This window comes from Halochromatium glycolicum (assembly GCF_016584085.1).
Classification (GTDB): Bacteria; Pseudomonadota; Gammaproteobacteria; order Chromatiales; family Chromatiaceae; genus Lamprobacter; species Lamprobacter glycolicus.
Genome location: NZ_NRSJ01000032.1, coordinates 1 through 55,999, shown reverse-complemented (window position 1 = coordinate 55,999; position 55,999 = coordinate 1). Strand labels below are relative to the sequence as shown.

Below are 55,999 nucleotides of genomic sequence, written 5' to 3'. Positions count from 1 at the left end.
TGCTGCAGCAGCAGCTGCGGGAGAGTCTGATCCCAGTCTGCATGATCGTCGCCTATGGGGAGCCCGTCCGTCATGGTCGCGATGCCCGGCTCGAGCCCTTGATCGAGACGATCGTCGACCGCCGCCCACAGGTCGACGAATCCGGCAAGGTCGATTTCCTCGAGCTCGGCGACTTCCCGCATGTCGAAGCCGGCGAGGCGTTGGTGCGGCGCCATCCCCCAAGCGAAGGGACGCCAGGCCGGACCGTTACCGGCCACCTATTGAAGGCCCGCTCCGGCAAGGAGCGTATACTGAAGCCCAAGAACGATAGCGTCGCCCTGGCGCCGGATGATGACAATCTCCTGGTGGCCGCGACCAGCGGTATGCCGGTGCTAGCCCGTGATGGCGCCTACGTCGAGAAGGTGCTGCATCTCGAGCAGGTGGGGCTGTCAACCGGCCACATTCGCTTCGATGGCAGCGTGCACGTCAAGGGCAATGTCGAGCCGGGTATGAAGATCGAGGTGATGGGCGATGTCAAGGTTGGCGGTCTGGTCGAAGCAGCACATATCCGGGCGGGCGGTGCGATCGAGGTCTCAGGTGGCGTGATCGGCCGTCGACAGTTGCACGAGGACGCGCATTCAGACCACCACAAGGATAATCGGGGCACAGGCCCGGTCGATGATGCCTATCTGAAGGCCGGGACTCAGCTCAAGGCCCGCTTCATCCAAGAGGCCAAGGTCGAGTCCGATCAAGAGGTCATCGTTCAAAAGCAGGTCTTTCACTCCGAGATCAACGCTGGGACGCGCTTTGCGATCTTGGGACGCGGCGCCATCGTCGGCGGCCGCGCCTGCGCCGGGGAGCTCATTGATGTTGGCGTGAGCGGTGCGATGTCCAACGTCGCCACGGTCCTGGTCGCTGGCGCGACCGATGAGATCAAGAAGCGGGTCGTCGCTGCCAACGATGAGCTCAAACAGGTTGGCGCGCAGCGGCAACAGCTGATGTCGATCGTCGAGCGTTTCGTCAAACAGCACAAGCCGATCACTGGTGAACGAAAGCAGAAGTTCCTTGAGGCGCGGGAAAGTCTGAACAAGAAGGAACAGGCCCTCCGCGACGAACTGGCGGAATTGAAAGCAGCATTCCAACGCTGCCAGAAGGCGCGGATACAGGTCCGGCATCGCTGTCATGCCGGAACCCTGATCAAATTGGCTGGCCATGAGGCATCGCCCCGCAAGGATCTGAGCAGGGTCACCTTCGCGATGCAGGATGGCGGGATCGTGATGCGTTGACCGGACCTGACCCTTGGCTCGAGGACTTCAAGCGGCGCAGCGAGGAATCTGAACGCCGATTTCAAGCATGGCTGCGTCGCTGGGACCGACGCTTCGTCTGGTATCTGATCGGCATCGCGCTGGTCTGGATCGGTGTCGGCGCGGCGATCAAGCTGTTGCCATAGTCCAGGCGTTTGCCTCGACTCGACTTGCACCAGCGCCGCAAGGCGTCTACTCTACAGATGAACAGTTATTCAACTGTTTTAGGAGTGTGCGACCTGTCCACTGAACTCAGTCTTGACCAACGCCAAGCCCTGGCCGAGATGTTCGCCTTGTTGGGCGATCCAACACGGTTGGGCATCGTTCTGCGCTGTCGTCATCGACGTCGATCGGTCTCAGAGATCGCCGATGCGAGCGGCCTGTCGATGTCCCTGGTGAGTCATCACCTGCGGCTGCTGCGCACCGCTGCCTTGCTCAAGGTCGAGCGGGAAGGGCGCCACGCCTATTACTCCGTCGCCGATGCCCACGTCGAGCACATGCTCGATGACATGGTCGGTCACGTTCAACACACCAATGACGCCTAAGGCGATTGCCGGAAAAGCTCGTACCGAATTGCGCAGGATTTTCGTTTGCCTTCGAGGAGCGTCGCCGGGAGCATAGCCGGGCTATGTGACCGGCGGCGCGACGAAGAAGGCGAGCGAAAAGACCAGCAAGGCGGTATGAGCTTTGACAGAAATCGCCTAAGGGAGGCGCATCGGTGTCCTCCACCAGCGCCGCACCGGCGCGATATCCTGAAACGACCGCAACCGGAGCCCAATCGATGAGCCAAGACTGCCATTCCCATCCCCATCACGATCATCGCCACGGACCCGGCTGCGGACACCAGGCCCTGCAGCACGAGGGCCATATCGACTATCTACACGATGGCCATCTCCACCATCCGCACGAGGTCGACGGCCTGGTCCACTACGACGAGCACATCATCGCCGTCAGCGAGACCAACCCGGACGGCTGCGCGCATCGGCTCACCGCTTGCCAGGAAGACGGCCACGTGCACGGCCCTGGATGCGGTCATGAAGCGGTGCCGCATGGGGATCATGTCGACTACATCGTTGACGGTCGCCTGCACCATCCGCACGGCGACCATTGCGATGATCATGGGCCGGTGACGCTCGTCGAGACCTGACCGGTCCAACGACCGTTCTGCCCGCGCTGCTCATCGGCTCGGGCGGATGGCCGACGCCGCTTGACCCGGTACCTAGAGGATCGCAACGGACGCTCCTTGGCGCAGGAGCCATCGCATGCAGCCTCGACGCTCAAGCATCCCATAGCGCATCAATGGCAAGGAGATAACGTGCGCCATTGTCGGGTACCGGCGAGCGGTGAATGGCGCCCCGCGCTGTATTCCCCGGCCAGGCTGTGCCTTTCAACAGGATGATATCGAACGGGCCGGCGCAACCGCTCGCCAGGCATGACTGGATCGTCTGCTCGCCCAAGTTCAGCCGATCTAGACCTCGATCATCGAGCCACTCCGTTCCCGGCCCTCGGTAGGTACAGAGCAGGCGAAGGCCGGTCTGATCCCGGTGCCAGCGTGGACACATGGCTTGGTCGAGCCGTTCTAGGCGCACGCCCAGTGACGGACAACCAAGCAGGTCTGCGTAGAGCTCTGCAAGGAAGGCAAGATCCCGCGCCAGCGCCGTGCGACCGTCATCATCACCCTCGCTCTGGGGGAGTGGCCACGAGGGCCCGGCCCCTTCCGCGGTCGGCGCCGATGTGACGAGTCGAAAGCCGCGCCATAACCGCTCGTCCAGACTGTTCAAATAGCGCTCGATACCGGCGGTCGGCGAACGCTCGAAGAGGCAGACCTGCGTGGTTTCGGCAAAGACCTCGACCAGATCGGCGAGCTCAGGCACAACCCGCGTGTGCGGATGCTCGGTCCGAATGTCGTGCGTCGGCTGGAGCAGCCGCGAGTCGAGTGGCAGCGTGACAGCGGTCTCAGGCATGGGAGAGGGCGCTCGCGTCAGCGGGAGAAGTGGTCGATACGGCGCTGCCTTGGACAGCGGGCTGATATGTAATATTGTTGCATCAATAGCCAGACTGCAGCAAGGTATGCTGGGAGACGGTTCTAGATGTGCTCGACGATCCGCTGGTTAAGAGCAACCTCGTCGTGCTCATTGATCACGAGTAGGTGTCCTCTGGATTAGTGGAATTCGTGTCTTCGAAAACGCTGGCACGGGCGGGTCGCGCCTGAGTCTCAGCGCGATCAACGTCAGGTGGTCAGGCTGAGACAAGTTGGCGTTCAATAGGGTGATGTTATATCGTATTTTCAACCGGAGCGGAGCGCGTCAGATCATGGCACAACGTCCTCGACCGACAGCGTCGGCCAACATGAAACCGTCGGTATGGCCATCGCTCCTTTATCTCAGCGCCGTTGGCCGGGTCAGCATTGGCCTGATCGCCTTGCTGGTGTTGTGGCTCGCGCTCTGGTGGGCGATCAACTGAATCTCGCGCATGATTGAGCTCGACAACCTAACCCTGGGCTACGATCGCCATCCGGCGGTTCATCATCTCGATGCGACCATTGCGCGCGGTTCGCTGCTTGCCGTTGTCGGTCCCAATGGTGCCGGCAAGTCGACGCTCTTGAAGGGAATCCTGGGGCTGCTTCGGCCATTGCAGGGCGAGGTCCGGCTGCATGGGGTCGTCCGCCACCGCGTGGCCTATCTGCCGCAGCAGATCGACCTTGATCGCACCTTCCCGCTGCGGGTCGACGAACTGGTCAGCTTTGGGCTGTGGCACCGCGTGGGTGCCCTGCGTTCGCTGACCCGCCACGATCGAACGGCCATCGCCGAGGCGCTGGCCGCCGTCGGACTCAACGGCTTTGCCGGCCGGCCCATCGGTGCGCTGTCCGGCGGTCAGTTTCAGCGGGCGCTGTTTGCGCGCGTGCTGCTGCAGGATGCACCGCTGATCCTGCTCGATGAGCCGTTCACCGCCATCGATACCCGCACGGCCGAGGACCTGCTGGCACTGGTGCGCCGCTGGCACGGCGAGGCCCGCACCGTTATCGCCGTGCTGCACGACCTCGACCAGGTCCGCAGCCACTTTCCAACGGCGATGCTGCTGGCACGTGAGCTGGTTGCCGCTGGACCAACCGCCGAGGTCCTACGTGGCGAGCATCTGTTTCGCGCCCGGCAGATGGCTGAAGCTCACGACGAGCGGGCACCGGTGTGCCGACGGCGGGCGGCTTGATCGTGTTCGAGCCCTTGATTGCGCCCTTTGTCGAATTCGAGTTCATGCGCCGGGCCTTGGTCGGCTGCCTAGCGCTCGCCTTGGGCGCGACGCCGGTCGGCGTGTTCCTCTTGCTGAGGCGCATGAGCCTGACCGGTGATGCCATGGCGCATGCGATCCTGCCGGGCGCGGCCCTTGGCTATTTTCTGTTTGGGTTGTCGGTTGGAGCCATGACCATCGGTGGACTCGTCGCCGGTCTAGCCGTGGCCATGCTTGCCGGGCTCGTGGCCCGCGGCACGCTGCTTGGCGAGGATGCCAGCTTGGCCGCCTTCTATCTGATCTCGTTGGCCGCCGGTGTGTTGTTGATCTCGCTGCGAGGCAGTCAGGTTGATCTGTTCCATGTGCTGTTCGGGACCGTGCTCGCGCTCAACGACGCGGCACTGCTGCTCATTGCAGCCATCACGACGATCACATTGTTGACGCTGGCGCTGCTGTTCCGCCCGCTGGTGGCCGAGTGCGTGGATCCGAGCTTCCTGCGCACTGTGAGCCCGCTGAGCCCGGTGGCCCATTACGGCTTTCTGATGCTGGTCGTGCTGAACCTCGTCGGCGGTTTTCAGGCCCTGGGGACGCTGCTCGCGGTCGGCATTGTCATCCTGCCGGCAGCGGCGGCGCGGTTCTGGTCCCGCACAATCTCCGGTCTGCTGTTGGCCGCCGTGCTGGTCGCGGTCTGCGGATCGCTGGCGGGTCTGCTGCTCTCCTATCACCTGGATCTCGCCTCGGGGCCGGCGATCATCCTCGCCATCGGCGGCATCTACCTCTTGTCGCTGTTGGCGGGCCCGGAAGGCGTCGTCACGCGCAGGCTGCTCCATCAACGACATTTGCAAGCCTGATAGGCCGGAGCTGCGAGGGTCCGTCGAGGCTCGAATCGCGGTTGCCATGTATCGATTGATCAACAGAGGAGGTCTTCTCATGCTGAAATCCTTGATGAACCGCATTGGCAGCCGCTGGAACCAGCAGCGTCTCGACAGGTGCCGACGGCGAGCTCTCGTCGCGCCACTGCTGATGCTGCTGCTACTGCCCGCGGCCGCCGACGAGTCGCTGCCAGCAGACGCGTCCCTGCCCGTGGTAGCGACGTTCAGCATCCTCGGTGATCTGACCGAGACCATTGGCGGAGCGCGCGTGACAGTGAGAACGCTGGTCGGCCCCGGCGGTGATGCCCATGTGTATACCCCGACACCGGCCGACGCGCGGCAGCTAGGCGAGGCACAGCTGCTCATCGTCAACGGCCTCGGCTTCGAGGGTTGGATGGACCGGCTTGTCGAGGCCGCCGGCTACGGCGGACCGATCGTCGTCGCCACCGACGGCGTCGCGCCACGCCGCACGGAGGATGGCGGGACCGACCCCCACGCGTGGCAAGACCCGGCCAACGGCCGCCGCTACATCGAGAACATCCGCGACGGCCTGGTTGCCGTCGATCCGGACGGCGCGGCGGGGTATCGCGAGCGGGCGGCTCAGCTCCTGGCGGATCTCGATGGGGTCGCCGCACGGATGTCGGAATCCTTGGCGGCCATCCCGGTTGAGCGGCGTCGCGTCGTGACCTCGCATGACGCCTTCGGTTACTTCGGCGACGCCTTCGATATCGACTTCATTGCCCCAGTCGGCACGAGCACCGAGAGCGAAGCATCGGCCGCTGATGTCGCAGCCCTGGTTCGCCAAATCCGCCGCGAGCAGATCCCGGCCGTATTTGTCGAGAACATCAGCGATCCACGGCTGCTCGAGCAGATCCGCCGAGAGACCGGCGCTCAGCTCGGGGGCACGCTGTACTCCGATGCGCTGTCATCGTCCGACGGTCCCGCTGCGACCTATCTCGACATGCTGACCTACAACACCACCACACTGGCCGCGGCGCTGGCCACGGCGGCTGCGGATATCGGCGTCGAGCCTCCGGCCCCTGCCACATCACACGGAGACCCGAAATGAGCACTACGAAGGTACCCGTCACCATCCTGACCGGCTTTCTCGGCGCCGGCAAGACGACGCTCCTGAACCGCATCCTCTCGGAGCAGCATGGCAAGCGCATCGCCGTCATCGAAAACGAGTACGGCGAGATCGGCATCGATCAAGGGTTGGTGATCGATGCCGACGAAGAGATCTTCGAGATGTCCAATGGCTGTATCTGCTGCACCGTGCGGGGTGATCTGATCCGCATCCTCGGCAATCTGTTCAAACGCCGAGACAAGTTCGACTATGTGCTCGTCGAGACCACGGGCCTGGCCGATCCGGGGCCGGTTGCGCAGACCTTCTTTATGGACGACGACGTCCATGAGCAGTTTGCGCTCGATGGCATCGTCACGCTCGTCGATGCAAAGCACGTCGAGCAACAACTCGATCATACCCGCGAGAGCGCCGAGCAGATCGCGTTCGCCGACGTGCTGATCCTGAATAAGACCGACCTGGTCGAGCCGGCGCGCCTCGATGAGTTGGAGCGGCGAGTGCGCGGCATGAACGCGCTGGCCCATATCCATCGGGCCAGTCACGGCGAGGTTGACCTGGATCGTGTCGTCGGCTTAAGCGCCTTCGATCTCGACCAGGCCTTGAGCCGCAAGCCGAGCTTTCTCGAGCCCGAATATCCGTTTGAATGGAGCGGCGTCTACGCACTGGAGGCCGGGCACTATCGGCTGATGCTGGATGATGGCCCTGATCCAGCGATGTCGCTGGTGGCAGTGACGCTGCCGAGCGCCGACGAGACGGCGTTGCGCGCAGGCGCCGAGCGTTGTGTTCGGCTCTATGCCGAAGAACCAGTCCGCACGCAGCCAGGAGAGCCCGTTGAGCCGGCTACGCACGTTGAGCTGGAGCTGACTGAGCCCGGCACCAAGGTCTTTCCATTGACGATCGATACCCCCGGCTTGGTCGGACTCTACACCGAGCATTTCGCCGAGGAGTTCAACTTGCGGCTCACGGATGCCGAGGGGCGGTTACTGCAGCCAGTGGCTGAGCATGCCTGGGTCGCGCAGCATGAGCACGACGACACCGTCACCTCGGTCGGCATCGAGGTTGCCGGCGACGTCGATGCCAACCGGCTCAACCGCTGGCTATCGACGCTGTTGGCCGAGCGGGGCATCGACATTTTCCGCATGAAGGGCTTCATCAGCATCGCTGGTGAGGCCGAGCGCTTTGTCTTCCAAGGCGTCCACATGCTGTTCGACGGTCGCCCCGATCGTGCTTGGGGCGATCTCCCTCGCGGCAACCAACTGGTCTTCATCGGGCGCAATCTGGACCGCGCAGCGCTCGAGGCCGGGTTTCGAGCATGCCTGGCTTAAAGAGGCGCGCTGGCGGTGGCCAGGGCCTGTTGTTGCGGCGCTGGCGCGCGCAGGTCGGCGACTATCCCGTGTGTGTCTGTTGGCATCCCGACGGCAGTCTTCTGCACGTCGGTGATGCCGGCGGTGTCCTCTCGACCTTCGCGGCTGGCGACGGGGCCATCGTTCAACGCGTCGCGGCGCATACCGGCGGCATTCTCGATCTGGCCCCTAGCCCGGACGGACGCTGGCTGGCGAGCGCGGGTCAGGACGGTTGCGTGCGGCTGTGGGAAGCTGCTGCCACTGTGCCGCTCGCCACATTGTCCGCACAGGCCGCGTGGGTCGAGCACGTCGCCTGGGCTCCGGATGGCTCCCGTTTGGCCGCAGCCGCCGGCCGGTACTTGCACCTGTGGCGAGCCGACGGCGCGCCGTCCGCCTGCGGCGAGCCAGAGGGCAGCACGATCAGCGCCCTTGCCTGGGCCGATTCCACAGAGATCGTGACCGCTGGCTACGGTCGGGTTGCGTTTCGGGATGCAGCCGACGGCGGCGTGCGCCGAAGCCTGGATTGGCAAGGATCGTTGATCTCGCTCGCGCTGAGTCCGAACAGGGCCATTATCGCTTGCGGCAGTCAGGATCGAACCGTCCATTTTTGGCGGCGCGCAACCGGCGAAGATTCGATGATGTCGGGCTATCCAGCGAAGCCTGCAGCGCTCGCTTTCGACGACAGCTCCAGCCTACTCGCAACCGCCGGCGCCGACTATGTCACGGTCTGGAGCTTTGCTGGCGGCGGCCCAGAGGGCACTCGGCCCGGCCTGCTCGAAGGCCATGGCGCGCGCATCACCGCGTTGGCGTTTGCGTCTGGCCGCCGACGGCTGGCCTCCGCGGCCAAGGACGGCAGCCTGTTGGTCTGGGATCTGTCCCGTTCTGGGACCGGCCGCCTAACTGGTGCGGTACTGGTGGGCGCGGCGATCGAGGCGATCACCTGGAACCCTCAGGGTTCGGCCATTGCGCGCATCGATGCCGAGGGGCGGGTCGAGGTCTGGGACTGTGCCGACACCGAGTAACTGATTTGTGGCCATCGCCGCAAGCGAGGCAGCCTTCATCCAATCACGGAGACGCCCAATGTATCTTGACCGAAACCGATTGCTGATGACTCTATCGATACTGGCGCTGGCGGCTGGGCTGATGTCGGGTACGCTCCTGGCAGCGGAGCATCGCGAAGGGCATGATCATGCTGCCGCACATGAGCGAGGACATGAGCGCGAACATGCGCACGATCACGACCACGACCACGACCACGACCACGACCATGACCATGACCATGACCACGGCCACGACCATGGCCACGACCATGGCCATGAGCACGATCATGACCATCGCCAGCATGGGGCCCACGTTCATGGCGTTGCCGCTTTGAACCTGGCACTCGAAGACAATGAGTTGCAGATCGAGCTCGATAGTCCGGCGGCCAACATCGTTGGCTTCGAGCACGCACCCTCATCCCCAGACGACCATGCAGCCTTGGACAAGGCGGTTGCAACACTCGAAGACGGCGACACGCTCTTCCGCTTCAACGCCGACGCGGGCTGCCGCATGGAGACGGTAACCGTCACCTCGGAAATGCTCGACGTGGAGCACGATAACCATGACGGGCATGGGCACGACGAGAGCGAGGAGCCCGACCATCAGGGAGCGCCTGCGCATCAAGGCGAGCACGAACATGATCACGCGGGCGAGACCCATTCGGACATCGAGGCCGCCTACCACTTCGAGTGCGACGCCCCAGACAAGCTGACGCGGTTGACCATCGAGGTGTTCGAGGCCTTTGCAGGCATGGAGGAGATTAAGGTCCAGTATGTGATCGAGCGCAAACAAGGGGCGGCAGAGCTGACCGCAAAGGATCACATCGTTAGGTTCTAGACTGTGAACCAGGCTTCTCCTGAATCATCCGAGGTCGGCGAGTTGGTCATCGACATCAAGGGGCTTCAGTTCCGCTGGCAGCCGAGCGCACCCTTGGTGCTGGCGATCGAGGACTTGACGGTCGCCCCTGGGGAGCGTCTGTTCATCAAGGGTGCCAGCGGCAGTGGCAAGAGCACGCTGTTGAGCCTGATCGCGGGGGTGACGACCGCGGCCGTCGGCTCGGTTCGCGTGATCGACCATGCCTTGGAGCAGCTCGGCAGTGTCGAGCGGGACCATTTTCGCGCCGATCACATCGGTTACATCTTTCAGATGTTCAACCTGATTCCGTATCTCTCGGTGGTCGACAATGTGACCTTGCCCTGTCGCTTCTCAGCGAGGCGTCGCAACAAGGCCCGGTCGCGGGGCCGGGGCCTGGATGCGGAGGCCCGGCGCTTGCTGCAACACCTCGACATGGATCATGCCGATCTCCATCAGCGGGCGGTGGCAACGCTGAGTGTTGGCCAGCAGCAACGCGTGGCGGCTGCTCGCGCGTTGATCGGCTCACCGGAGCTGCTGATCGCCGATGAGCCGACCTCTTCGCTGGATGCGGATCGACGCGAGTCGTTCATCCGGCTGCTGTTCGACGAGTGCCGCGCGTCTGGTGCGACGTTGGTGTTCGTCAGCCACGACGCCTCCCTGGAGCACCTGTTCGATCGGGTCATCGATCTCGCCGTTGTCAATCGCTCGCTTTAAATCATGGCAATCCTGTCCCTAGCGTGGAAGAGCCTGTTGAATCGACGCTTTACGGCGTTGCTGACGCTCGTGTCCATTGCGCTGAGCGTCACCCTACTGGTCGGTGTCGAACGGTTGCGCACCGAGGCGCGGTCGAGCTTCGCCAATACGCTGTCTGGCACCGATCTCATCGTCGGCGCGCGCAGCGGACCGGTGCAGCTGCTGTTGTACTCGGTCTTCCGCATCGGCGATGCCACCAACAACCTCTCTTGGGAGAGCTACCAGGACATCGCCGCCCATCCCAAGGTCGCCTGGACCGTGCCGATCTCGCTCGGGGACTCCCATCGCGAGTTTCGGGTCCTGGGGACCACCGAAGCCTACTTCGAGCACTACCGTTACGGGCGCGATCGCCGCCTGAGTTTTGAGGAAGGACAGCCGTTCTCCGATCTCTACGATGCCGTGCTCGGTGCCGAGGTCGCGGACACATTGGGCTATCAGATCGGCGACGCGATCATCGTGGCTCATGGCGCCGGCGAGGTCAGCTTCGCCAAACACGACGACAAGCCGTTTCGTGTCCTGGGCATCCTTGAGCGAACGGGGACGCCGGTCGATCGCACCGTCCATGTCAGTCTCGAGGCGATCGAGGCCATCCACGTCGATTGGCAGAGCGGCGCACCGATCCCCGGCCTGTCGATCTCGGCCGATCAGGCCCGGGCGATGGACTTGACCCCAAAGGCGATCACCGCCTTTCTGGTGGGACTCGAATCAAAGATTGCGACCTTTCAGGTCCAACGCTTTGTCAACGAATACCCCGAAGAACCGCTGTTGGCGATCCTGCCCGGCGTGGCGCTCAGCCAGCTTTGGGATCTGATCGGCGTCGCCGAGAACGCCTTGCTGATCGTCTCGGCCTTTGTGGTCGTGGTCGGCCTGTTCGGCATGCTGACCGCCTTGTTGACCAGTCTCAATGAGCGACGTCGGGAGATGGCCATCCTGCGCTCGGTCGGCGCGCGCCCCGGACACGTGTTCGCGTTGATCATGGGCGAGGCAGGGTTTCTCACGCTGCTCGGCGTGCTGTCCGGCATGGCCTTGCTCTACCTGGCGCTGATCGTGGGGCAGCCGCTCATCGAGAGTCGATTCGGGATCTTCGTCCCCATCGGCGGGCCGACACCCTACGAGTGGGTCCTGCTCGGCGCCGTGATCGCTGCAGGGTTCCTGGTCGGCAGTATCCCGAGCTATCGGGCCTACCGCTTGTCGTTGGCCGATGGCTTGGCAGTGCGGATCTAAAGGGCGGTTTACTGGTTTAGGCGATTGCCGGAAAAGCTCGTACCGAATTGCGCAGGATTGTCGTTTGCCTTCGAGGAGCGTCGCCGGGAGCATAGCCGGGCTATGTGACCGGCGGCGCGACGAAGAAGGCGAGCGAAAAGACCAGCAAGGCGGTATGAGCTTTGACAGAAATCGCCTTAGGCAAAGCGGCATCGGAGAGCGCTGAGGGGCCGGGTGTTTCCGCTCATATTGTGCGAACGCGTCGCGTCCAGCGCAAAGTAGCAAGGGGTCCGTACAGCCTGTTCATCAGCGTACGGACCCGGTCGCGCTTAATCCCAAAGCCTTCGCTTGGCCTCCGTCATCATGTTTTGGCTCGGTCGGTAGTATTACCACCTTAGCGAGGTGTCCGGGAGGATTAGACGATTTCACGCTATAGCCCGGGCCGGTGCGGTAAGGGCGCAAACAGGAACTGCCAGCAGGCAGAAAGGCGGTTATGCTTCCGACACACATCTGTGACTCGAAGCGCTGCTTGCCGTCACCGCAAAGCTGATCCACGATCACGGCAGCCTGGTTATTGATACACTCGACGAATGAAAACACCTGCCCCTTGTGTTCAGCACAATCACCGACAGCGTAGATATCTGGTTCGCTGGTACGCATGGTGTCATCGACCTTGATACCCTGGCCAACATCAAGGCCCGCTCGCGCCGCAAGATCAACGTTGGGCTTCAGGCCGATCGCCGAGATCACGACGTCGCACTCTATGGTGCGCCCATCCTCGAACTGGATCTGCAACCCACTGTCCGCTTTGGTGACATCGTTCATCGCGGTGCCGAGCAAAAAATCGATCCCGTTCTGCACGTATCGATCGTGAACGTAGGTGGAAAAGCCCTCGGACACCACTGACAACGGCAGATACGGGGCTCTATCATTGATCGCGACCTCATGCCCGGCACGAGCCAGGCCATCGGCCAATTCACATCCGATCAAGCCGGCACCCAGAATCAGTACCCGCTTGCTACCGCTTTTGAGCAATTTCGTCAGTGACTCATACTGATCCAGGTCATTCAGCTGATGAATATGCTGCTGGATACGACGATCGTAGAGACGGAACGGTACCGCGCCCGTCGCAAGCACCAATTTGGCGTACTCGATCTTGCCGTGCTCGACCTTGCCTATATTGGTTAATAGACGTTTTTTCTTCAGATCGAGACCGAGCACCTGGGTATGTGCACGCAAGTCTACGTCTAGCAACTGTGCGCGATCCGGTCCTTTGGCAATGATCAGGTCACTACGTGACTTGCTGGTCACGGACCCGGACAGGTGCGGCTTGTAGTAGTAGTCTCCATCATCCCTCGTGACGATGGTGATCGGACCTTTGGCACCATTCTGGCGCAGTTGATCGGCGATGTACCAACCGCCAATCCCAGCGCCAACAATCACAATCGGAGCCTCTTCCTGGTCGCTGCCGTTACGTTTCTGGTCGCCGTTGTGTTCGGCTACGGCTTGCGCAAGCTTGGACGAACCGGCAAGGTTAAAACTTTCGTGAGGATCACCACAAACCGAACAAAACCACTCGTCCGGTAGGTCATCAAATCGAGTTCCCGGGACCACCCCGTGGATCGGGTCACCCATAGCTTCGTCGTAGATATGCGCACAAGTGCCACAACGATAGCGTTTGAAACTCATCTTCCTTCCCTCCGGAATTGATGTGGTGATCGAAATAATCCTTGCCCATCGCTGTTGGGCCGGGCTTTGAAGAGTTGGCCCGTAGCACTCGCCATCTTCCCGTCGTTCAGGGACCCTCAGCCCTGCTACTGATGCAATTTCATGTGTAGGACTGAGCTCCTACAAAAGCAAGCCCTGCGCCAAACCAGCGAGCCCTGCGCAGAAGCCGTGGAGATCGTTTATCTATTTGTTTTTATCACTTAATTATGAAAACTTATGACCGTGTTGGTGTTGTAGCATAGTCGACAATGGTGTGCGGCCTGTATGGATCGCAACAGACCTGTTGCCCTCGATCCGCGTCTCGCGTTGCGCCGAGCCGCTTGGGCCGCCCACCACCGGTCGCGATCCGCCTCTGCATCGGGTCACGGATCGTGGCCGGTGTGCGATGTCCGACATCAGCGCTGCCGCTGCACGCCTATACTTGCTTCCGAAGTCGATGCAACCACGGTGCGCCGTTTGGCTCGGCCGCTCTTGGCAACCTCGGCGCCGTGCGACCAAGCGTCGGGGCCGGGCGCGATACAGTCGCTTGGCTTCGATGGTCAGTCATGCACCGGGGTTCAGTCGTGCACCGGGTCGGAGACCAGCAGGTCAAGCAATCGCGTACTTCTTCAGTCGATAGAGCAAGGTGTCACGGCTGATACCCAGCAGGTTTGCCGCATGCGAGCGATTGCCGCCGCTGCGCGCCAAGGCCTGGCGAATGAGGTCGATCTCGAGCTGGTGCATGACGAGGCCCTCATCAGGAAGCCGCAAACGCTGCTCTGAATCGGTTCGCTCGGGGCTGGGCAAGCGTATCTCTAAGGGAAGATTCGATGGCTCGATCCGCTGACCGGGGAACAAGATCGTCATGCGGATCGCGAGATTGCGCAGCTCGCGCACATTGCCCGGCCACGCGTACTGACGCAGCAGCTTCAGGCTAGGCTTACTGAATGTCGGCGCTCTGAGGCGATGGGTTTCGGCCGCTTCATCGACGAAGCGCTGCAAGAGCGTCGGGATCTCTTCCTGGCGCTCCCGCAGCGGGGGCAGCGCCAGCGGCACGATGTTCAATCGGTAGAGCAGATCCTGGCGAAAGCGACCGCCCTCGACCTCGTTGGAAAGGTTGCGGTTGGTGGCTGCGATGATGCGGACATCAACGAGAATCGGCTGTACCTCGCCTAGGGGTAAGCATTCGCCGCATTCCAGGAACCGCAGCAGCTTGGCCTGCGATCCGATCGGTAATTCGCCGATCTCGTCCAGGAACAGCGTTCCGCCCGTGGCAGCGCGGACGTAACCGCACTGATCCTTGTTGGCCCCGGTAAAGGCGCCCTTGCGATAGCCGAATACGAGCGAGTCGGCCAACTGCTCGGTCAAGGATGCGCAGTTGATGGACAGAAAGCGGGCCTCTGAGCGCGGGCTCTGCGCATGCATCGCTCGAGCAATCAGCTCCTTGCCGGTGCCGCTCTCGCCGCAGATGAGCGCGGTGACATCGGTCGCGGCCACCACCCGCGCGGCGTTGATGATGTCGAGAAATGCGGGGCTTGCGTCGCGCGTCAGGTCGTCGAAGGTCATGATGCACTCAGTCTTGCCGGGGACTGAGCCCCACCGACCATGGAGGATAGCAAGCGCCTGCTCAGGCTCAAAACCAGTCCCCCCCGAGGAGGAGGCCGACGAGACCGATGAGCGATAGCAACAGACCCGCCGCTGCCCGCCAAGCTGGGCGTCGTGCAAGCCCGGCGATCCAGCCAACAAATGAGCCCAACCCCAGGATCGCCGGCAACGTGCCCAGTCCGAACAGGCTCATCATCAGCGCGCCCTGCAGTGGATCATCGGCAGCCAGGGTTAACAACACCGCGTAATAGACCAGCCCGCAGGGAAGCCAGCCCCAGACCATCCCATAGAGCACCGCCTGTCGGTGTGAGTGCACCGGCAGCAAGCGGCGCTGCAGCGGCTCGAGGCGTCGCCATATCGGCACACCAAGCCGATCCATCTGCTTGAGGCGCGGAAACCAGCCCGTGAGGTAGAGGCCGGTCAGGATCACGACCAACGCCGCCAGTGCGCGCAGGAGCTCGTGCAAGGAAGGAGCGAGCGGATTCTGCGCGATGGCCGATCCCAGCAAACCGCCAAGGCCGCCGGCCAGGCCGTAGCTCAGGATGCGCCCTAGGCTCAGTGCGACCAGGTATGCGGCCAGATGAAGCGGATTGTGACGGCACTCCGTCGGTAGGCTCAGCGCTAAGGCACCCGCGATCGGTCCACACATCGTCACGCAGTGGACGGACCCGAACAGGCCCATCAAGAGGAACAGGCCGGGTGAGGGCTCCACATTAGCTCCAGTGGGCGGTGCGAGGCGAGTGGCTGGGGTCGAACCGGCGATAGCGAGGCATCGAATAGCGAGGCATCGATTAGTGTCCTGCTGCCATCTTGCTGCCGTCCTGAACGCCACGACGCAGACACCGTTCAGCCCCTGAACACTGTGTGAAATGCCGACTTCTTCTGTGTGAGCTGACCACGATCAGTGAACGGCTCCGCCCTGTAACCCCTTTTAACACTCTGTTTTAAAAGAAATAAAAATATGGCACAGGAAATGCCTTAGGCCCCTTCGGCTGCTCGACTAATCAACGTTGGCGCGCCGAATTGGCTGCCCTGGCCAGCGCTGGCTGAGGGTGCCGGCTTCCCAAGAATGCTGCTCGATCGATGACATGACAATGCATAACCGTTTCCAGCTCGTTGCCGCAGGTCTTTCCCTTGTGGCCGCACCTAACCTGGCTGCCCAGACAGGTTTCGACACGGATGCGCCCGCGCTCCTTGAGCCGATCCTAGTGACCGCCCCTGAGGAACCTCCTGTCGGCCGTTCGTTCAGTCTCGGCCCGAGTGCGATCGCGCCCCAGCGCGCGCGAACCAGCGATAGCGCTAAGCTCCTGACCGGCCTGCCCGGTGTCAGTGCCTATGGCGCCGGCGGCGTCTCCAGTCTGCCCGCCATCCGTGGTCTGGCGGATGAACGTCTGCGCACCACCGTGGATGGGATGGACCTGCTGGCGTCCTGTCCCAACCACATGAATCCGCCCATGTCCTACATCGATCCAACAGCGGTCGGACGCATCGAGGTCTTTGCCGGCGTCACCCCGGTCAGCGTCGGCGGCGACAGCATTGGCGGCACCATCGTGGTCGAGTCTGCGCCGCCCGCCTTTGCCAAGTCGGGAGAGCGACTGGTCGAAGGAGAGATGGGCGCCTTCTACCGCAGCAATGGCGACAGCTGGGGTGGCAATCTATCCGCAACGGTCGCCAGCGAGCAGCTGAGCCTCAACTATACGGGTGCTTACACACAAGCCGACAATTATCGCGCTGGTGGCAACTTTAAGGACTACGACTTCACCGGTCGAGCGGGCCATACCCTGGATCGCGACGAGGTCGGCTCCACCGCCTACGAGGCCAGCAACCAGTCGCTCACCCTGGCCTGGACGGATGGGCGCACGCTGCTGGATTTGAGCTACGACCGCCAGGATATTCCCTATGAGGGCTTTCCGAACCAACGGATGGAGATGACCAGCAATCAGAGCGACCAGTTCAACCTGGGTTATGCCAGTGATCTGGCCTGGGGAAGGCTCAACGCACGCGTCTACTACCAGCAGACGCGGCACGAGATGAACTTCGGCGACGACAAGCGCTTCTGGTACGGGCCTGGTCAGCCGCCTCTGGGCTCTGGCGGCAATACGGCGTTGAACGGCATGCCCTGCTCGCCGATATCGGGTGTCAGGATGGTCAACGGCATGATGGTCGGCTGTGCGGCAGGCATGCCGATGGAGACCGACAGCAGCAATTTCGGCTTCACCGTCAACGCTGAGATCCCGGTCGGCCAGGACGACCTCCTGCGCGTCGGAGCCGACTATCAGCGTTATCGCCTTGATGACTACTGGTCCCCGTCCGGGGCGGGCATGTGGCCCTATACCTTCGACAATATCAATGACGGTCAGCGCGATCGTTACGCGGCGTTTGGTGAATGGGAGCTCACAAAGGGACGCTGGACCCACCTCCTTGGCCTCCGCTTTGAAGCGGTGCAGATGGATGCCGGCCCAGTGAGCGGCTACAACCTGGCGGCGCCGCCGACGAGCGGGACCGGCGGACGCGCCAACCAAACCCGCGATGCGGTGCTGTTCAACAGCCGCTCGCGTTCCAAGACCGATCACAACTGGGACCTCGCTTGGCTTGCGCGTTTTACACCGGACGCGATGCAACGCTACGAGATCGGACTGGGGCAGAAGACCCGGTCACCCAACCTCTACGAGCGTTATACCTGGTCGACCTGGCAGATGGTGGCGCTGATGAACAACTTCGTCGGGGACGGCAATGGCTACATCGGTAACCTCGACTTGAAGCCGGAGGTCGCGCGCACGCTGAGCATCACCGCCGACTGGCATGATGCCGGCGAGCAACGCTGGGGCCTCCGGATCACCCCCTATTTCACCTACGTGCAGGACTACATCGATGCGGTGCAGTGGGATGCGTCGACCAATGCCCCGCGAACGGTGCCGGTGGCAGATGATTTCACCGTGCTCAAATACGCCAATCAATCGGCCCAACTCTATGGCGTCGATCTCTCCGCAGACCTCCTCCTGGCGGATGACACCCCTTATGGCGCCTTCAGCGCGCAGCTTGTGGCGAGCTACACGCGCGGCAAGAATGAGGACACCGGGGATAATCTCTACAACATCATGCCGCCGAACGCGACGCTGGTCCTGACCCAGACCAAGGGCCGGTGGCAGAATGCCTTGGAAGGCGAGTTTGTCGCTGCCAAGGACGAGGTCTCGCAGGTGCGCAATGAGATCGAGACGGCCGGCTATGCGCTGCTGCACCTGCGCAGCCGCTATCAGACCAAGCGCTGGACCCTGGAGCTGGGGGTCGAGAACCTGTTCGACCGCTTCTACGATCTGCCCCTGGGTGGCGCTTACGTTGGCCAGGGCACGACCATGACCATTCCGCCGGCGCCGAATCAGCCGCAGTGGGGCACCGCTGTGCCGGGACCAGGTCGCTCGTTGTACGCGGCGTTAAGCTACCGCTTCTGATCACCTCAACCAATCGGAGATTGACGATGAAGAATCGATTCTTGCTGACGTTTGTCTTGCTGTTGTCGTTGACGGGCTTGTCCTGGAACGCCCAGGCCGAGGAGTCCAAAGGCGGACTATTCGTCAACCTGACCACCGATGACACCTGGGCGGCGGCCATGGCGATCCAGTTCGCGCATGAGCGCGTGCTAAAACAAGGCCATAAGCCGGTGGCGATCTGGCTCAATGTGCGCGGCATCTACCTCGCCGACAAGAAACGACTGTCCCACGTGCACGGACTAATGAAGGAGCAGGGCAAGTCCATTCAGGACATGCTGCAGGCGTTCGAGAATGATGGTGGGTTAGTGATCGCGTGTCCGGCCTGTGCCAAGGCGGCGGGCCTCACCGAGGACGACTTCATCGAAGGCGTTCAGATGGGGAATCCGGACCTGGTGCTCGGCATTCTGTTCGACCCGACGGTGAAGACCCTGTCTTGGTGACAGGCTCTTGGTGACAGGCGTGGGTCGGTCAGCCTCGGCAAGACCTCGCGGACTGCGTTAGACCCGCGACTACACCCAGCCATGATCGTTCTGACCCAGGACAGCGTTCGGTGAATGCTCGCCAGCACCTCTTCGCTTGGCATTCACCTCTACCTGACGATAGCGAAGGGATTGGTGACCTGCATCCCTTCGATGCGCCAGCCGTCCTGAAGGTCCTCTGTCATCAACCGATGGGCGCCTTCTGCCAGGGCCGTCTCGATGATGAGACCGTCCCAGAACGAGACGCGGGCATCGATGCTGCGCCGGATGGCCTGCTGGACCTGTTCTGGTGTTGGCGCGGCGACCGGAAAGACGCGGAATTCATCGACGGCCTGCAGTGCTCGCTCAGGTGCCAATGGCCGCGCGAGTTTCCGCGTCACCGTCACGTAAAACTCAGCGAGCACCTGCGTGCTCAGACGGGGTTCGGCACTCTCGCGTAGAAGCGCCTGAGCAATCCTCTGCTTTCGCGGTTCATCGTTGTCGAATAGATAGATGAGGACGTTCGTGTCCAGGAACAGCACCTCATCACTCATAAAGCTCATCCCGGGACCAACGGCGGCCACCGCTGCCCGCTTGCGATTGCTCGGCGAGCTGCACGAGGCGGTCGGCGGCGTTCTGCCGGCGCCGCCTCAACTCGTCGGTTTGCGCCCACCGTTCAAGATAGCGAGCCAGGACGGCGTTGACAGATACCCCCTCCTCGATTGCGCGAATGCGCGCGCGCTTGAGCACGTCCGCGGGAACGCTGATGGTCAGGTTGCTCATGATTGCCTCTCACACGGTTTCACGAGATCAGTGTAGCACGAGAGGACCGCCGCGAAAGCGGCTGCTTAGCTGAGACCCGCGGTCGGGTTCCGCCGCGGCCCGAGCGAGCCTGCCCCCTCCATTTGTTCGCATCGCTGGAGGACCCGGAGACGAAGGCCCGCAGCTCCGGCCCGAAGCGTTATACCCAGAGCACGCCAATTGACGGCGGGGTATCGCTGAGGGTCGGCCCGGAGCGGCTTCGGAACGCCGAAAATGGATCTGCGATGGATATGCCGCGCGCATCGGATCGGCTCTCGGTTGTGAGATCGGCAAGGCGAGCTTCTACGGCAAGGGTTTCCACGGACGTACCACTCCAAGCGGCGAGGCGTTCGATGCGCAGGCGCTGACGGCGGCGCATCGAACCCTGCCGTTCGGCACCGTCTTGCGCGTCGAGCGTCTTTCCAATGGGCGTTCTATCAGGGTACGGGTCAACGACCGCGGGCCGCAGGCGCGCAATCGCGCGCTGGACCTGAGCAAGGCGGCGATGAAACGGCTCGGCGGCGTCTCTGACGGGGTCGTGCGCGTGCGCTATTGTGTGGAATAGTCGATCTCAATGACCGAACCAGACCCCCGGCTGGAAGACATCAAGCGGTGGGGCCCTCGTCGGGCCAAGTGGCAAGAAACGCCTCCAAGGTCTCCTCGATGATCGCGCGTGGGACATCGCGCGTGATGAACACCAGCTTTGAGCGCCGGTCTTCGCTCGTCCAGCCCGGTAGCTCAATGGGTGGATAGAACAGATGCTGCACGCCGTGGATCGCGATGGGCTGGGTGCGGCCGCGGACGTTCAGGATGCCTTTGATACGCAGCATGTCCTGACCGCACATCGCGAGCAGCAGATCCAGCCAGTCATTGAGCATGGCGTCCGGGATCGGTTGATCTACGATGATGGCAAACGACTGGATGTGATCATCATCAGTTCTTGCGCGAGAAACCCCGGCATTCATGCCGGGGAGGGATAACGCACCGCGCGCAGCGCGGTTAGGCCGCCCATCTCGCTTCCCCTCGTTTTGGTTTGGATTGGACCACATAGCCATAGCCATCGGCACGCTGAAGGACCCGGCAATGGCGGTGAGAGAGGCCCTGCACGGTCCCGCTCGGCGTTTGAATGTTGAACGAACCGGTTTTGCGCACCGCTACGCGCCCGACATGGACGCCGGTCTTCTTGCCTTTGGGTACTTCAGCCCGCACCCAATCGCCGGTCTGAAAGCCATGGGCGCGCTTTTGGCGGATCAGGTAGCCACGCGGAAAGCCGTGCTTATCGGCGCGTGTGCGGCAGTAGGCCCCGCGCCCGCTGGCTTGGATCGCCAGCACTGGGCGATTCCAGCCCTGCACCTGCTCGACCTGGCCGACACAGGCGGCATCGAGCGCATGGGTCTTGGGGATGGCCAGGCGCGAGCGGTTGTACTTGGTGCGCCCGCCGGAGCCGGTCTCGATCGGCAGACCGGTGGCCTTGAGGGCCGCGAACAGCGCCCAGCGCGTGGCGTTGACGGCGGCGGCATCGCGCAAAGGAGCCTTGGCCTGCTTCTTGATCCGCTCCAACACCTCAGGCTTGCGCGCCAGAAAGACCTCCACGGGCCGATCCGCTTTCTTGCGGTTGCAGGGCCGGCAAGCCAGGGTCAGGTTCGAGAGGCGGTTCGAGCCGCCTTTGGAGCGCGGATGGAGATGTTCAATCTCCAGCGGCACGTCCTTGGCACCGCAATAGGCGCAGGTGCGGTGCCATTGTTCGAGCAGGTATTCGCGCACCTCGTAGCCGGCCAGCGTGCCCTGCTGGTACTCCACGCCGGAAATCTCGGGGTTTTGCATGGCCTGGGTATCGAAGCGCACCAGCTCCAGGCTGATCGCGGTGATGGGGGTCAAACGACGCAGGCGCGCGACCCAGCTCGCGGTGGTATCGAGGCGATGCTGCAGCGACGGTGGTAGCCAGCCCGCTCGGCGCGTTCTGTTCAGGAACCGTGGCGCTCGGTAGCGCGTCTTGCGGCAGCGCCGGGCACGCCGATAGCCGCGCCGCTTCTCGAGGGCTTTGCGGATGCCCTGGCCGCGGTGCTCCAGCTCGCCGAGCCACAGGACATGCTCAGCCCGTTGCACCTCGCCGGTGTCAGGATCAACGGTCTCGGTCTCGCGCACCAGGGCGATGCCGGTGGTCTTGCTACCTGGATCGAGTTTGACGCGGAGCGGCTGGGTCTCGCCGCCCACGCGATCTTTAAGGCGAATGGTGAACGGCGCCAGACGCACCACCACCGCGCGCCCGCGCTGAAGCAGTAGGCGCGCGCGCTTCTCCGAGCACGGCATCAGCGGTCTTTTCTGTTTGTCCAAAACGAAAACGGCCAATGGTTTTCTCCAAATCAATGCCCTTACGGGCCTGGTGACGGGGCCTGTCGGCCCGCTCCCCTCGGGAATGTCTGCAACCGGCTCCTGCCTTGCGGCAGCGATCAGAACCTTCGGCGCTTTGCCTTTCACCAGCATGATCCTGACCTTCCAGGGACCGGGGCTGAGGAAGCACCCCGGAGTGGGTCTTAACGACCTGTTGCAAACGGAGCGGGTTGGTTACCGCTTTCCCTGGTCAACCAAGCTCTTTCAAGCTCCGGCCTTCAGGCCGGGGTAGTTGACGCCGATTCACATCGTGCGCATGGCCGTGATCGTGATCGTGGTCATTATGATGGTCATGCTCTTGATGATCGCGCTGCCCTGAGGCTCCTGCAGTGTCAGCCTGCTGTGAGCTGCGAGGGGAATGGCTCGCATGGGGGTCGTGCGCCTGCCCATATGCCTCCTCATTCAGCCAGCGGGCGACATCGGGGATCTTGGCGTTGGTGCTGAACAGCCCCAGTCCAAGGATGTCGGCGGCGTCGACCTGACCGTGCCGCGCCTCGAGACGCCTCGCGGCCGGATTGATGCGCTGCAGGCGCTGCTCGAGCGCCGCTGCCTGCTCCGCGTCGACAAGATCGCGCTTGGTCAGCAAGAGACAATCGGCCATCGCTGCCTGCTTGACCGCTTCCGGAGGGTGCGGGCGAGGGTGGGTTGGCGGACCAGCTGGTTGAGTACCGTGGTCTTGCCGCTGCCGAGGAAGCCGGTCAGCAGGGTCACCGGCGTCAGTTCTGTTTCAAGGTGGGGTGATGTCATCGGCGTGCCCTCAGCGGTTCAGATTGGCCTGGCGTTCACGCAGCTCCCGGCGCTCTTGGGCCTCGACCGACAGCGTCGCGATCGGCCGCGCCTCCAGCCGAGCCAGCCCGATCGGCTCGCCGGTTTCCTCGCAATACCCATAGTCGCCGGCGTCGATGCGCGCGAGCGCCTCGTCGATCTTGATCACGAGCTTGCGATACCGATCGCGGGTGCGCAGCTCGAGCGCCTGGCTTGCCTCTCGGCTCGCGCGGTCGATCTCATCGCCGACATCGTGATGGCTGTCGTCACGTAGCTGATCGATCGTCGCCTGCGCCTCGTTGAGGAGCGCTTCGCGCCAGTTGAGCAACTTTTGGCGAAAGTACGCCAGCTGGCGTGGGCTCATGTAGTCCTCATCAGCGATCGACTGCGCGTCGTTTGGTGCAATGTTTTGGGTATCTGCGACCAAGGGTTCAGCGTTCATAAGCGGCAAGGTTTGGCTTTCGAAAAGTTATGTTATAGCATTATTGTACTTTGGTTGGCTGGAGGGGAGACTGCATGACTGCCATGGCGCTCAATGACCTCGCGACACCGCAAGGCTCTGTCGCATCCGAGTCCCGTTTCGAACCCGCTGCGCCGAGACGGCTGCCGCCGCTCACCAGCGTGATCCTGGTCGACGATGCGCAGCAGCTTGACAACATCGGCCATCCGCGGATCAGCCTTGCGATCTGGCGGCGGCAGGCTGATCCCAAGATCGAACGAGTGGTCGCCGGTTTGCCAACTGAGCGACTTCTGAACGGACGCATTGCGTTGGGCTCAACAGAGACGCAAGCGCAGTTTATGGCGCGTCTACAAGACCTGTTGCAGGAGCATGCCGTCGAGCCGGCGGGCCTCGGCTGGTGGCTGGCAGACATGGCTATGCTGGCCGAGCTGTTCAATGGCCTGGTCAAGCGTACGCTCGGGCCACGCCCGATCACGGCCCGCGTCGAGACGCTTGATCGCGTCTCCTGCCCGCGCTTCCACGTCGATCGCACGGGCCTGCGGTTGCTCTGCACCTATCAGGGACCCGGCACCGAGTGGCTGCCGGACGAGGAGATCGACCGTTCGGCGCTCGCGAATCGCCAGCCGAACGACGCCATCCAGCACGGCGCCCAACCGCGCGCGCTGCAGCCGTTTTGGGTCGGCCTCTTCAAGGGTGAGTGCTTCCCGGGCAATGCCGGCCGCGGCCAGGTGCATCGCTCGCCCGCGGTGCCGCCGGACGAGCTGCGGGTGCTCTTCTGCCTCGATGCCTGATGCCTGATGCCTGATGCCTGATGCCTGATGCCTGATGCCTGATGCCTTGGCAAGGACCGCTGATCGCGCCGTCTGTTCCAACACCGCTCTCGAGCCCGGGCGGAGCCAAGGTCGGTATCCGAGCATCCCGCTGCGCCCGACGGGTGAAACCCGCCTTTGATCGTAGTACCCCTGAATGAATGCTGAACCCATCCCCATGCAAGAGACTGATGCGCGGCTTCCCGTGACGGTCTTGTCCGGCTTCCTCGGCGCGGGCAAGACCACCCTGCTCAACCACATCCTCAACAATCGCGAAGGGCGTCGCGTCGCCGTGATCGTCAATGACATGTCGGAGGTCAACATCGACGCCGATCTGGTGGGCAAGGAGGTCACCCTGAACCGCGCCGAGGAGAAGCTGGTCGAGATGAGCAATGGCTGCATCTGCTGCACCCTGCGCGAAGATCTGCTGCTCGAGGTCGCGGATTTGGCGCGGGCGGGACGCTTCGACTATCTGGTGATCGAGTCGACCGGCATCTCGGAGCCGCTGCCGGTCGCCGAGACCTTCACCTTCCGCGATGAGCAGGGTGTCAGTCTGTCCGACCTGGCGCGCTTGGATACCCTGGTCACCGTTGTCGATGCGGTCCATTTCCCGGTCGATCTGGAGCGCGCCGATGAGCTGGCCGAGCGCGGCGCATCGCTCGGTGAGGAGGATCAGCGCAACCTTGCCGAGCTGTTGGTGGATCAGGTCGAGTTCGCCGACGTGATCGTGATCAACAAGACCGACCTGGTCAGTCCGCATGAGCGCGAGCGGTTGCGTCATGCCCTGCGCCAACTCAACCGTCATGCCGAGATCCTGGACGCGCACTTCGGTCAGGTGCCGCTGGCCGAGGTCGTGGGTACTGGGCGCTTCGACTTCGAGCGCGCGGCCAGCGCCCCGGGCTGGCTTGCCGAGCTGCGCGGCAGCCACACGCCGGAGACCGAGGAATACGGCATTACCAGCTTCGTCTACGAGGCGCGTCGCCCCTTTCACCCGCAGCGCTTCTTCGACGCCATGCAGCAGGACTGGCCGGGAAACCTGCTACGGTCGAAAGGTTACTTCTGGCTCGCCAGTCGTCACGATTTGGCCGGACACTGGTCGCAAGCGGGCGGGGTGGTGCGCCACGGTGCGGCAGGTTGGTGGTGGTCGGCGGTCTCAGAGCCAAACTGGCCGGATGATCCGGAGCAACGAGTCCGGATTCTGTCGGACTTCGAGGGCGACTTTGACGACCGGCGCCAACAGCTCGTCTTCATCGGCCAGCATCTGGAGATCGATGCAATGCGTGCCCGTCTCGACGATTGCCTGCTGACTGATGATGAGCTGGCACCGGGTCCTGCCGCCTGGCGTGCATTTCCGGACCCGTTCCCAGTGTGGATACGTGATGCTGAGCACTGAGATCCCGTTGCGATTTCAGCGCGTTTCCAGGCAACCCTGGACGAGACGAGTTCGAGTCGCCTATTGATGAGTGAAGAACCCAAACTCGACCCCGCCACTCGTGCGCGTTACGAGGAAGAGCTCTTCCCGCAAAGCTATGAAAGCTGGCGTTATTGCATCGAGCACAAGTGCGGTCTGCGTTTGACCCGTGACTACATCCAGCAGCGGATCAGCATCCTGAGCGATCCGCAGCAAGAGGAAACGCAGCGCTTCACACGCAGCTACGGGCCTGCGCATCTTGCGCAGGTGGTTGCGTGGTTTGAGCGCGCCGCCGCTGAGTGTTGATGAAGGGCTCGAACGCCTAGCTGACCCCGAGGTTCGGCAGCCAAGTCACCGAGCCATTGATGGGCGGGAATGGCGCGATCATAGATGCGCGGATAGCTGCCTTGCCAGAGCAGTGTCCAGAGGTCGTCTGGCGCGTTCGGAAACGTACGCAGCTCGGACAAGCTGGGTGGCAGGAGCGTCAGCAGCCCACAGCGGCCGGCGAGCGATTGGGCAATGGCCTCGCTGAGACCAAGATGTTGCGACCCGGTCAGAACGAAACGGCCGACCTCAGGTCGTTCATCGACCTCGGTTTGCAGGTAGCTCAACAACTCCGGAACCCGCTGGATCGCGTCGAGCACCGCGCCCTGGCGGTACTGGGCAAGGAAGCCACGGGGATCATCGCGGGCAAAATCACGCGTGTCCAGGGTCTCGAGCGAGACATAGGGGTGGTCAGGGAAGACGGCGCGACACAGCGTGGTCTTGCCGGACTGACGCGGGCCGGTGACCGCGACCACCGGATAGTAGGTCGCAAGTTGGCGCAGATGAGGGCCGAGGGTGCGAGGAATCATGCACTGAGTTTAGGTCAAAGTGCATGGATTGTAAGCTCAACTTACAAATGCTGAAGCAGTCGGATGCCAGCGCGGCGTATAGACCCGCCGCCCGCCTTCGGTCGCATCGATGAAGCGGGTCTGCGACGAGCCGATGATCACCACCGTGCGCATATCGACCTGCACGGGATCGACCTCGGCCAGCGCGCGGTCCTCGGCGGCGATGGTCTGGGCGATCGCGTCGATCGCCTGACGGTGCTTCATTGGGCAGACCGGTGAGGGCATCATAATGCGCGCTGCGCTGCAATCGATGTTGGACTGCTTTCTGTGCGCTGATGTCGGCCAGAACCACGATCCCGGCGTTGATGCGTCCCCGATCATCCTTGATCGGCGCCGCCGACAGGCTGACCCAGCGCTGGCGCCCGTCCACGCCGACCAGGATGACCTCTTCACCGGTCACGGTCTCACCCTCGGTCATGGCGCGCGTCAGCGGGCGCTCTGGCAGCGGCATGGGCTGACCATCGGCCCGTAAGACCTGCCAGTCCGCATCATGATTGGACAACGCCAGGGGGCTTGCATCCGTGAGGCGCGCGGGCGCGATCGCCAGCAGCTCGAGGGCGGGACGGTTGGCGAAACGAATCCGGCTCTCCGGGGCCTCGGCGATCAGGATCCCCGAGGGAGAACTCTCCAACGCCGCCTGCAGCAGGCGGGTCGTTTGCCTGACGGCGAGTTCGGCGCGCTTGCGCGCGGTGATATCGAGATGGGTGCCGACGATCCACTCGGGCTCGCCGTCCGGGGTCCGGCTGATGACGCGCCCCCGATCCAGCACGCAGATCCACTCACCCGAGCGATGGCGCACGCGCACCTCGGCCTCGTAGTGATCGCGCTCGCCGGCGAAGTGGCGTGCGAGCGCCGCCTCGGATTCGGCCAAATCCTCGCGGTGGGCGACACGGCGCCAGGTCTCGATCGAGACCGGCTCCAGCTCCTCCAGGCGGTAGCCGATCATCTCGGCCCAGCGTTCATTGAGGTGCGTCTCGCCGGTCTGCCGGTTCCATTCCCAAGTGCCCACGTCCGTGCCCCAGATGATATTGGCTAGTCGCTGGCGACTCTCGACCAGCGCGCGCTCGGCCTGTTTGCGCTCGCCGATGTCCTCGAACAACGTCACCGCGCCGACATAGTCGCCTTTGCGCAGCAGCGGTCGGCTGACGACGAACACCTCGAGCAGCTGCCCATCGGCGCGCCGAAAGCGGGTCTCGGCGCGATACTCGCGGCCTGCGCTCACGGCGGTCAGGATCGGACAGTTCGCCTCCGCCGTGAAGGCATTCTCTTGGTGGCAATGAAACAGATCGTGGGCCTGGGCACCGAGCAAGGTTGACTCGGGTTAGTTCATGATTGCCGCTCACACGGTTTCACGGAATCAGCGTAGCGCGAGAGAAAGCGCGTCGCGGAAGCGGCGGGTTAGGCCGACGGGGTTCAGTATTCGGCTGCACCGGTGGCGAAGCCTCGGGAGCAATTGTTGCCGGCCTCTCATCGCGGCAACCTGGCTTCAGAACTCAGCGGCGAGGGTCAGTACCGCGCTGCGCGGGGCGCCGGGGTAGAAGCCGACCGTTCCCGAGCCGTCGTCGCGGGCATTGATGGCGCCGATGTAGGCCTCGTCGAGCAGATTGGTCAGCTCGAGGCCGACGCGCACCCCTTCCAGCACGCCGAAACCGCCGCTGCTCCAGCTCGCGGTCAGGTCCAGGCTCCAGTAGCCGTCGACCGGCTGCGCGTTCTGCGGATCGGCATAGCGGCGTCCGACGTAGCGCGCCACCGGCGCCATCCGCCACGGCCCCTGCTCGAAGAGCAGGCCCGCGCGCAGCATCCATTCCGGCGTGTCCGGGACCTGTTGGCCGGCGATCGGCAGGGTCTTGGTGCCCCCTGGGCCGCGCCGGGTCAGGTCCTCGTCGAAGGTGAAGCGCAGATAGGTCGGGTAGACGAAGGCCCACAGCGCCGGGGTCAGCTGCAGACTGGCCAACAGCTCCGCGCCCCAGGCGGTGGCGCCGCCGACGTTCTGATGATAGTTGAGCCCGACCCTCGGATCATAGGCGACGGCGAGGAGGTCGTGATGCTTGGCGTAGAAGATCGACGGGGTCAGGGCCAGGCGATCGCGCTGCAGCCGCAGTCCAAGATCGACGTTATCCGAGGTCTCCAGGCGCCAGTCGTCGAAGACGTCCTGCAGTGACAGGCCGGCGGCCTCGAAGCGCGCCAGGTTGCTGGCGACGATATTGGTCACCGGTACGAACGCATAGGGGCGCATGTAGTTGCGGCCATAGTTGGCGTAGAGCTCGGTCGCGCCGCTGGGGTCGAGCGCCCAGCTGACCCCGAGATTCGGCAGCCAGGCATCGAAGGTGAATGCGTCGAGGCTCAGATCCGGGCTCGCCCCCAGGTTGTCGCGGCGTGCCGCATCCCAGTCGCTCGGGGTCGTCGCGTCGGTGCGAAAGGCCGTGCTCGCGGGCTCGGTGTAGCGGAAGTACTTGATGCCGGCCTGCCAGCGCAGACGCCCAAGCTGCTGCCCGAGCTGGAAATAGGGGCTGTGGATGGCGCCGCGGCCGTCGTTCTCGGCCAGATAGACCCAGCCGTCCGCCTCGCGCCCGGTCGGGGTGATCTGCATCCGCCGCACCGATTTCTCCAGATCGGCCGACTCCCACCAGTAGCCGGTGCTGATCTCGAGTCCGGCGACCTCGCCGACGAAATCGGCATTGATCCCGTAGCGATTCAGATCGCGCACGCGGTCCTGTTTGCCGTTACGGATCTGCGCCTGCTCTTTGGCATAGTAGGGCTTGACGCTGAGGGTGCCGGCGGCAAGCGGCAGGCTGGCGATCGCCAGCAGATCGCGGTTCTCGGTGCTGGTGTGGTAGTAGTCGAAATAATCGACATCGATGGCCGGGTCGCCGGTGCGCCCGCTGTTATAGTCGAAGTCGCGATAGCGGCCGACATTGCGCGCTTGGCGATAATCGAGCGCGCGGAAGTCGTTGCGGTCGTGGTCGGTCGCATTGAAGAACAGCTCGACGGTCGGGCCGCCCTGGTCCAGACCGTAGCCGAGCCCCGCGGCCAGGTTCTGGCGCGGCCCGAGCGAGCCGGCCCCTCTCCATTTGTCCGCATCGGTATAGGACCCGGAGACGAAGGCCCGCAGGTCCGGACCAAAGGTGCCGCTGTCGAGCCGCGCGAAGCTGCGTTGGTAGGCATTGGAGCCGATGGCCTGGCTGAGCTCGGCGGCGGCCTCGGCCTCCGGGCGCCGGAAGCGCAGCGCAATGGCGCCGCCGCGGTTGCCGACCGCGGAGCCGATCGCCAGCGGCGCCATGCCCTTGTAGAGCTCCAGCGTCTCGATGTTCTCGAAGTCGTAGAGGTCCGGCCGCGGACCGATCGGCATGATGCCGTAGTTCGGCAGCCCCTCGATCGACATGCCGACGAACTGGCTCTTGATGCCGCGCACGCGCATGAAGGTGCCGCCAAGGCCATAGGGGTCGAGCGACTCGCTGTCGACGCCGGGGAGCAGGTCCAGGTTGGCGTAGACATTGGTGCGGCCGGCGGCGCCGCTCATCGCCTTGCCTTCGTCGGTCAGGGCGCTGCCGGTGTAGAGGGTGTCGCCCGGATACTGGACCGAGTAGATGGGCGGTGCGCTGACCTCGATCGGGTCAAGTAGTAGCGCCTCATCGTTGAAGGTGACCGCCATCTCTGGTTCTGCGAGCGCCGCTTGCCCGGCTATTGCCCAACTGCCGACGACAGCGAGGCCCCATCGTTGAATACCGCGCCACTGCATAGCCCCTCCGAAGAACAGGCGTCGTTTGCTGTGGCGGGGATATTACTTTTTATCTATTAGTATGAAAAGTGCCAATCGTTAGAAGCGCCAATCGTTATCGGAGGCTAAAGTTGACCGGGATCGTCACCGTGAGGCGCGAGCGATTCAGCGCAGCCGGGATGGCGGGCAACGGCGATGCGCGCTTGAGCATGGCCTCGGCCTCTTGGTCGAGGCGTCTGTGGCCCGAGCTGCTCAGGATGCGATGCGACAGTAGGCGCCCGTTGCGATCGATCGTGAACTGAACCTTGACCGTGCCTTGCTCGCGTCTGCGGCGGGATTGGGCCGGATAGCGCTTATGCCGGTTGAGCCAAGTCGCGAGCTGACGAAAATACTGGCCGGCGCTGGATGAGCTTCCGCCACGGCCGGAGCCGCCGCGCCCTGTGCCCTGCTGGCCATGACCCGCACCCCGGCCATTGCCGCCGGTCCTGGCCTGCTCCGCGCGGCTTCCCGAGCTGGATGCGCGCGTGCCGGCTGACGGCTTGGTGGCAGGTGCTCGGTCTTGGGGGCGCGCCGGCGCATCCGTTGGGCCGCGTGCGTCGGGCGCTGACGATTGGGGCTCGGGCTCGGGCTCGGGCTCAGGTTCGGGCTTCTCGGGTTGCGGCTTCGCCTTCGCCGGGGTTGGCGCCGGCTTTGGCTTCGCCTGCGCTCGGATTGCTTCTGGCTCCTCTTGGACGCTTGCGCGCGTCCGTTCTGCTTCATCGAGCGGTGTCGTGCGCGGGGCAGGCGCGTCAGAGACTGTGGAGGTGGCCCTCGGCCGTGGTGGCGTCGCCGGCGTCATCGGCGTTTCCGCTGTCTCAGTCGCGGCCGCTGTGGTTGGCGCTGGCGTGGCCGTGGCTCGCTCAGAGCCGGTGCTCGGACTCATGGCGGTCAAGGGCGAATCGGCTGCCGGCTCGACGGCAGAAAGCGCCCCCGCGGGCTTGCCGTCGCCGCCAACGAGACGTCCATCGCCACCTGTGCCGATCTCCAGAAGGATGGCGCTCGGCTGAGCGGCAGGTGATGGAGTGCGTGGCACCAGCGCGAGCGCCAGCGCAGCGTGCAGCAAGACGGCGATCAGGAGCGCAATGATCCAATGACGGGCGTGCAGTTCCATGATCGATGCAATCGGTTTTGACGGACAGCAGCTTTAAGAAGCCCTGACAGAATGCTCCTTGCGGCCATCGAAATCAGGGGCCTGTACAGGCTGGATGATGATGCTGACAGGGCCTCTAAGTCGAACGACAGGCCGGCGTGCTGTTTGCTGGCGCGCCAGTCGCATAGGCTCAGGCCCGTTTGGTCGCTGCGCGCGGTTCGCGCACGGCCGCTGGGTTCGCCGTGAGAGCCGATGGCTGTGGCCGCCCATGAACGGAATCGCCAGTGCGGGCGGGCGCATGGAGGGGACGGGTGAAGATGCGCGTGACAGCATCCTCCATGCGATGCGCACAACGCTCGACGCGGCGCTCCAGCCAACTGTGCAGCAGCACCACAGGGATGGCGACGCTCAAGCCCGCCGCCGTTGTTAGCAGCGCCTGCCAGATCCCGCCCGACAAGAGCGCCGGATCGACCTGACTGCCCGCTGCGGCGAGCTGCCGAAACGCCTCGATCATCCCGAGAACGGTCCCGAGCAATCCGAGCAATGGGCTCAGGGTCGCGATCACCTCCAGTGCCCGCAACCAGCTGCGCAGTTGCTCGAGCTGCGCGGTCGCAGAGCGGGTGAGCTCCTCGCGGAGCAGTTCGAGGCCGTCTGCGGACTGTGCCGGCGCTGCCTGGAGGCCGTTGATTGCTTGAACGACAAGGATTGCGCTGGGCTGGCGGCTATTGCCGATCGCCTGCAGGGCCGCGTCGGGATCGTCTTGATGCCAGCGCTCGAGCGCGGTCTCGACCGGCTGCCGCGCATCCACACGCAGCCGGGCGAACTGCCAGAGCTTTGCCAGCACGATGGTCAGCGCGGCGATGGACATGGCCGCCAATACCAATAGCACCGGACCCCCGTTACCCGCGAGATCGACCAGTGGGCTGAGCGTGTCTTGCAAGACGGGGATGTCAGGCGCGGTCGTGGGCCCCCCGGTATCCGGCGCAGCCGTCTCGGCGCCATGCAGTCCGTCCGGTGGCTCGCCCGGCGCTGCGGCAGCATTGGTCTCGGCTGGAGGGGGCTCGTCGGCGCCGACAGTCGTCGTCTCAACCGATGTGCTGGGTTGCGCCTCGGTGATCGCGGCCGCGTCATTGGCCGTGGCCGACGCCTCATCGACGGTGGAGCGGGTTTCGGGTTGCTGATTACTCATCGTGTGCGCACAAACTGCCTCGCGTTGCGCTAGACCGGCCTGGAGGATCTGGCCGGGAGGATCTGGCCTGTAGGATCTACTGACTGGATGCTGACCGAGTCCGCGGGAAGGGTGTGCCGAGGAACGGCGTCACCGCGTTGTCGAAAAAGCAACGACTGTTGCTTCGGCGTCGCATGATTGCTATGTTATACCATCATTTGATGATTCTAAACCCCGCTGCTGTTCGATGAGGTCAATCCCGATGCGAAACGTGACTCTAGACCTGCTGATCGGGTCGCTGCTTGGCGGCGTCGCCGCGCCCGTGCTCGCTCAGCCGATGAGCGATGGTCAACCCTTGTCGGTTGAACTCGACGCCATCGAGGTGACGGCCGGTGTGCCGGTGCCGGGTGACCCGATGTTGCAAGCCGCAAACGTCAATGTGCTGGCCGGCGAAGCCCTCCGTCGCCGCGAGCGTTTCACACTCGGTGAGACCCTGAATGCCCTGCCTGGTGTCGCCTCGATCACGGCGGGGAGCACGGTCGGCAAGCCGGTGGTTCGCGGGCTCACCGGGAACCAGATCCAAGTGCTGTCGAACGGGATTGGCGTTGATTATCAGCAGTTTGGCGCGCGCCATCCGCCGAATATCGACCCCTTCCTCGCCGGGCGCATCGAGGTGGTGCGTGGCGCGTCCAGTCTGCTCTACGGCTCCGGCGCCTTGGGTGGGGCCATTGATGTGCAGGCGCCGGCCTTCGAGTTTACGCCGCAGGGCGAAAGCGAAGCCGTTGCCGACACACTCTTCGCCTATCACAGCAATAACGCCCAATGGGACACCGGCGCCAAGGCGCGGGCAAGCAGCGATTGGCTGAGCGTCGATGCCGGCGTGATGCGCCGCTCTGCGGGCAATCTCAACACACCCGACGCCAAGACCGCGGCCGAGTCCGGTAACCCAAGTGACCCCAAGTTCACCGGCGAGCTGCCGTTCACCGATTTCGATCAGCTCAACGCCCAGTTCGGTGTCGGTGTGCTGACCGACATCGGCGAATTCGGCGTCCGCTACAACCAGTGGAACAACGAGAACAACTTCTTGCTGCCGACCGGCAAAGGGATCGGTCTCTGGCTGCGCAACGACCAGCTCCAGCTCACCGGCGCCATGCCGCTCGCCTCGGGCTGGGAGCTGAAGCCGACCCTGTCCTGGCAGAACAACCTGCGCCGCGCCAACAGTGCCGGGACGCCGCGCAGTGCCGGCTTCGATGGCACCGTTCATTTGGAGTTCGATCGCTATGTCGCGCGCTTGGAGGCGATTCACGGCGCGCTCGGGCCGTTCGATGGCGGCACCCTCGGTGTCGAGTACACCAAGAAGACCCAAGACTCGCGCGGCACCACGGTGCTGGCTCCCGGCGGCGAGGTCAGCAACCTGGCGCTGTTCGCGTTCGAGAGCAAGGACATCGGCGCCTGGACGCTGCAGGCGGGGCTGCGCCATGACTGGCACTCGGTGACCGGCGACGCCGGCCGGACCCGGGCGCCGGTCGATTTCGTCGGTCGCGATTCGCACGATTTTGCGGTCTTCACCGGCTCGCTCGGCGCCGTTTATCGGCTCACCGATCAGGTCGCCATCGCCTCGAATATCGGTCGGGGTTTCCGCGCGCCAAGCCTGTTCGAGCTCTACGCCGATGGCGTCCATGGCGGTGTCGCGGCCATCCAAGAGGGTAATCCCGACCTGGAGCCGGAGAAGTCCATCAACGTCGATCTCGGGCTGCGCTGGAACACGCCGCGGCTGCAGGGCAGCGCGACGGTCTATCGCAACGCCATCAGCGACTACATCTTCCTGCAAGACACGGGTGAGTCTCGTGATGGCTTGCCGGTCTTCGTTTATCAACAAGAAGACGCCCTACTGACCGGGTTGGAGCTGGAAGCGCGCTGGCAGGTCACCGATCAGCTCGAGCTCGGCGGCACCTTGGATCTGGTGCGCGGCACCAATGATCGTACCGATGAGGATCTGCCGTTGCTGCCCGCCGACTCGCTGCGGCTCGAGGCAACCTATCGCTTCGCCGAGCGGGGACCGATTCGCGAGCCCTATCTCACCCTCGGCATGCGTCATGCCGCAGCGAAGGACGCGGCGCCCGGCGAGCCGTTCGCGCAGTTCGACCGCCTACCGTTCGGGACCGCTTCGACCGATGCCTATACGCTGGCCGACCTGGACCTCGGGTTTGCATTCCGCGCTTTCGGCAATCGTCTGGCCCGGGTTGACTTGGCGGTTCGCAACCTGTTTGATACTGAATACCGCGATTTCCTCGATACTTACAAGGGCTATGCGCTGAGTCCAGGCCGTGATGTCCGCGTTAGTTTGAGTATCCCGTTCGGTGGCTGAGACGCCCTAGGGTAAGCCCAATACTGCAGCGCACTGAAGTCGGTTCGGGGCTGGCGGCGCCTTTGTCGGAGGGGATCCCCGGACCGGCCCCGCCAAGCGCCGGCGGACCCGGCTGGGATACCGCAAGCGACATTGTTGAAGAACCACGCAGTCCGAGAATGTGGTCGTTTGCGGGGGCTGATCCATGACGCCGCAGTTCGAGCCCGAAATGCTGGATGAACGTGCCGAGCTGAATGAACTGCTGGAGTTGATGAGCACGATCCTGCGGCGTTTCTCCGGACTGGCTGACGAGGATATCGACACCGGAATTCAAGAGGCACTGGCATCAATCGGTCGCTATGCGCACGTCGACCGTAGCTATGTTTTCATCATTGATCCGCCTTTCTTTGATAATACCCATGAATGGTGTGCGCCTGGGATCACGCCGGAGATCGACAATCTGCAGCGTGTGCCGATCGATCGCATCCATTGGTGGATGCCACACCTCGACGCTGGCGAGTTTGTCTATATACCGGAGGTTGGTGCTCTCCCGGACGAGCGCGCACTCGAGCGCGAAGAACTCGGCAAGCAAGGCATTCAGTCGCTGATCGTTGTCCCGCTACTGGGTCCGCAGCGCTTGCATGGATTCCTTGGCTTCGACTCGGTCCGTCGAACCCGCGTTTGGAATCGGCCGGCCCGGTTTCTGCTGCGCTCGGTGGCCGATGCGATGCTCGGTGCCCTGTTGCGGCGGGAGGCTTGGGAGGCGCTTTGTAAAAGTCAAGAGGCGCTACGCCTGCGTGCGCTGCACGATCCATTGACCGGGCTCCCCAATCGGTCGTTGCTCCTTGAGCGCCTTGAGCAATGCCGCCTGCGCGCCCGCAAACGCGGTGAGCTGCTCGCGCTTTGCTTCATGGACCTGGATAATTTCAAGTTGGTCAATGATGCCGTCGGCCACCATATTGGCGATCAATTGTTGAGAGATGTCGCGAGGAGGCTCGACACAAGCGTTGCGCATGGAGACCTGCTTGCGCGCTTCGGAGGCGATGAGTTCGTCGTCGTGTTTGACGGTCAGGGGCGCACCGCCGAGAAGATCGACACTGAGGCGAAGCGCTTATTGCGCCAATTCGAACAGCCCTTCCAACTCTCTGGGCGCGCCTACCGGATCAGCGCCAGTGCGGGACTGGTCATCCAAGACGGCGCTGTCGATTGCCAAGAGCTTGTGCGTGATGCGGATGCGGCAATGTATCAGGCCAAGGCCCTCGGCGGCGCCTGCTTGCAACACTTTGATGCACCGCTGCGGGCACGATTGATCGAACGGATCGAGCTCGCACACGATCTACCAGGCAGCGAGCGGCGCGCGGAGCAGCAGTTACACTTTCAGCCGTTTTTCGACGCTCATCAGCACCGTCCTGTCGGGGTTGAAGCATTGCTGCGATGGCAGCATCCGACGCGCGGCTTGGTCTCGCCCGAGACGTACATCCCGATTGCGGAAGAAACAGGGCATATCATCGAGCTTGGCGCCTGGGTGCTGGACACTGCCTTAGTGCACCTGCGCAAATGGCAGTCGATTTCTGCCGAGACGCGCGATTTCAGCGTCGCGGTCAACGTCTCCGCCCATCAGCTTGCGAGCAGTGGTCTCGTCATGCGGATCGAAGAGGCGCTCGAACGCCACCAAGTGCCGCCGAGCTCGCTCTGGCTTGAGCTCACCGAGAGCAGCGTCATGAACGAACTGGAAAGCGCTCGCAAGACATTGCAGCGCCTGCGAGCGCTCGGTGTCTCGTTGGCGATCGATGACTTCGGGACAGGCTACTCATCACTGGCCTATTTGCGCGATCTGCCAGTCAACCTGTTGAAGCTCGACCGCGCCTTTATCGCCGCGATGCATCGCAGCGAGCGCGATCAACGGATCGTTGCCGTGGTAACGTCACTGGCTCGCGAGCTGGACTTGAAGACGATTGCTGAAGGTGTCGAAACCTCCTATCAGCTGCGACACTTAGCGGAGCTGGATTGTGACCTTGTCCAAGGCTTCTATTTGATGAGGCCGGCGCCAGCCGAAGCGATCGACGGACTGCTTGAGCCTGTGGTGGGCTAACTGTTTGGTCACGGAACCTTGTAGGGGCGAATGAGTGGCTCGTCGATCCGGTAGCCGGCTTCACCGAGTTCGCTGCTGTAGGATGTGACGCGCATCCGTCCCGTAACCCAAACGGTATCGAAGATGCCTCCGCGGTATGGTCGGCCGTCTGCGGTCTTGACGAAGACGATCTGGTTTGGCGGCGGGGGAGGTACATGGATGCAAGCCCCAAAGTATGGGACTAGCAGGAACTTGGTGATTGCGCTGGCGTTTATCTCGACAGGCACAACGAAGCCGGGGAGCCGGACCCGGCGGTCGTCCAAGTCGCCAACCATCGGCGCCTCGGACCATTCCGCGCGCAGTTTATCCATGAGCTCAAGGGCGCGAGGGTCATCATCGCTGAGGTTGTCGACGTCAACGTTACACATCAGTGGCTCCGGCTGCCAGTCCGGAGGAATCAGGTCGTCCCACTCGAGCGTTTCCGCTTGTTGGTGAGCAGCCAGGTTGTCGTCATTGTTCCTGGCCTCAGCACGACTGTCCGGGGCAAGCCGGTCGGCTGATGGATCAGGCTGCTGGCTGCAACCGACGGGCAGCAGCATCACCAGCAAGATGGCGCTTAATGATAAAGGCGGTAAGACCCTCGAGTCATTCGAGCGGGCGGGCGCGGCGGCGCCGGGAGAGGCGGCAGGGTAGGGCGATGGTATGCACAACATTGGATTAGGGAATCAGTCGCTCGGGCTCGGCGAGCGCTTGGCGTGCCTCGGCCACCGCGTCGCGCGGCGCGGCATTGCGCGGCGCATGCTCGAAACCGACCCGGTCCATGGCTGAACTGGTCGGCTCGATCAGCAGCACGTCTGAATCGAGCGCGATATTGAGCAGCGGGACGCCATGGACATGGATATACGGTTAGTGGTGTGCGCCGGTTTCGTGAAAGTGCGCTCCGGCCTCATGAGTAGGATGAGCGTGGCTGTGATCTGCATGAGCGTTGTCGTGATCAGTTTGGGCATGGTCGTGATCGCCATGGGTATGATCGTGATCAGTGTCGGTTCCATCCTGAACTGGCCGTTCGTTTCGTGGATCGGCTCCAGCGATGAGCTGGGCGAAGCGCCGCAGATTGTCGGCATAATTGGCGGCGAGCGGGTCAGCCGTCTCGACTCGTCCGTCGATCGCGCGGGCGACCTGCTGCGCCGCGCGTCGGTCGAACTGCGGCTGCACGAAGATGACTCGGGTGTCGGTCGCACGCGCCTGTTTGATCAAGGCGTCCAGTCGGCGTGGACCTGGTGCTTTGCCTTCGCGCTCGATCGGGATCTGCTCGAGACCATAGGTGTCGGCGAAGTAGCCCCAAGCGGGGTGGTAGACGAGAAAACGGCGCTGCTCGAGATTGGCGAGTGTTGCCTTCAGGTCGGCGTCGAGCGCGGCGAGATCGGCATCGAACGTCGACTGATTGGCGGCGTAGGTCTCGGCACCATGCGGATCAAGCGCGCTTAGCCGGTCGCGGATCCGGGTAATCATCTGGCGCACTAGGGGTGGGCTGGTCCAGATATGCGGGTCCATCTCGTCGGCATGCGCGTGCGGCTCGGCTTCGGCGTCACCATCGTGCTCGGTATTTTGTGAATGCTGCGACTCATCGACCTTTTCGTCGTGGGGGTAGGGGTGCTCGTGGTCGTGGTGATGGTCCTCGATCTTGCGCAGCGAGAGTCCCTCGCGCAGGTCAAGGATCGCCATGTCTGGATTTGCAGCGCGGATACGCGGCATCCAAGCTGCCTCGAACGGCACGCCGACGCGCACATAGAGGTCGGTCTTCGCCAAAGCGGCGATCTGACCCGGCGTTGGATCATAGGTGGCCGGACTCTGCCCTGGCATAACCATGACCCGGACATCGACTCGTTCCCCGCCGACGCGCTCGAGGAAGGTCTGGATCGGCAGCACGCTCGCGAAGAGCTTGAGCTTGAGGTCGGATCGCTCATCCGCGCGTGCGCCTGGGCTGATCATCACAGTCAGCAGCAGGGTAACCAGAAGAGCCCTCATCATCGGCGTTATCCTCATCCTTCGTCACGGCTGAGAGTGTAACGATATAACGAGTACTCTGGAAGAGCGGCGTACTATTGGCAAGTGCGCCCTTCCTTGGGTTGTCAGCGCCCCCGCAGCCGTTTGACGAACGCGGAACGGGATGTGGCCGTGACGCCCCGCAGCGGTGTCCGCGATGGCACGGTAGCCCATCAAGCGAAGACGATCCAGTGGGTCATGCCGATGCGCGCGATTGTCCACCTAGCGCGTGCAGTTGCGCTCGTTCTCCTATGCGCGGGGCACTTCGAGCAAGGCGGGCCGCCATGGCGCTCGTGGTCCTGCCTGTGACCGCTCTGCCGACAGCGCTGTCGGCAACGGCCGTCTGCCGCTGCTGGAGCAGCTGAGTCTAGACGCGCGCGCATGCACTCATCACCTTGGTCGTCCTGCATGACTTGAATCTCGCCCTGCGCTTTGCCGACCGCTTCCAATTGCTCGGAACCCAGGCATCGGTGAGTGCCGGCGCGATGGAATCGCTTGGGTCAGATCATGTCCAGGCGGCTTATGGGATCGACGTGATCAAAGGGCAGGTCGGCGGGCATTCGGTCATGGTACCTTGCGCAGATTAGCGTCATTCCGCCGCTCAATCGCTGTTGCCGCCGCTGATGGAGCTCTCCGTCGCCCTCTCTGCCTTCGCCTTGTTGTTTCTCGCCGAGATGGGCGACAAGTCACAGCTGTTGGTGATGACGCTGGCCCATCGCTATCGGCCGGTTTCGGTGATTGCCGGCAGTTTTGCCGCCTTCGCCTTGTTGAATCTGCTGGCTGTGGGCGTCGGTCAGGCCTTGTTCGACTGGCTGCCGCAGGGCTGGCTGCTGCTCGTCGCGGGGGTCCTGTTCCTGTTCTTCGGCGTTCGCTCCTGGCAAGACGCCAATTCAGGTGAGGGCGATGCCGAGATTCCCGCGCGCAACCGCGGCGGTTTCCTGCAGAGCTTCTCGCTGATCTTCGTCGCCGAGCTTGGTGATAAGACACAGCTGGCGATGCTGGCGTTGGTTGCCAGCACCGGGGACCTTTGGGCCGTGCTGTTTGGCGGCACGCTGGCGCTATGGAGCGTCTCGCTGCTCGGCGTCCTATTCGGCTGCACGCTGCTGCGCCGGCTACCCACCCACTGGGTGCATCGGGCCGCGGCGCTTCTGTTCATCGGCTTTGGGTTGCTCGCGCTCTGGCAACTGGCCTTCGGCGATGGGCTGGTCGGCCTCTGAGAGGATGATCGAAGAGGCATGCCCGGCCGGTGGTGCGACCGGGTACGAGCGGGTTGGGCAGGCCTGCTGCCAGAGCAGAGGATTCGGAGGCCTCACTCGCACGGGCGCGCTAGTCCGAGTACGGGGTGACGAATGCCTCCTCGATCCGATAGCCAGCGTCCCCGAGATCACTGCGAAAAGGCTCCACGCGCATCTGTCCCGCAACCCAAACCGTATCGAACATGCCTCCCGGGTACGGGCGGCCCGGCTTGGTCGTGACCAAGACGATCTGGTTGCGGGGCGGTGGGGGCACGTGGACACAGGCCCCGAAATACGGCACGAGCAGGAACTCGGTGATGGCGCTGGCGTCCATCGTCAGCGGTACGACGAAGCCCGGGAGCCGGATCTGGCGGTCGTCCAGCTCGGCGACGATGGGCGCCTCGTCCCATAGGGCGCGCAGTCTGTCCATGAGTTCGAGGGCGCGGGGGTCGTCATCGCTGAGGCTCTCGACGTCGTACTCGGACAGCAGCCGCTCCGGTTGCCAGTCAGTGGGGATCAGGTCGTTCCAGTCGAGTGTCTCCGCCTCTTTGTGAGCGGCTCCGCTTTCGGCATCGGTCGCGGCCTGCTTGCGCTCGCCGAAGGCAGACCGATCGGCCGCCGGATCAGTCGGTTCACTACAGCCGCCGATCAGCAGCGACAGCAGCAAGAGGGCCGGGAAAGATCCCGAACCTCGAGTCCTGGATCGGCCGGAGGGGTGGGTGGCGAATCGTCGCATCGCGCTGAGCTATAGCCATTCCGCCTGATCACCGGACAGAAAGCGCCGGAACAGTCAGCACCGATGGGCTCAGCCTGTCCGGAAACCAGGGCGGATGACTATACAAGACGCTGGCGAGCAGCCCGAATGAACACAGGGTGGGCGTGGTTGTGCTCGACGTGGGCATGGTCGCGATCAGCGGGGGTATGGGTTCATCATCGGCCTGATGCTCATCATTCGTCCCGGTCGGGAGTGTAACGACATCACGAATACTCTGGAAGAGCGCCGCGCCACGACCATTCATTCTTCGGGGTGGCTGGCCGCCATGATCGTTGGCCGCCGTGCTCAGAACTCCACGGCGAGCTGGGCGACGAAGGCGTTGGCCTCCTCGCCGGTGCCACCCTTGCCGGTGCTGTAGTCGGAATCGTGCGAGTACTCGAACGAGAGGGCGGTGCCGTCGAAGATCCCGATCGACCAGCCCACCAGCCAGCGCTCTTCGGGCAGCTCGAGCGCCAATGCCTCGTTGCTGCCTTGGTAGGCGACCGCAGCCACCGATTCCTTGCCGAGCACCTCGAAGCTGTACCCCAGCTCGATGTTCCAGGCCTCCGGCTTGGCGCCGTTGCCGTCGAAGTCCAGCTCGCCGGCGTTGAATTCGTCGATTGCTCCGAGGTACTCGCCGATCAGGTTGAAGTCCTGGAAGACGACGGCGAGGTTCGCGGTCCAGCCACCGGTGAAGTCGGTCGGGTCGACGACCGTGTCACGCAGGGAGTCGGAATCGCCCAGATTACTGATGTACCCGGCACCTACCGTCCAGCTGACGGCGTCGAGCTCTTGGGCGAAGCTGAGGTTCGCGCCCCAGCTATCGATTCGGGTGTCGCCGTCGACCTCATTGTCGCCCTGGAAGGTGTAGACGCTGCCGCCAAAGCCCTCGTAGACGAAACCAACCTCGGCCGCGCTTTCGCGAATCTCGCCGATCTCCAGTGTCAGCGGGTCGGAGACCAGGTTGGTCTCGTAGGCACCGAAGGGGAGATAGAACTGCCCGGCCGTGAAATAGACCGGCGATACCTCGGCGTTGGCGATGGTGATCTGAGCGAGATCGACCTCGAGGTCGGTCTCGCCTTCCTCGTAGAGCAGTGAGGCGGTGGCTTCGACCCAGTCGGTGACCTGCGCGGCGAGGCCGAGCTCGAAGGTGGCGAGGGTGAGATCGGACTCACTGCCGCCTTCATAGGGGTCGACATAGCTGCCCTCGACCTCGATCAGACCGGCGATCTCGATCCGGTCGAACCAGCCGGCGCCAACGCCAGGATCAGCGCCGCGCTGGGTCGCGAGCGCGTCTTCCAGCTGTTCGACCCGTTGCGGGGTGCCTTCCAGCTGCTGCTTCTGCTCCTCGATCGTTCGGCGCTGCTGGTCGATCGCCGCGGCCTGCTCGCGGTTCTCCTGCTCGAGGCGTCGGACGCGTTCTTCGAGCGTCTGTCCAACGGCTGGGCCACCAGCGGTGGCAAAGATCGCGACGATGGCTGCGGCCAGTGGTTGTTGTCTCATGGTCTTGTCTCCTGGGATGGGGATGTCGGTCGCGGCGCTCGTTCCCGCATTGGCGGATGCGAGTTGACCTCGTAATCATACAGAAAATAAAAAAGTATGCGGTTGCTCGGCCACACAGGCTCATCATGGGTGTGTGGTGCAAATGCGTCGTAACAGCGGGCATTATGTTACAGTAAAACTGAAACAAATGCGAAGTATTAGCAATACCAAAAAGAGAGGTGGGATATCGCGTAGCGGCGTCAACGCCATCGAGGTCAGCGCTGTCTCAGCGAGGAGCGATATCGGCGGCGCAGGATGGCCGCGTGATGGGCTGGCACGTCATCAGATCAATCGGACAGCCTTCGCACCGTTTCCTCAGGCGGCATCATCCAAAGGCTGGCATGCACTTCCTAGGCTGCCTACACGGGGGTCACCACCGTCGCCTGCTCCGGGGCCTTCGTTCGAGACGAGTCATGTTCGGCAGCGCTCATCCCGGCACTGGTTCACCTCGACCGTCAGGTGATCGAGGCCGGGGATGTCCTCGAGCAAGCCCTTATAGAACGCCAGCGGCCGTGGGTCGTGGGTGACCAGCGAGACGATGCAGGCGTGGCTCGCGGCGCCGACGCGCCACAGATGCAGGTCCGCCACCTGGACATCGTCGACCGCCTCGAGCATCGCCCGCACCCGGCGTGCGGTCTCACTGTGGTCTTCGGCATCGACTAACGAACGGGCGCTGTCGGTGGCCAGACCATAGGCCCAACGGCCGATCAGCAGGGCGCCGACGACACCCATCACCGGGTCCAGAAAGGCCCAGCCGAACAGCATCCCGGCGCTGAGGGCGCCGATGGCGAGCAGCGACGTCAGCGCGTCGGCGATCACATGCAGATAGGCGGCGCGCAGGTTGTGGTCCTTGTGCTCGCCTGCGTGAGGATGCCCATGATCCTGGTGCCCGTGCCCGTGCCCGTGCCCGTGCCCGGGATGGTGGTGGTGATGGTCGGCGCCGCCGCCCAGTATCCAGGCGCTGGCGACATTGACGATCAGCCCGAGGGTCGCCACCGCGATCGCTTCGCCGTAATGGATCCTGACCGGATTCAGGAACCGCGAGAGCGATTCCCCCATGAGCCAGAAGGCCCCGAGCCCGAGCAGCAGCGCACTGGTGTAGCCCGCTAACGTCGGGATCTTGCCGGTGCCGAAGGTGAAACGGGGGTCGGTGGCCCAGCGGCGGGAGAGGCGATAGGCGAAGACGCTCAGCCCCAGGGCCGCGGCGTGGCTGCCCATGTGCCAGCCATCGGCCAGCAGCGCCATGGAGCCGGTGAGCCAGCCGGCAAGGAGCTCCACGATCATCGTCGCGAGCGTGAGATAGACCACCCAGCGGGTGCGGCGCTCGGCCTGCTGCTCGGCGGTGGTCGTGTAATCGTGGGAATGGGTCCAGGCGTCGATGGAATGCAGGTGCATCGGTTGGCGTCTCGCTCGTCTGGCAATAAGCAACGCTGACACGCTAGCACGCCTGATCACGAATGCAAATTGCTCGCATGAAAGGCTAGGGCTAGAACCGATAGCTCAAGGTTGCCTTGATGTTGCGCCCCGGACCCTGCAGCACCGACAGGTAGGGGGTGTAGTCCTCGTCGAGCAGGTTGTCGATACCCAGGTCGAGACTCAGGCCGGCAAGGCGCTCGGCCGGCCTCCAAGTCAGCCAGAGGTCGTAGAGGTCGTATTCCTCGGAGGGCTCGACGCCCTCTGGCACGCGCTCCTGGGCGGCGATGAACCGTCCGCGAGCACCGATCTCAAGGCCCTGCGCCGGGAAACGCAGACCGAGTCGGGCAATCCACTCATCCGGCTGCACGCTCGCCAGAGGCTCGTCGGTGTTCTCGTCGTCGCCACGCGTCTGCGAGTAGGCAAGGCCCGCGAACCAGCGCGGCGCATCATAGAGCGCTTCGATCTCGAAGCCCTCAAGCCGCGCGTCCGTCACATTCTCTGAGGTGCTCACACCGCCCGGGCCCGGGTTGCCGGGCATCGGCCGCGGGCTGAAGATGACCTCGCGGTCGATGAAATCCCTGACGTCGTTGCGAAAGAAGGCGGCCCGGAGACCAGCGCGGTCGTCCTCGGTGAACAGATCCCGCTGGCTCAGGCGCAGGCCGATCTCCTTGTTGTGCGCCTTCTCGGGCTTTAGATCCGGGTTCGGCACGAACAGGTTCTGACAGCCGGGGCCGCAGGTGAAGTGGACGCCGGAGACGAACAGCTCCGAGGGGGTCGGCGCGCGAAAGGCCTCGTTGTAGCTCGCTTGTAACGCGAGCCAATCGGTGACGCGCAGGTTGGCGCCGAGCTTTGCCGACCAGGCACTATCCTCATTGCGATTGCCGGCCTGTTGGTCGGCCTGACTCGAGTAATCATCGAAGCGAATGCCGGGTATCAGGGTCAGCCGCTCGCCGATCAGGATCTCGTCCTGCAGATAGGCGCTGATGATCTGTTGGCGGCCGTCCGGTGAGCTGCTGCGTGGCGCGCCGTCACGTTCGGCGCTGGCCCGATCCTCGTAGTATTCGAGGCCATAGCTCAGGATCTGGTCGATCTGGCCGCCGAAGCTCAGGCGCATCGTATTGCGCAGATCGAGACCAATGGTCGTCAGCTCCGTTTCATCGCGGCGAGCGTCCTGCTGTCGCTCCTCGTCGATGCGCGTCTGATTGCGGTACAGCACCAATGACGGGCTGAAGTAGGGATTGTCCGGATGATCATGCCGGAACCGGAAATTGAGGTTGTCTTGCCGTGTGAGGCGATCGACCAGGTTCTCGGGGGTGGCGAGCGTCTGGGCGTTGGAGGGGACGTCGCCGTCCTCGCGCAGCCCGAGATAGCTGGCGCTGAACCAAGTGATGCCGTCCGGGCTCCAGGAGCTTTTGGCCAAGCCGGAGGTCCGTTCGTAGCCCGAGTGCGCCAGATCCTCGCCATCACCAAGGCGGGTGTCGCCGGCTTCGCGATGGTTGAGGTCGATGAGCAGATCGAGCTGGTCATCGAGGCGGCCATAGGCTGCGGCTCCCGTCATCCACTGACTGTTCACCCCCTGGTAGCCCGCCCGAACGCGGCCGCCGAGGGTTTGCCCCGGTGCGAGCAGATCGCTGGCATCGACCGTCTCGAGGGCGATCACGCCACCGATCGCACCGCTTCCCCAAAGCGCCGAGGCCGGACCGCGGATGACCTCGACCCGACGCAGCAGGTCCGGCTCGACGAATAGCCGGGCGTTGTGGCCGCGGGCAAAGTTCTGACGCGCACCATCGAGCAGGAACAGGATGCGGTCGTCGGACAGGCCGCGGATGGTCAGGGTCTGTCCGACCGCTCGGGGTCCGCCGCCAATGGCGACATTGGGGAGATCCGCGACCAGGTCGCCGAGCGTCTGCGGCTGACGCTGCTCGATCTCGTTGCGATCGATGATGCTGACGGACTCTGGAACCTCGTCGAGCGGCCTGCTGGTCTTGGTGGCGGTGACGGTGACCGGACCGAGCTCGACCTCGATTGGATCGCCAATGGCGGGTAAGGCCAAGGCCACGAAGACGACTGGCAGGCTGCTCAGGGTGAGCGCGCGGGCCAACCGAGAAGCCTGGCCCGATGAGCCTGTTCGGGTCTTCGCGGATGGTTGGGCAGTGGTCCGGGTTGGAAAAGACAGGGAGCCTTGGCAAGACATCGGGCGAACCTCCAAAGGGATGGGTCGACACGGCTTGCTGCTTCCCGGTGCCCAAGGATGCTAGGGCGCGGCGGATGGCTTGCGGTGTGCATGAGGAGCAGTAAACAGCAGAACAAAGGGTTCTCAGGCATTGCTTGGCGTCTCCCGAAGGCATTGATCGAGCCATTCGAGCAGATTCTGCGTCAGCGGCACCTGCCAGAAGCGACCGGCGAGGGTCAGCTCGAGCCAGCGCCCGTCGCGCATCACCAAGCCGGCGCGCTGCCATTGGGCGAACAACGGGTCGGTCAGCGATGCGAGCTCGCGATCGGCATGGGCCTGCAGCTCGGCGGCCAGACCGACCAGGTCCAGATGTCCGCGCTCGAGTTCGCCCTTGATCCGATTGAACAGCCGGGCATGGGGCGAATGCCGCATCAGCCCGGTCATCACCGGCTCGCCCTGTGTGAGCCGACGCTGGTAGTCGTCGACATCCGCGGTGTTGCGAAACGAGTAGGCGCGCTCGCCGCGATGCAGCGAGCCGCCGGCGCCGGCACCGATGGCCAGGCAATCGGCACCGGCCTTGACCAGCAGGTTGTAGAGGTTGCGCTCCCGCGTGCCTTGACGCCAATGGCTGCTGGAGAGGGGCTCCCAGCGCGCTGCATCGAGCCGTTCGGCGCCCTGTTGGTAGAAGCGGCCGAGCTGCTCGGGTGCGGCCGGCCTGAGCTTGCCGGTGGCGATCGCGCTGGCAAGCGGGGTGTTACGCATCTGCTTGAGGGCATAGAGATCGACCCCGTCGAGTCCGAGCGCGATCGCGGTGTCGAGATCATCGGCCCAGAGCGCCGCATCTTGCTCCGGCAGCCCGAAGATCAGGTCGATGACGATGGCGCCCTGATCGAGCCCCATCAGCCCCTCCAACGCGCTCAGCAGCTCGGCGCGGCTCGCCTTGCGACCGAGACGCTGGCGGAGGCGTTCATCGAAGGTCTGTACGCCGAGCGAGAGGCGGTTGGCGCCGGCGGTGAAGGCCGCGCGTGCCTTATCGAGCCCGAAGCCGCGCACGCGACCCTCGACGGTGATCTCGCAATCGGCGGCGAGCGGCAGCGTCTCGCGGACCGCTTCGATGGCGCGCGCCAGGTCGGCAGCGGAGAGCAGGGTGGGGGTGCCACCGCCGAAGTAGACCGCGCGGATGGCGGCCTCGGACAGGTCGGGCCGGTCACGCTCACGCTGCAACTGGGTGATCAGCGCATCGACGTAGGCGCTGCCGGCTTCCTCGCGCCAGGCATTCTGATAGAAGCCGCAGAACAGGCAATGATTGGCGCAGTAGGGCACATGCACATAGGCCACCGCGGGATGACCGAGCGGGGTCTCGGTGAGCTGCTGCCAAAGTGCTGTGAGCTCACTCGGATCGACCGGCGTCAGACCAACGAAGGGATGCACCGGCCGCTGCCCGCTGAAGGCCTGTGCCAAGGGCGCGCTGGACTCGCGGGCGAAGAAGGCCTCGAGCGGGCGATGGGCGATGACGGGGCGGTTCGGGGTCATGGGAAGCGTGAAGATCCCTCGGATGGTCGATTCAACGCAGGTTGAAGGCGATGGGCAAGGTGATGGTCAGGCGCGAGTGGCCGAGGCTGCGCGGGATCTTCGGCATCGGTGAGGCGCGGTTGAGCATCGCGGCCGCCTCCTGATCGAGCAGTGGATGGCCGGAGGTCGTCACGAGCTGGTGCGAGATGACGCGGCCGTTCTGATCGATGGTAAAGCGCACCTTGACCGTGCCCTGCTGACGCAGGCGCCGAGCGCGGGAGGGATAGCGCTTGTGCCGATTGAGCCAGGCGGCGAGCTGACCGTAGTAGTTGCTCGCACCGCCCGAGCTGCGGCCGCGGCCCTTGCCACGGCCGCTGCCCGCGCCTTGCTTGCCGAGTCCGGCACCGCGGCCGCGGCCGCTGCTGGCCTGTCCGTCCTGGCCGCTTGCTGTACCGGATGAAGCGCTCGCGCTCGTGCTCGCGCCGGCATCCGATCCGACGGTCGAGCGGTGAGTCGGCCCGGTGCGGCTCGCTGTCGTCGGCGAGCGCTCGGCGGAGGTCGCTGCCGGGCGGGGTGGTGTGGTTGGTCGTGGCTTTGGCTGTGCGGAAGGCGCCGGAGCGGGCTTTGGCTTGGGCGTCGATGCCGCGATCGGCTTGGGCGTGGGCTTTGGTGTTGGCTGAGTTGCCGATTTCGGCTCAGGCTCGGGCTCGGGCTCTACGTTCGGTTTTGGCTCGAGCTTTGGCTCAGGCGTGGGCGCGGGCTTGGATTGCTTCTGCTGGACGGGCTTGGCCGCCGGCTCCGGCGTTGGCTCGGGACGAGCGGTGATTGGCGTCGATGAAGATGGGGCCTCTTCTTGCGGTTCTTGTTGAGGCGATCGCCTAACGGCCCGCATAGGCTCCGTGACTGGTGCTGAGGCGGCTGGAACCGGCTGCGCGGCGGTTGTCGCGGCATCCGGTACCGACGCCTCGGTGGCCGCATTCGCGGCCCCGGCCTCAGCTGCTTGTGCATCCAGCGGTTGGGTATGGGCGCTCGCCAAGGCTGTTCCGGGCGCGACGGCCGAGAGCGCGCCGGCGGCACCGGCCTCGCGCCCATCGCCACCCTCGGCGCGGCCATCACCGCCGTCGCCGAGCCCAATGATGATGGTCGCCGGCTCGGGCACCGGCGTGGCCGGTGTCGGCACCAGTGCCAACGCCAAGACCGCGTGCAACATCCCGGCGATGAGGAAGGCGATGAGCCAATGGCGCAGCGTCAGCTCCATGATGGATGCCTCAGGATGGATGCCTCAGTCTTGGCGGGCCAGCAATCGGACCCGCTCGACACCCAGTGCACGGAACTGCGTCAGCAGCGCCCGCAGCTCGGCCATGACGAGGGCACCGTCGGCCTTGAGCGTCAGGTTCAATGGTGTCTCGGGAGCCTCGGGAGCCTCGGGAGCCTCGGGAGCCTCGGGAGCCTCGGGAGCCTCGGGAGCCTCGGGAGCCTCGGGAGTCTCGGCGGGCTTGAGCGACCCGGCGAGCGCCGTGGTCAACTGATCCGCCGGAATGACCTCGCCGTTGAGCGCGATGCGCCCATCGGCATCGATCAGCACCTGCACTGGATCGGGCTCGGCCGCCTGTCCCTGTCGTGAGACCGGGGGGTCGATCGGCAGCGCATCCGTCGGCGCGATGGTGCCGACGATCATGAAGAAGATCAGCAGCAAGAAGACGACGTTGATCAGCGGGATCAAGGCCATTTCCTGATCCCGACGCGGTGGCGGTTGCGTCAAACGCATCAGGATCCCCTCAATAAAGCCGCAGCACTGGCACGCCAGCGGCGGCAAGGGTGTCGAAGACCCGCAGCAGTTGCTGCAGATCGACCGAATCATCGGGCTGCACGACCACGCCAAGCGTTGGCGAGCGCGCCTGCCACGCGCGCAGTGCGGCGGCCAGGCCCGAGCGTGGCAGCCTGTCCCCATTGAGATCGAGGCTGCCGTCGGCCTGGATGCGCAACAGCAATGATTGCGGCTGGCCGGTCCCCTCGCTGCTCACCGATGGCGCCTCCAAGGGCACGGCATGCAGACGCGTGAGGGACGAGGCCAGCATGAAGAACAACAACAGGATGAACACCACGTCGATCAAAGGCGTGAGCCCAATCGTGCGACGGCGTGCCGATGGACGTGGCTCAAGCTGCATCGCCGAGACCCTGATGGCGTGGACGCGAGCCGGCGTCTGCGCTGAGCGAGGGCTGGTGCTGGTGCGGGCCCATCGAGGCGGCCGCCTCGGACGCGTTCGACGGGACGCGATGCGCGCCTGGATGCGCGCCTGGATGCGCGCTTGAAAGGGTCGAGCGCGCACCCGGCTGCATCGCCGAGCAAGTGAAGACGCGGGTGACGGCGTCTTCCATCTGGTGCGCGCAGCGCTCGACCCGGCGCTCGAGCCAGCTGTGCAGGAGCACCACCGGGATGGCCACGCCAAGGCCGGCCGCGGTGGTCAATAGCGCCTGCCAGATGCCGCCCGAGAGCACGGCGGGATCGACGCGGCTGCCGGCGGCCGCGAGCTGCTGGAAGGCCTCGATCATGCCGAGCACGGTGCCGAGCAGGCCGAGCAGCGGGCTGAGCGAGGCGATCACCTCCAGCGCCCGCAGCCAGGAGCGCAGTTGCTCCAATTGGGCGTTGGCAGCGCGGCGCAGCTCCTCGCGCAGCAGCTCCAGCGCGGCCGGCGGTTGATTGCGGACCTGCTGCAGCCCGGAGATCGCTTGCGCGACCAGCCGCGCAGCCGGCTGCCGGCGATCGCCGAGGGTTGCCAAGGCCGCAGCAGGCTGGTCGCGAGACCAGCGCTGCAGCGCCGCCTCGACCGAGCGCGGGGTATCAAGCCGCACGCGCGCGAACTGCCAGAGCTTGGCCAGCACGATGGTGAGCGCGACGATCGACAGCACCGCCAAGACCAACAAGACGGGGCCGCCGTTGCCGACGGTCTCGCGCAGCGGCTCGCTCAGGTTGGCCAGGCCCTGCAGCCAGGACTGTGGCTCGACAGCGCTGGCGCCTGGCAGCATGGAGTCGGCGGCCTCGGGCCCGGCGCTCTCGGCAGCCTCGGCGACATCACGGATATCGGTGACATCGGCGGCTGCGGGCCCGGCGCTCTCCGGCGCTGCGCTTGCCGCCGGCTCAGACGACAGGGCAGCGGGAGCGTTTTCGGCCCCGGCCCCAGCCTCAGTCTCGGCCTCGATCTCGGTCGTTGCGGCCTGGGCTGCGGCGCGCTCGGGGGCGGATGCCGTTGGCGCCTGTGAGAGAGCGCTCGCGGGCGCGCCCGCTGGCTGAGGGGACAGCGGCGTGTCAGCAGTGACGGGGTCGGCTTGGGCGTCGGTCATAGCTCGCGATGATCGGGGGTTTGGGTGGTCTGAGAAGCCTGGGCCCGCAGGGCCGGGCGGCGTGGCGCCGATGACGGATCGGCGCGCGGCACGATCAGCGGGCAGCCGAGCTCGGGATGCGCCAGGATCTGCACCGGCAGCCCGAACGCCTCGGCGATCAGGTCCGGCGCGAGCGCGGCTTCCGGCGCGCCGACCGCGAGCAGCCGGCCGGCCTTGAGGATGGCGACGCGGTCGGCGTACTGGGCGGCGAGGTTCAGATCGTGCAGAACGACCAGGACGCCGAGGTCATGCCGGGCCCAGCGTCGCGCCAGCGCCAGGGTCGCGTGCTGATGGGCGATATCCAGGCTGGCGGTCGGCTCGTCCAGGAGCAGGAAACGCGGTTCGCGCTCGGGCAGCGGGTCCCAGATCTGCACCAGCACGCGCGCCAGGTGGACGCGCTGGCGCTCGCCGCCGGACAGCGTGGTGTAGCGGCGCTCGGCGAGGTGCGCGATCTCGACCTCGCCCAGGGCGCGCGCGGCGCGATGGACATCCTCGCTGCTCGGGCCGCCGAACGGGATCCGCCCCATCAGCACCACCTCCAAGGCGGTAAACGGAAAGTCGAGCGGGCTGTGCTGAGGCAGCACGGCGCGGCGTTTCGCGAGCTCGCGCGCCGGCCAGGCGCTCAGGGGTCGGCCGTTGAGCCGCACCTGGCCGCGCCCCGGGCTCAGCTCCGCGCTCAGCGTGCGCAGCAGGGTCGACTTGCCGGCGCCGTTGGCACCGAGCACCGCGAGCACCTCACCGGCGGCCACGCTCAGGCTCAGGTCATCGAGGAGGGCACGGCCATCGCGGCGGATGCAGAGTCCTGCGGCCTCCAAGGTGTGAGTGGAGCCAGCATCAACGGGCGGTCGGACATCCATCTTCATGCCGTTCTCCGCTGCCAGCGCAGCAGCAGGGCCAGGAAGAAGGGGCCACCGAGCAACGCGGTCAGGATGCCGATCGGCAGCTCGGCCGGGGTCACCAGGGTCCGTGCCAAGAGATCAGCGAGCAGCAACAGGCTGCCACCGAGCAGCGCGGCACCTGGCAGCAGCAGGCGATGATCGGGACCCAACGCCAGGCGCAGCAGATGCGGCACCACCAGGCCGACGAAGCCGATGATGCCGCTCACCGCGACCGCCGCGCCGACCGCGAGCGCCGCCAAGGCGACGATCAGCGGCTGCATGCGCTGCACCGCGATCCCCAGATGCCCGGCCTCGGCCTCGCCCAAGAGCAGTGCGTTGAGCGTGCGCGCGAGCAACGGCAGCGCCAACAGCGGCACCGCGATCAGCAGCGCGGCGCTGCCGACCTCAGGCCAGGTCGCGCCGCCGAGACTGCCCATGCTCCAGAAGGTCAGGGTGCGCAGCTGCTGATCATCGGCCAGATAGGTCAACAGCCCGGTGCCGGCGCCGGCGAGGGCATTGATGGCGATGCCGGCGAGCAGCAAGGTCGTCACCGAGGTGCGGCCATCGCGACTGGCCAGCCGATAGACCAGCAAGGTGGTCACCAGCCCGCCGGCGAAGGCGGCGATGGGCAGACTGAAGGGGCCAAGCGCCTGGGTCAGAAAGGCCAGCCCCTGCCCGCCGAGCACGATCACCGAGACCGCCGCCAGGGCCGCGCCGGCGGAGACGCCGATCAGGCCCGGATCGGCCAAGGGGTTGCGGAACAGCCCCTGCATCGCAGCCCCCGCGACCGCTAAGCCGGCACCGACCAGTAGGCCGAGCAGGGTGCGCGGCAGCCGGATCGACAGGATCACCGCCTCGTGCTGAGGCGCGACCTCGGCGACCGGCAGGCCGGCCAGCGCGCCGAGCGTGTGCAGCACCTCGGCGAGCGGGATCGCGACCGGCCCGATGGCGATCGAAAGCAAGGCCACCGACAGCATCAAGGCCAGCAAGGCCGCGAGGCTCAGCCGCTCGAGCTGGCGGCGCTGCAGCACGGGATGGGTGCCAGGATGGCTGGCAGCATGGCTGGCGGCATGGGTGGCGGGACGATTGGCGCGAAGGCCGAGCACGCGGGTGTTCATCGAGCCACCACTGCTCAGGGCTGTCCGGCGGTGAGGCCGGAGCGCCCGTCGGTCTCTTCATCGATGATGCCGAGCTCAGAGGCGAGCTGCGCCGCAGCCACCGCCAGCCGCGGCCCGAAGGCGAGCAGCAACGGACCATCCATGGCCAGCACGCGCTTGGCCTGGCCGGCGGGAGTGGCCTGGAGCGCGCCGCGCTCCAGCACCGCATCGAGACCGCCGAGCTGTTCGAGATTGCGCTGGGTCACCAGGATCACCTCCGGCGCTGCGGCCAGCGCGGCCTCGGCACTGAGCGGCTTGTAGCCGGAGAAGGCGTCATGCAGCACGTTCTCGCCACCGGCGAGGCGGATCACGGTATCGGCGGCCGTATCACGGCCGGCGGCCATATCGTTGCCGGAGCCGATGTGCAGCAGGAAGAGCACGCGCGGGCGCTTGCTGCTGGCCCTCGTAGCCGCCTCCAATTGGGCCAGCTCGTCGTCGAGCTGCGCGCTGAGCGCCGCGCCGGCCTCGGTCCGGTCGAGCACCGCGGCGACCGCGGCGATCGTCTCGTGCAGTCCGGCGACGCTGGGCGTATCCGGGATCGGGTGGGTGTCGACCCCGGCGCGCGCGATCTGCTCGAGGACCTCCGGCGGGCCGGCGTCATCGGTCATCAGCAGCCGATCCGGGTTCAGGCTCAGGATGCCTTCCGCCGACAGGGCGCGCTTGTAGCCAACCTTGGCGATGTCCTCGGTGGCATCGGGATAGAGACTGGTGGTGTCGACGCCGACCAGCTGCGCCTCGCCACCGAGCGCGTAGAGGATCTCAGTGATGGCGCCGTCGACCGAGATCAGCCGCGCGGTCTGCGCGGATGTCTCGCCTGTCTCGGCAGTCTCGGCGATGAGTGCAGAGGCGCACCAGAGCAGGCCGATCGCTGCGCCCGTCACTGTTGTCAGTAACCGCTTGCGGGGTTGCATCAGGCTTGCTCCGGATAGGTGATCTCATCGAGCAAGGCCCGCCACTGCGGCGACTCGGATTCGCCGCCCTTGCGCAGGCCGAAGCACTGCAACAGCAGCGCGCCAGCGGCGTCGTAGCACTCGAGGCTGGTCACCACGCCCTGATCGGTCGGTTTGCGCACCAGCCAGCTCTCGGCGATCGCCTCCATGCGCAGGTGCAGATTGAAATCCGGGTCGAGGATGTTGTACCAGGGGCCGACGGTGACGAGCCGCTTCTGGATCGGGCCACTGTGGATCTGGATGCAGCCCGGGCTGCCGACGAAGAGCATCACCGGCAGACCCTGCTCGCGCACGCGCTCGAGCAAGGTCTGATAGCTGCGCGGCGCCGCGCGCCGCGCGAGATCATCGCCCACCAGGCGCAAGGCCTGGCGGCGCCCGACCTGGAAGCGGCGCAGCAGGCCGAAGAAGTCATGGGTGTTGTGCATCGCCTCCCAGGCCGCCCGCAGCCCGTCGATGTCGATCTCGACATCGGGGCGTTCCGCCGCTGCCGCCTGCGCCGGCGCGAGCTGCAATGCCGGCGCCTCCAGCCAGAGGTGACGCGCGACCAGCGCCTCCCAGGCCGTCGCCTCGGTCGCCTTGACGCGATAGACCTTGTGCACCGCGGTGCCGTTGCCATCGAAGAACTGCAGACTCTCGCGCGTCCCTGAATCCGTTCCTGAGGCCGTCCCTGAGTCCGTCGGCTCGCTCAGCGCGAATCCGCTCTTCCAGTGACGCAGGAACAGGCGCAGATCGACCGCCTCGCCGACCACCTGGCCCATCCCGTGCTCGGGATAGAGCGACACCTCCTCGAACGGGCCGATCTTCTCGATCACGGCGGCATGATTGCGGGTCAGCGCCATCACGGGCCCCACCGCGCGCAGATCGGTGATGAGCGCACCCCAGTCCTCACTCAGGCGCCGGCTTCCTGGATGGCAGGCCAATAGCTCGGCCTCGCTGACCGCGAGCTGCTCGGCGGCATCGCGCGCCCGCAGCCCGGGCTGGGCCCGCTTCAGGTCCTGCCAGCGTTGCCAAAGCGCCTCCGAGGATGGAGCCGGGTCTTGACCCGATGTCCAGACCTGCGGCGCGGGCGCTGAGGCTTGGGGGAGGGCGCTATTCGCATCCAGGCTCATCGCAGGGCCTCCTCAAGCACCACATCGAAGCCCTCGAACACCGGATGCCCGGCATAGGTGCCTTGCGGCGCCTTGGCCTGCGCATGGGCTTGGCGGAAGGCGTCGGACTCGCGCCAGGCATCGAAATCGGCGCGCGAGGCCCATTGGGTGTAGGAGGCATAGAGGCGGCTCTCGCCGTTGTCCTGCCCCTTGAGCAGGCGAAAGCCGCGGAAGCCGGGCATGGCGTCGAGCTGCGATTCGCGCTCGCGCCACATCGCCTCGAACGCGTCCTCGAAGCCCTGGTTGATGCGAAATCGGTTCATCGCGATGAACATGCGCTGTTGCCTCTTGCGGTGGTCCTGTCTTCTCCGAGCCGCCCGGGATGGCAGGCTTGCGGGCGGACTGAGTCTCGTGGATCGAGAAAAAGGAGCGACCATCCGCAGGGATGGTCGTCCAAACACTGATGTCACCAATGAACGGCTGCTATGAGCCAGCGGGATCATGCAAGGCCGCGCACAGAGGGCCGTTCACGAGGAGCAGACTAGCAAAAGCAAACCTAAATGACAATCGTTCTTTTTTAGTTTAACGCTGGATCGAGCTTGCGCCTCACCGGATGCCGAGCTGTTGCGCCAGCTCGGCATCCAGCTTGCCGGTGACGCGCAGGCCGCGATCGCGTTGGAAATCCTTGATCGCCGCTGTCGTGCGTGGGCCGAGCAGCCCGTCTATCGGACCGGGGTTGAATCCCTGCGCGCGCGAGGCGGCTTGCAGCGCCTCGACGGTTTCCGAAGTCACTGTCAATGCTTGCGCTGGCGCCGTTCCTGCGTGGCTGGTCACCGTGCTGTCGCCATTGCCCAGCGAACTGACATTGATCCAGAGCACGGCATCCTGCGACAGCTCCTTGCCCTTGTGCTCCTTGTCCGGTCCGGAGCCGAGGCAGGCGAAGCCCCAGATGCCGGGGCGCGGGATACCGAAGGTGAACACGCCGTT

General features: G+C 64.6%; 57 protein-coding genes (1 of these 57 cut by a window edge). 22 read left to right on the top strand and 35 right to left on the bottom strand.

What is annotated here, in order from left to right; all coding sequences use genetic code 11:
• The 4 genes from CKO40_RS16200 to CKO40_RS16185 all read left to right on the top strand — a co-directional run.
• Positions 1-1,265, top strand: partial view of a DUF342 domain-containing protein gene (locus CKO40_RS16200; protein WP_200347422.1) — the 3' portion only. 445 nt of this gene lie to the left of the window's left edge; only the last 1,265 of its 1,710 coding nucleotides appear in the window; its start codon lies off the left edge, out of view; its stop codon occupies positions 1,263-1,265.
• On the top strand, positions 1,262-1,429 hold the full coding sequence (locus tag CKO40_RS16195) for a hypothetical protein (protein ID WP_200347421.1): 168 nt from the start codon (positions 1,262-1,264) through the stop codon (positions 1,427-1,429). Before CKO40_RS16200 ends, CKO40_RS16195 begins: the two co-directional genes overlap by 4 nt.
• Before the next feature lie 57 nt (positions 1,430-1,486).
• Positions 1,487-1,828 carry a metalloregulator ArsR/SmtB family transcription factor gene (locus CKO40_RS16190; protein WP_200347419.1) on the top strand — a complete coding sequence of 114 codons (342 nt, stop codon included), beginning with the start codon at positions 1,487-1,489 and terminating at the stop codon, positions 1,826-1,828.
• Between the two features lie 236 nt (positions 1,829-2,064).
• Entirely contained in the window at positions 2,065-2,430 is a 366-nt protein-coding gene (locus tag CKO40_RS16185; protein WP_200347444.1) for a hypothetical protein, read from the top strand.
• A 130-nt stretch (positions 2,431-2,560) separates the two neighbouring features.
• Here CKO40_RS16185 and CKO40_RS16180 read toward each other — a convergent pair whose 3' ends face one another.
• Positions 2,561-3,247 (bottom strand): DUF1826 domain-containing protein, encoded by a 687-nt coding sequence (locus tag CKO40_RS16180; RefSeq protein WP_200347418.1) that lies wholly within the window; start codon positions 3,245-3,247, stop codon positions 2,561-2,563.
• Positions 3,248-3,596: 349 nt separating this feature from the next.
• Between CKO40_RS16180 and CKO40_RS16175 the strand changes: the two genes are divergently transcribed.
• From CKO40_RS16175 to CKO40_RS16150, 6 genes are all read left to right on the top strand, one after another.
• Complete coding sequence (locus CKO40_RS16175; protein ID WP_200347417.1) at positions 3,597-3,746, top strand: hypothetical protein; 150 nt, start codon at positions 3,597-3,599, stop codon at positions 3,744-3,746.
• A 9-nt stretch (positions 3,747-3,755) separates the two neighbouring features.
• Positions 3,756-4,490, top strand: a complete 735-nt coding sequence (gene aztA / locus CKO40_RS16170; RefSeq protein WP_200347416.1) for a zinc ABC transporter ATP-binding protein AztA — start codon at positions 3,756-3,758, stop codon at positions 4,488-4,490.
• Positions 4,469-5,359, top strand: coding sequence for a metal ABC transporter permease (locus CKO40_RS16165; RefSeq protein WP_200347415.1), 891 nt, complete (start codon positions 4,469-4,471; stop codon positions 5,357-5,359). The genes aztA and CKO40_RS16165 overlap by 22 nt, the downstream gene beginning before the upstream one ends.
• A gap of 79 nt (positions 5,360-5,438) precedes the next feature.
• On the top strand, positions 5,439-6,449 hold the full coding sequence (locus tag CKO40_RS16160) for a metal ABC transporter substrate-binding protein (protein WP_200347414.1): 1,011 nt from the start codon (positions 5,439-5,441) through the stop codon (positions 6,447-6,449).
• Positions 6,446-7,789: a CobW family GTP-binding protein gene (locus CKO40_RS16155; RefSeq protein ID WP_200347413.1), complete on the top strand. Its 1,344-nt coding sequence runs from the start codon at positions 6,446-6,448 to the stop codon at positions 7,787-7,789. Before CKO40_RS16160 ends, CKO40_RS16155 begins: the two co-directional genes overlap by 4 nt.
• Positions 7,777-8,829: a WD40 repeat domain-containing protein gene (locus tag CKO40_RS16150; protein ID WP_200347411.1), complete on the top strand. Its 1,053-nt coding sequence runs from the start codon at positions 7,777-7,779 to the stop codon at positions 8,827-8,829. Before CKO40_RS16155 ends, CKO40_RS16150 begins: the two co-directional genes overlap by 13 nt.
• A 91-nt stretch (positions 8,830-8,920) precedes the next feature.
• On the opposite strand, the gene CKO40_RS25185 is transcribed toward CKO40_RS16150, so the two are convergent.
• Positions 8,921-9,256, bottom strand: a complete 336-nt coding sequence (locus CKO40_RS25185; protein WP_200347443.1) for a hypothetical protein — start codon at positions 9,254-9,256, stop codon at positions 8,921-8,923.
• Here CKO40_RS25185 and CKO40_RS16140 point away from each other — a divergent pair.
• Genes CKO40_RS16140 through CKO40_RS16130 form a run of 3 tightly spaced genes read left to right on the top strand, consistent with a single transcriptional unit; the run spans position 9,179 to position 11,680 of the window.
• Positions 9,179-9,685: a ZrgA family zinc uptake protein gene (locus CKO40_RS16140; RefSeq protein ID WP_200347409.1), complete on the top strand. Its 507-nt coding sequence runs from the start codon at positions 9,179-9,181 to the stop codon at positions 9,683-9,685. The genes CKO40_RS25185 and CKO40_RS16140 overlap by 78 nt on opposite strands.
• 42 nt (positions 9,686-9,727) lie before the next feature.
• The gene (locus CKO40_RS16135; RefSeq protein WP_200347441.1) at positions 9,728-10,417 is read left to right on the top strand and encodes an ABC transporter ATP-binding protein; all 690 of its coding nucleotides are present in this window, start codon (positions 9,728-9,730) and stop codon (positions 10,415-10,417) included.
• 3 nt (positions 10,418-10,420) lie between these two features.
• Positions 10,421-11,680, top strand: a complete 1,260-nt coding sequence (locus tag CKO40_RS16130; protein ID WP_200347407.1) for an ABC transporter permease — start codon at positions 10,421-10,423, stop codon at positions 11,678-11,680.
• A 285-nt stretch (positions 11,681-11,965) separates the two neighbouring features.
• Here CKO40_RS16130 and CKO40_RS16125 read toward each other — a convergent pair whose 3' ends face one another.
• From CKO40_RS16125 to CKO40_RS16115, 3 genes are all read right to left on the bottom strand, one after another.
• Positions 11,966-13,348: an FAD-dependent oxidoreductase gene (locus CKO40_RS16125; RefSeq protein WP_200347404.1), complete on the bottom strand. Its 1,383-nt coding sequence runs from the start codon at positions 13,346-13,348 to the stop codon at positions 11,966-11,968.
• 627 nt (positions 13,349-13,975) lie between these two features.
• Positions 13,976-14,932: a sigma-54 interaction domain-containing protein gene (locus CKO40_RS16120; protein ID WP_200347402.1), complete on the bottom strand. Its 957-nt coding sequence runs from the start codon at positions 14,930-14,932 to the stop codon at positions 13,976-13,978.
• A 67-nt stretch (positions 14,933-14,999) separates the two neighbouring features.
• Entirely contained in the window at positions 15,000-15,683 is a 684-nt protein-coding gene (locus CKO40_RS16115; RefSeq protein ID WP_338074200.1) for a sulfite exporter TauE/SafE family protein, read from the bottom strand.
• 424 nt (positions 15,684-16,107) lie between these two features.
• Here CKO40_RS16115 and CKO40_RS16110 point away from each other — a divergent pair, with 424 nt between their 5' ends.
• Together CKO40_RS16110 and CKO40_RS16105 are read left to right on the top strand one after the other, a co-directional pair.
• Positions 16,108-18,420, top strand: coding sequence for a TonB-dependent receptor (locus tag CKO40_RS16110; RefSeq protein ID WP_338074199.1), 2,313 nt, complete (start codon positions 16,108-16,110; stop codon positions 18,418-18,420).
• Positions 18,421-18,446: 26 nt separating this feature from the next.
• Complete coding sequence (locus tag CKO40_RS16105) at positions 18,447-18,899, top strand: DsrE family protein (RefSeq protein WP_200347400.1); 453 nt, start codon at positions 18,447-18,449, stop codon at positions 18,897-18,899.
• Positions 18,900-19,048: 149 nt separating this feature from the next.
• Here the strand turns inward: CKO40_RS16105 and CKO40_RS16100 are convergent, their stop codons facing one another.
• Both CKO40_RS16100 and CKO40_RS16095 read right to left on the bottom strand, forming a co-directional pair.
• The gene (locus tag CKO40_RS16100) at positions 19,049-19,471 is read right to left on the bottom strand and encodes a PIN domain-containing protein (RefSeq protein ID WP_200347398.1); all 423 of its coding nucleotides are present in this window, start codon (positions 19,469-19,471) and stop codon (positions 19,049-19,051) included.
• On the bottom strand, positions 19,464-19,700 hold the full coding sequence (locus tag CKO40_RS16095; protein WP_200347396.1) for a hypothetical protein: 237 nt from the start codon (positions 19,698-19,700) through the stop codon (positions 19,464-19,466). The genes CKO40_RS16100 and CKO40_RS16095 overlap by 8 nt, the downstream gene beginning before the upstream one ends.
• A gap of 211 nt (positions 19,701-19,911) precedes the next feature.
• On the opposite strand from CKO40_RS16095, the gene CKO40_RS25420 reads away from it, so the two are divergent.
• Positions 19,912-20,283: a septal ring lytic transglycosylase RlpA family protein gene (locus CKO40_RS25420; protein WP_200347435.1), complete on the top strand. Its 372-nt coding sequence runs from the start codon at positions 19,912-19,914 to the stop codon at positions 20,281-20,283.
• Between the two features lie 40 nt (positions 20,284-20,323).
• Here the strand turns inward: CKO40_RS25420 and CKO40_RS16085 are convergent, their stop codons facing one another.
• The 5 genes from CKO40_RS16085 to dksA all read right to left on the bottom strand — a co-directional run bounded on the left by CKO40_RS16085 (position 20,324) and on the right by dksA (position 23,238).
• The gene (locus CKO40_RS16085) at positions 20,324-20,683 is read right to left on the bottom strand and encodes a CobW C-terminal domain-containing protein (protein WP_200347394.1); all 360 of its coding nucleotides are present in this window, start codon (positions 20,681-20,683) and stop codon (positions 20,324-20,326) included.
• A 34-nt stretch (positions 20,684-20,717) separates the two neighbouring features.
• Positions 20,718-22,067 carry an RNA-guided endonuclease IscB gene (iscB, locus tag CKO40_RS16080; protein ID WP_200347393.1) on the bottom strand — a complete coding sequence of 450 codons (1,350 nt, stop codon included), beginning with the start codon at positions 22,065-22,067 and terminating at the stop codon, positions 20,718-20,720.
• Positions 22,068-22,299: 232 nt separating this feature from the next.
• Entirely contained in the window at positions 22,300-22,710 is a 411-nt protein-coding gene (locus CKO40_RS16075) for a CobW family GTP-binding protein (protein ID WP_242477108.1), read from the bottom strand.
• Positions 22,689-22,856, bottom strand: a complete 168-nt coding sequence (locus CKO40_RS24460; protein WP_242477107.1) for a GTP-binding protein — start codon at positions 22,854-22,856, stop codon at positions 22,689-22,691. The genes CKO40_RS16075 and CKO40_RS24460 overlap by 22 nt, the downstream gene beginning before the upstream one ends.
• A gap of 10 nt (positions 22,857-22,866) precedes the next feature.
• On the bottom strand, positions 22,867-23,238 hold the full coding sequence (gene dksA / locus CKO40_RS16070; protein ID WP_242477106.1) for an RNA polymerase-binding protein DksA: 372 nt from the start codon (positions 23,236-23,238) through the stop codon (positions 22,867-22,869).
• A 152-nt stretch (positions 23,239-23,390) separates the two neighbouring features.
• Here dksA and CKO40_RS16065 point away from each other — a divergent pair, with 152 nt between their 5' ends.
• The 3 genes from CKO40_RS16065 to CKO40_RS16055 all read left to right on the top strand — a co-directional run bounded on the left by CKO40_RS16065 (position 23,391) and on the right by CKO40_RS16055 (position 25,860).
• On the top strand, positions 23,391-24,125 hold the full coding sequence (locus CKO40_RS16065; RefSeq protein ID WP_200347388.1) for a DUF1826 domain-containing protein: 735 nt from the start codon (positions 23,391-23,393) through the stop codon (positions 24,123-24,125).
• 196 nt (positions 24,126-24,321) lie between these two features.
• On the top strand, positions 24,322-25,536 hold the full coding sequence (gene zigA, locus CKO40_RS16060) for a zinc metallochaperone GTPase ZigA (RefSeq protein ID WP_200347387.1): 1,215 nt from the start codon (positions 24,322-24,324) through the stop codon (positions 25,534-25,536).
• Positions 25,537-25,602: 66 nt separating this feature from the next.
• Positions 25,603-25,860 (top strand): hypothetical protein, encoded by a 258-nt coding sequence (locus CKO40_RS16055; protein ID WP_200347386.1) that lies wholly within the window; start codon positions 25,603-25,605, stop codon positions 25,858-25,860.
• Here the strand turns inward: CKO40_RS16055 and CKO40_RS16050 are convergent.
• The 5 genes from CKO40_RS16050 to CKO40_RS16030 all read right to left on the bottom strand — a co-directional run bounded on the left by CKO40_RS16050 (position 25,797) and on the right by CKO40_RS16030 (position 32,243).
• Positions 25,797-26,408 (bottom strand): AAA family ATPase, encoded by a 612-nt coding sequence (locus CKO40_RS16050; RefSeq protein WP_200347385.1) that lies wholly within the window; start codon positions 26,406-26,408, stop codon positions 25,797-25,799. The genes CKO40_RS16055 and CKO40_RS16050 overlap by 64 nt on opposite strands.
• On the bottom strand, positions 26,290-27,756 hold the full coding sequence (locus CKO40_RS16045) for a PAS domain-containing protein (protein WP_200347384.1): 1,467 nt from the start codon (positions 27,754-27,756) through the stop codon (positions 26,290-26,292). Before CKO40_RS16045 ends, CKO40_RS16050 begins: the two co-directional genes overlap by 119 nt.
• A gap of 177 nt (positions 27,757-27,933) precedes the next feature.
• Positions 27,934-30,099, bottom strand: coding sequence for a TonB-dependent receptor (locus CKO40_RS16040; protein WP_200347383.1), 2,166 nt, complete (start codon positions 30,097-30,099; stop codon positions 27,934-27,936).
• Between the two features lie 181 nt (positions 30,100-30,280).
• On the bottom strand, positions 30,281-31,315 hold the full coding sequence (locus CKO40_RS16035) for an energy transducer TonB (protein WP_200347382.1): 1,035 nt from the start codon (positions 31,313-31,315) through the stop codon (positions 30,281-30,283).
• Between the two features lie 169 nt (positions 31,316-31,484).
• Positions 31,485-32,243, bottom strand: a complete 759-nt coding sequence (locus CKO40_RS16030; RefSeq protein WP_420827389.1) for a MotA/TolQ/ExbB proton channel family protein — start codon at positions 32,241-32,243, stop codon at positions 31,485-31,487.
• Between the two features lie 481 nt (positions 32,244-32,724).
• Here CKO40_RS16030 and CKO40_RS16025 point away from each other — a divergent pair, with 481 nt between their 5' ends.
• Both CKO40_RS16025 and CKO40_RS16020 read left to right on the top strand, forming a co-directional pair.
• The gene (locus tag CKO40_RS16025) at positions 32,725-34,830 is read left to right on the top strand and encodes a TonB-dependent receptor (RefSeq protein ID WP_200347380.1); all 2,106 of its coding nucleotides are present in this window, start codon (positions 32,725-32,727) and stop codon (positions 34,828-34,830) included.
• 184 nt (positions 34,831-35,014) lie between these two features.
• Entirely contained in the window at positions 35,015-36,901 is a 1,887-nt protein-coding gene (locus CKO40_RS16020; protein ID WP_200347378.1) for a putative bifunctional diguanylate cyclase/phosphodiesterase, read from the top strand.
• Between the two features lie 8 nt (positions 36,902-36,909).
• Here the strand turns inward: CKO40_RS16020 and CKO40_RS16015 are convergent, their stop codons facing one another.
• The 3 genes from CKO40_RS16015 to CKO40_RS16005 form a co-directional block, all read right to left on the bottom strand.
• Positions 36,910-37,479: a DUF3299 domain-containing protein gene (locus CKO40_RS16015; protein ID WP_200347431.1), complete on the bottom strand. Its 570-nt coding sequence runs from the start codon at positions 37,477-37,479 to the stop codon at positions 36,910-36,912.
• Between the two features lie 118 nt (positions 37,480-37,597).
• Positions 37,598-37,780, bottom strand: coding sequence for a ZrgA family zinc uptake protein (locus CKO40_RS16010; RefSeq protein ID WP_200347429.1), 183 nt, complete (start codon positions 37,778-37,780; stop codon positions 37,598-37,600).
• A 6-nt stretch (positions 37,781-37,786) separates the two neighbouring features.
• The gene (locus CKO40_RS16005) at positions 37,787-38,908 is read right to left on the bottom strand and encodes a metal ABC transporter solute-binding protein, Zn/Mn family (RefSeq protein ID WP_338074198.1); all 1,122 of its coding nucleotides are present in this window, start codon (positions 38,906-38,908) and stop codon (positions 37,787-37,789) included.
• A gap of 641 nt (positions 38,909-39,549) precedes the next feature.
• Between CKO40_RS16005 and CKO40_RS16000 the strand changes: the two genes are divergently transcribed.
• Positions 39,550-40,143 (top strand): TMEM165/GDT1 family protein, encoded by a 594-nt coding sequence (locus CKO40_RS16000; protein ID WP_200347368.1) that lies wholly within the window; start codon positions 39,550-39,552, stop codon positions 40,141-40,143.
• Between the two features lie 109 nt (positions 40,144-40,252).
• On the opposite strand, the gene CKO40_RS15995 is transcribed toward CKO40_RS16000, so the two are convergent.
• From CKO40_RS15995 to CKO40_RS15925, 15 genes are all read right to left on the bottom strand, one after another.
• Positions 40,253-40,828 (bottom strand): DUF3299 domain-containing protein, encoded by a 576-nt coding sequence (locus CKO40_RS15995; protein WP_242477104.1) that lies wholly within the window; start codon positions 40,826-40,828, stop codon positions 40,253-40,255.
• Between the two features lie 393 nt (positions 40,829-41,221).
• Complete coding sequence (locus CKO40_RS15990) at positions 41,222-42,418, bottom strand: LbtU family siderophore porin (protein WP_200347364.1); 1,197 nt, start codon at positions 42,416-42,418, stop codon at positions 41,222-41,224.
• 450 nt (positions 42,419-42,868) lie between these two features.
• A complete protein-coding gene (gene dmeF, locus CKO40_RS15985) occupies positions 42,869-43,852 on the bottom strand; it encodes a CDF family Co(II)/Ni(II) efflux transporter DmeF (protein ID WP_200347362.1) in 984 nt (327 codons plus the stop codon).
• 91 nt (positions 43,853-43,943) lie between these two features.
• A complete protein-coding gene (locus CKO40_RS15980) occupies positions 43,944-45,974 on the bottom strand; it encodes a TonB-dependent hemoglobin/transferrin/lactoferrin family receptor (RefSeq protein ID WP_242477103.1) in 2,031 nt (676 codons plus the stop codon).
• Between the two features lie 216 nt (positions 45,975-46,190).
• A complete protein-coding gene (gene hutW, locus CKO40_RS15975) occupies positions 46,191-47,579 on the bottom strand; it encodes a heme anaerobic degradation radical SAM methyltransferase ChuW/HutW (RefSeq protein ID WP_200347358.1) in 1,389 nt (462 codons plus the stop codon).
• Between the two features lie 31 nt (positions 47,580-47,610).
• Entirely contained in the window at positions 47,611-48,816 is a 1,206-nt protein-coding gene (locus CKO40_RS15970; RefSeq protein ID WP_200347356.1) for an energy transducer TonB, read from the bottom strand.
• Positions 48,817-48,840: 24 nt separating this feature from the next.
• Complete coding sequence (locus CKO40_RS15965; RefSeq protein WP_200347354.1) at positions 48,841-49,326, bottom strand: ExbD/TolR family protein; 486 nt, start codon at positions 49,324-49,326, stop codon at positions 48,841-48,843.
• 10 nt (positions 49,327-49,336) lie between these two features.
• Complete coding sequence (locus tag CKO40_RS15960; RefSeq protein ID WP_207173681.1) at positions 49,337-49,726, bottom strand: ExbD/TolR family protein; 390 nt, start codon at positions 49,724-49,726, stop codon at positions 49,337-49,339.
• Positions 49,716-50,900 carry a MotA/TolQ/ExbB proton channel family protein gene (locus CKO40_RS15955; protein ID WP_242477102.1) on the bottom strand — a complete coding sequence of 395 codons (1,185 nt, stop codon included), beginning with the start codon at positions 50,898-50,900 and terminating at the stop codon, positions 49,716-49,718. The genes CKO40_RS15960 and CKO40_RS15955 overlap by 11 nt, the downstream gene beginning before the upstream one ends.
• On the bottom strand, positions 50,897-51,802 hold the full coding sequence (locus tag CKO40_RS15950) for a heme ABC transporter ATP-binding protein (protein ID WP_242477101.1): 906 nt from the start codon (positions 51,800-51,802) through the stop codon (positions 50,897-50,899). Before CKO40_RS15950 ends, CKO40_RS15955 begins: the two co-directional genes overlap by 4 nt.
• Positions 51,799-52,935 (bottom strand): FecCD family ABC transporter permease, encoded by a 1,137-nt coding sequence (locus CKO40_RS15945; protein ID WP_338074197.1) that lies wholly within the window; start codon positions 52,933-52,935, stop codon positions 51,799-51,801. The genes CKO40_RS15950 and CKO40_RS15945 overlap by 4 nt, the downstream gene beginning before the upstream one ends.
• 14 nt (positions 52,936-52,949) lie before the next feature.
• A complete protein-coding gene (locus CKO40_RS15940; protein WP_200347350.1) occupies positions 52,950-53,885 on the bottom strand; it encodes a heme/hemin ABC transporter substrate-binding protein in 936 nt (311 codons plus the stop codon).
• Positions 53,885-55,033, bottom strand: coding sequence for a hemin-degrading factor (locus tag CKO40_RS15935; protein WP_200347349.1), 1,149 nt, complete (start codon positions 55,031-55,033; stop codon positions 53,885-53,887). The genes CKO40_RS15940 and CKO40_RS15935 overlap by 1 nt, the downstream gene beginning before the upstream one ends.
• Positions 55,030-55,335 carry an antibiotic biosynthesis monooxygenase family protein gene (locus tag CKO40_RS15930; protein WP_242477100.1) on the bottom strand — a complete coding sequence of 102 codons (306 nt, stop codon included), beginning with the start codon at positions 55,333-55,335 and terminating at the stop codon, positions 55,030-55,032. The genes CKO40_RS15935 and CKO40_RS15930 overlap by 4 nt, the downstream gene beginning before the upstream one ends.
• A 283-nt stretch (positions 55,336-55,618) precedes the next feature.
• The coding region (locus tag CKO40_RS15925) for a peptidoglycan-binding domain-containing protein (protein ID WP_200347347.1) at positions 55,619-55,999 on the bottom strand (381 nt) is incomplete at its 5' end.

Bases quoted from the DNA above. Each gene is read 5' to 3' on its own strand.
- CKO40_RS16095 (WP_200347396.1), bottom strand. From the start codon at position 19,700: ATGAGCAACCTGACCATCAGCGTTCCCGCGGACGTGCTCAAGCGCGCG.
- CKO40_RS16100 (WP_200347398.1), bottom strand. From the start codon at position 19,471: ATGAGTGATGAGGTGCTGTTCCTGGACACGAACGTCCTCATCTATCTA.
- CKO40_RS16035 (WP_200347382.1), bottom strand. From the start codon at position 31,315: ATGGAACTGCACGCCCGTCATTGGATCATTGCGCTCCTGATCGCCGTC.
- CKO40_RS16025 (WP_200347380.1), top strand. From the start codon at position 32,725: ATGCGAAACGTGACTCTAGACCTGCTGATCGGGTCGCTGCTTGGCGGC.
- CKO40_RS16125 (WP_200347404.1), bottom strand. From the start codon at position 13,348: ATGAGTTTCAAACGCTATCGTTGTGGCACTTGTGCGCATATCTACGAC.
- CKO40_RS15935 (WP_200347349.1), bottom strand. From the start codon at position 55,033: ATGAGCCTGGATGCGAATAGCGCCCTCCCCCAAGCCTCAGCGCCCGCG.
- CKO40_RS16075 (WP_242477108.1), bottom strand. From the start codon at position 22,710: ATGGCCGATTGTCTCTTGCTGACCAAGCGCGATCTTGTCGACGCGGAG.
- CKO40_RS16105 (WP_200347400.1), top strand. From the start codon at position 18,447: ATGAAGAATCGATTCTTGCTGACGTTTGTCTTGCTGTTGTCGTTGACG.
- CKO40_RS16120 (WP_200347402.1), bottom strand. From the start codon at position 14,932: ATGACCTTCGACGACCTGACGCGCGACGCAAGCCCCGCATTTCTCGAC.
- CKO40_RS15970 (WP_200347356.1), bottom strand. From the start codon at position 48,816: ATGGAGCTGACGCTGCGCCATTGGCTCATCGCCTTCCTCATCGCCGGG.
- hutW (WP_200347358.1), bottom strand. From the start codon at position 47,579: ATGACCCCGAACCGCCCCGTCATCGCCCATCGCCCGCTCGAGGCCTTC.
- CKO40_RS16005 (WP_338074198.1), bottom strand. From the start codon at position 38,908: ATGAGGGCTCTTCTGGTTACCCTGCTGCTGACTGTGATGATCAGCCCA.
- CKO40_RS16020 (WP_200347378.1), top strand. From the start codon at position 35,015: ATGACGCCGCAGTTCGAGCCCGAAATGCTGGATGAACGTGCCGAGCTG.
- CKO40_RS16160 (WP_200347414.1), top strand. From the start codon at position 5,439: ATGCTGAAATCCTTGATGAACCGCATTGGCAGCCGCTGGAACCAGCAG.
- CKO40_RS16065 (WP_200347388.1), top strand. From the start codon at position 23,391: ATGACTGCCATGGCGCTCAATGACCTCGCGACACCGCAAGGCTCTGTC.
- CKO40_RS16000 (WP_200347368.1), top strand. From the start codon at position 39,550: ATGGAGCTCTCCGTCGCCCTCTCTGCCTTCGCCTTGTTGTTTCTCGCC.
- CKO40_RS16055 (WP_200347386.1), top strand. From the start codon at position 25,603: ATGAGTGAAGAACCCAAACTCGACCCCGCCACTCGTGCGCGTTACGAG.
- CKO40_RS15950 (WP_242477101.1), bottom strand. From the start codon at position 51,802: ATGAAGATGGATGTCCGACCGCCCGTTGATGCTGGCTCCACTCACACC.
- CKO40_RS16040 (WP_200347383.1), bottom strand. From the start codon at position 30,099: ATGGCGGTCACCTTCAACGATGAGGCGCTACTACTTGACCCGATCGAG.
- CKO40_RS15955 (WP_242477102.1), bottom strand. From the start codon at position 50,900: ATGACCGACGCCCAAGCCGACCCCGTCACTGCTGACACGCCGCTGTCC.
- zigA (WP_200347387.1), top strand. From the start codon at position 24,322: ATGCAAGAGACTGATGCGCGGCTTCCCGTGACGGTCTTGTCCGGCTTC.
- CKO40_RS16185 (WP_200347444.1), top strand. From the start codon at position 2,065: ATGAGCCAAGACTGCCATTCCCATCCCCATCACGATCATCGCCACGGA.
- CKO40_RS15990 (WP_200347364.1), bottom strand. From the start codon at position 42,418: ATGAGACAACAACCACTGGCCGCAGCCATCGTCGCGATCTTTGCCACC.
- CKO40_RS16180 (WP_200347418.1), bottom strand. From the start codon at position 3,247: ATGCCTGAGACCGCTGTCACGCTGCCACTCGACTCGCGGCTGCTCCAG.
- CKO40_RS15945 (WP_338074197.1), bottom strand. From the start codon at position 52,935: ATGAACACCCGCGTGCTCGGCCTTCGCGCCAATCGTCCCGCCACCCAT.
- CKO40_RS16085 (WP_200347394.1), bottom strand. From the start codon at position 20,683: ATGAATGCCGGGGTTTCTCGCGCAAGAACTGATGATGATCACATCCAG.
- CKO40_RS16130 (WP_200347407.1), top strand. From the start codon at position 10,421: ATGGCAATCCTGTCCCTAGCGTGGAAGAGCCTGTTGAATCGACGCTTT.
- dksA (WP_242477106.1), bottom strand. From the start codon at position 23,238: ATGAGCCCACGCCAGCTGGCGTACTTTCGCCAAAAGTTGCTCAACTGG.
- dmeF (WP_200347362.1), bottom strand. From the start codon at position 43,852: ATGCACCTGCATTCCATCGACGCCTGGACCCATTCCCACGATTACACG.
- aztA (WP_200347416.1), top strand. From the start codon at position 3,756: ATGATTGAGCTCGACAACCTAACCCTGGGCTACGATCGCCATCCGGCG.
- CKO40_RS16175 (WP_200347417.1), top strand. From the start codon at position 3,597: ATGGCACAACGTCCTCGACCGACAGCGTCGGCCAACATGAAACCGTCG.
- CKO40_RS15965 (WP_200347354.1), bottom strand. From the start codon at position 49,326: ATGCGTTTGACGCAACCGCCACCGCGTCGGGATCAGGAAATGGCCTTG.
- CKO40_RS16150 (WP_200347411.1), top strand. From the start codon at position 7,777: ATGCCTGGCTTAAAGAGGCGCGCTGGCGGTGGCCAGGGCCTGTTGTTG.
- CKO40_RS16155 (WP_200347413.1), top strand. From the start codon at position 6,446: ATGAGCACTACGAAGGTACCCGTCACCATCCTGACCGGCTTTCTCGGC.
- CKO40_RS15960 (WP_207173681.1), bottom strand. From the start codon at position 49,726: ATGCAGCTTGAGCCACGTCCATCGGCACGCCGTCGCACGATTGGGCTC.
- CKO40_RS16190 (WP_200347419.1), top strand. From the start codon at position 1,487: ATGAACAGTTATTCAACTGTTTTAGGAGTGTGCGACCTGTCCACTGAA.
- CKO40_RS15930 (WP_242477100.1), bottom strand. From the start codon at position 55,335: ATGAACCGATTTCGCATCAACCAGGGCTTCGAGGACGCGTTCGAGGCG.
- CKO40_RS24460 (WP_242477107.1), bottom strand. From the start codon at position 22,856: ATGACATCACCCCACCTTGAAACAGAACTGACGCCGGTGACCCTGCTG.
- CKO40_RS16015 (WP_200347431.1), bottom strand. From the start codon at position 37,479: ATGCTGCTGCCCGTCGGTTGCAGCCAGCAGCCTGATCCATCAGCCGAC.
- CKO40_RS15940 (WP_200347350.1), bottom strand. From the start codon at position 53,885: ATGCAACCCCGCAAGCGGTTACTGACAACAGTGACGGGCGCAGCGATC.
- CKO40_RS16050 (WP_200347385.1), bottom strand. From the start codon at position 26,408: ATGATTCCTCGCACCCTCGGCCCTCATCTGCGCCAACTTGCGACCTAC.